This window comes from Pontibacter qinzhouensis, from assembly GCF_008017455.1.
GTDB classification, from domain to species: Bacteria; Bacteroidota; Bacteroidia; order Cytophagales; family Hymenobacteraceae; genus Pontibacter; species Pontibacter qinzhouensis.
Window position 1 is genome coordinate 1 of sequence record NZ_VRTY01000047.1, and the last position, 45,783, is coordinate 45,783.

30 protein-coding genes and 1 tRNA gene are annotated in these 45,783 nt (G+C 47.3%); 5 read left to right on the forward strand and 26 right to left on the reverse strand.

Annotated elements, in window-relative coordinates; all coding sequences use genetic code 11:
• Positions 1–3 precede the first annotated feature (3 nt).
• Together FVR03_RS13190 and FVR03_RS13195 are read right to left on the reverse strand one after the other, a co-directional pair.
• Positions 4–624, reverse strand: a complete 621-nt coding sequence (locus FVR03_RS13190) for an SGNH/GDSL hydrolase family protein (RefSeq protein ID WP_147922225.1) — start codon at positions 622–624, stop codon at positions 4–6.
• 146 nt (positions 625–770) lie between these two features.
• Complete coding sequence (locus tag FVR03_RS13195) at positions 771–1,139, reverse strand: ThuA domain-containing protein (RefSeq protein WP_147922226.1); 369 nt, start codon at positions 1,137–1,139, stop codon at positions 771–773.
• A gap of 598 nt (positions 1,140–1,737) precedes the next feature.
• Between FVR03_RS13195 and FVR03_RS13200 the strand changes: the two genes are divergently transcribed.
• Positions 1,738–1,917 (forward strand): hypothetical protein, encoded by a 180-nt coding sequence (locus FVR03_RS13200; protein ID WP_147922227.1) that lies wholly within the window; start codon positions 1,738–1,740, stop codon positions 1,915–1,917.
• An 84-nt stretch (positions 1,918–2,001) separates the two neighbouring features.
• Here FVR03_RS13200 and FVR03_RS13205 read toward each other — a convergent pair whose 3' ends face one another.
• From FVR03_RS13205 to FVR03_RS13265, 13 genes are all read right to left on the reverse strand, one after another.
• Entirely contained in the window at positions 2,002–2,940 is a 939-nt protein-coding gene (locus tag FVR03_RS13205) for a universal stress protein (RefSeq protein WP_147922228.1), read from the reverse strand.
• A 271-nt stretch (positions 2,941–3,211) separates the two neighbouring features.
• The gene (locus FVR03_RS13210) at positions 3,212–4,666 is read right to left on the reverse strand and encodes an L-lactate permease (protein ID WP_147922229.1); all 1,455 of its coding nucleotides are present in this window, start codon (positions 4,664–4,666) and stop codon (positions 3,212–3,214) included.
• A gap of 613 nt (positions 4,667–5,279) precedes the next feature.
• On the reverse strand, positions 5,280–6,377 hold the full coding sequence (locus FVR03_RS13215; RefSeq protein WP_439651046.1) for a 2-hydroxyacid dehydrogenase: 1,098 nt from the start codon (positions 6,375–6,377) through the stop codon (positions 5,280–5,282).
• 54 nt (positions 6,378–6,431) lie between these two features.
• Complete coding sequence (locus FVR03_RS13220) at positions 6,432–7,724, reverse strand: acetyl-CoA hydrolase/transferase family protein (protein WP_147922230.1); 1,293 nt, start codon at positions 7,722–7,724, stop codon at positions 6,432–6,434.
• A 238-nt stretch (positions 7,725–7,962) separates the two neighbouring features.
• Positions 7,963–8,517, reverse strand: a complete 555-nt coding sequence (locus FVR03_RS13225; protein ID WP_147922231.1) for a hypothetical protein — start codon at positions 8,515–8,517, stop codon at positions 7,963–7,965.
• Positions 8,518–9,044: 527 nt separating this feature from the next.
• Positions 9,045–9,914 (reverse strand): DMT family transporter, encoded by an 870-nt coding sequence (locus FVR03_RS13230; RefSeq protein ID WP_255474211.1) that lies wholly within the window; start codon positions 9,912–9,914, stop codon positions 9,045–9,047.
• Between the two features lie 752 nt (positions 9,915–10,666).
• Complete coding sequence (locus FVR03_RS13235; RefSeq protein ID WP_147922232.1) at positions 10,667–11,203, reverse strand: DUF2721 domain-containing protein; 537 nt, start codon at positions 11,201–11,203, stop codon at positions 10,667–10,669.
• Positions 11,190–11,579, reverse strand: coding sequence for a sensory rhodopsin transducer (locus tag FVR03_RS13240; protein ID WP_147922233.1), 390 nt, complete (start codon positions 11,577–11,579; stop codon positions 11,190–11,192). Before FVR03_RS13240 ends, FVR03_RS13235 begins: the two co-directional genes overlap by 14 nt.
• Complete coding sequence (locus FVR03_RS13245) at positions 11,576–12,763, reverse strand: D-arabinono-1,4-lactone oxidase (RefSeq protein WP_147922234.1); 1,188 nt, start codon at positions 12,761–12,763, stop codon at positions 11,576–11,578. The genes FVR03_RS13240 and FVR03_RS13245 overlap by 4 nt, the downstream gene beginning before the upstream one ends.
• Positions 12,764–13,198: 435 nt before the next feature.
• Positions 13,199–14,083 carry a sugar phosphate isomerase/epimerase family protein gene (locus FVR03_RS13250; RefSeq protein WP_147922235.1) on the reverse strand — a complete coding sequence of 295 codons (885 nt, stop codon included), beginning with the start codon at positions 14,081–14,083 and terminating at the stop codon, positions 13,199–13,201.
• A 345-nt stretch (positions 14,084–14,428) separates the two neighbouring features.
• Positions 14,429–15,835, reverse strand: coding sequence for a carbohydrate porin (locus tag FVR03_RS13255; protein WP_147922236.1), 1,407 nt, complete (start codon positions 15,833–15,835; stop codon positions 14,429–14,431).
• A gap of 368 nt (positions 15,836–16,203) precedes the next feature.
• Positions 16,204–17,487: an L-fucose:H+ symporter permease gene (fucP, locus tag FVR03_RS13260; RefSeq protein ID WP_147922237.1), complete on the reverse strand. Its 1,284-nt coding sequence runs from the start codon at positions 17,485–17,487 to the stop codon at positions 16,204–16,206.
• Positions 17,488–17,630: 143 nt separating this feature from the next.
• Positions 17,631–18,551 carry a carbohydrate kinase family protein gene (locus tag FVR03_RS13265; protein WP_147922238.1) on the reverse strand — a complete coding sequence of 307 codons (921 nt, stop codon included), beginning with the start codon at positions 18,549–18,551 and terminating at the stop codon, positions 17,631–17,633.
• Between the two features lie 906 nt (positions 18,552–19,457).
• Here FVR03_RS13265 and FVR03_RS13270 point away from each other — a divergent pair.
• A complete protein-coding gene (locus tag FVR03_RS13270) occupies positions 19,458–20,396 on the forward strand; it encodes a macrolide 2'-phosphotransferase (RefSeq protein WP_147922239.1) in 939 nt (312 codons plus the stop codon).
• Between the two features lie 464 nt (positions 20,397–20,860).
• On the opposite strand, the gene FVR03_RS13275 is transcribed toward FVR03_RS13270, so the two are convergent.
• The 6 genes from FVR03_RS13275 to FVR03_RS13300 form a co-directional block, all read right to left on the reverse strand.
• The gene (locus FVR03_RS13275) at positions 20,861–23,287 is read right to left on the reverse strand and encodes a glycoside hydrolase family 2 TIM barrel-domain containing protein (RefSeq protein ID WP_147922240.1); all 2,427 of its coding nucleotides are present in this window, start codon (positions 23,285–23,287) and stop codon (positions 20,861–20,863) included.
• A 246-nt stretch (positions 23,288–23,533) separates the two neighbouring features.
• Positions 23,534–25,138: a glycoside hydrolase gene (locus FVR03_RS13280; RefSeq protein WP_255474212.1), complete on the reverse strand. Its 1,605-nt coding sequence runs from the start codon at positions 25,136–25,138 to the stop codon at positions 23,534–23,536.
• 210 nt (positions 25,139–25,348) lie between these two features.
• The gene (locus FVR03_RS13285; RefSeq protein ID WP_147922241.1) at positions 25,349–27,034 is read right to left on the reverse strand and encodes a RagB/SusD family nutrient uptake outer membrane protein; all 1,686 of its coding nucleotides are present in this window, start codon (positions 27,032–27,034) and stop codon (positions 25,349–25,351) included.
• A 17-nt stretch (positions 27,035–27,051) separates the two neighbouring features.
• Entirely contained in the window at positions 27,052–30,111 is a 3,060-nt protein-coding gene (locus FVR03_RS13290) for a SusC/RagA family TonB-linked outer membrane protein (protein ID WP_255474213.1), read from the reverse strand.
• 1,040 nt (positions 30,112–31,151) lie between these two features.
• Positions 31,152–35,231 carry a hybrid sensor histidine kinase/response regulator gene (locus tag FVR03_RS13295; RefSeq protein WP_147922243.1) on the reverse strand — a complete coding sequence of 1,360 codons (4,080 nt, stop codon included), beginning with the start codon at positions 35,229–35,231 and terminating at the stop codon, positions 31,152–31,154.
• 353 nt (positions 35,232–35,584) lie between these two features.
• Positions 35,585–35,658: transfer RNA gene (locus FVR03_RS13300), tRNA-Ile, on the reverse strand.
• A gap of 103 nt (positions 35,659–35,761) precedes the next feature.
• Between FVR03_RS13300 and FVR03_RS13305 the strand changes: the two genes are divergently transcribed.
• Complete coding sequence (locus FVR03_RS13305; RefSeq protein ID WP_147922244.1) at positions 35,762–36,394, forward strand: HAD family hydrolase; 633 nt, start codon at positions 35,762–35,764, stop codon at positions 36,392–36,394.
• Entirely contained in the window at positions 36,381–37,670 is a 1,290-nt protein-coding gene (locus FVR03_RS13310) for a site-2 protease family protein (protein ID WP_147922245.1), read from the forward strand. The genes FVR03_RS13305 and FVR03_RS13310 overlap by 14 nt, the downstream gene beginning before the upstream one ends.
• 496 nt (positions 37,671–38,166) lie before the next feature.
• Here the strand turns inward: FVR03_RS13310 and FVR03_RS13315 are convergent, their stop codons facing one another.
• From FVR03_RS13315 to FVR03_RS13335, 5 genes are all read right to left on the reverse strand, one after another.
• Positions 38,167–38,469, reverse strand: a complete 303-nt coding sequence (locus FVR03_RS13315; RefSeq protein WP_147922253.1) for a rhodanese-like domain-containing protein — start codon at positions 38,467–38,469, stop codon at positions 38,167–38,169.
• Positions 38,469–40,298: a T9SS type A sorting domain-containing protein gene (locus FVR03_RS13320; RefSeq protein WP_147922246.1), complete on the reverse strand. Its 1,830-nt coding sequence runs from the start codon at positions 40,296–40,298 to the stop codon at positions 38,469–38,471. Before FVR03_RS13320 ends, FVR03_RS13315 begins: the two co-directional genes overlap by 1 nt.
• A gap of 48 nt (positions 40,299–40,346) precedes the next feature.
• A complete protein-coding gene (locus FVR03_RS13325; protein WP_147922247.1) occupies positions 40,347–41,126 on the reverse strand; it encodes a PASTA domain-containing protein in 780 nt (259 codons plus the stop codon).
• A 139-nt stretch (positions 41,127–41,265) separates the two neighbouring features.
• Complete coding sequence (locus tag FVR03_RS13330; RefSeq protein WP_255474214.1) at positions 41,266–41,658, reverse strand: endonuclease domain-containing protein; 393 nt, start codon at positions 41,656–41,658, stop codon at positions 41,266–41,268.
• Positions 41,659–41,783: 125 nt separating this feature from the next.
• A complete protein-coding gene (locus FVR03_RS13335; protein WP_147922248.1) occupies positions 41,784–44,486 on the reverse strand; it encodes a D-alanine--D-alanine ligase family protein in 2,703 nt (900 codons plus the stop codon).
• A gap of 515 nt (positions 44,487–45,001) precedes the next feature.
• Between FVR03_RS13335 and FVR03_RS13340 the strand changes: the two genes are divergently transcribed.
• A partial coding sequence (locus FVR03_RS13340) for a phosphoglycerate kinase (RefSeq protein ID WP_147922249.1) occupies positions 45,002–45,783 on the forward strand: 782 nt, incomplete at its 3' end.

Here is a 45,783-nt window from a genome sequence, read left to right on the forward strand (position 1 = left end):
TTTCTACCTTAAAATTTCCAGAGCCGCGGGTAAGGCTAATCTGGCCCACTCCAGGTGCATTTTGCGAGCGTAGTGCAGGCCATCTGCTGCCAGGAACTCTTTGTCGGAGCCGTGGGCACGGGTAAGCGGCGTAATAAGGATAAAAGTTATTCCGGCTCGATGGCAGGCTGCTTGCGCCTCCTGATTAAATGCATCTATTTCGGCAGCAATGCGGGCACGATCACGACCTGCAGCAAAAGGCGTAATTCCCCAATCAGGAATGGATAGCACCAGCACATGCTCAGCCTCCTGATTAGCAATTGCAATAGCCGTGTTGAGCAACTGCTCGAATTCTACACGGAAACGCTCCACAGGCTGCCCCCGATATTGATTGTTTACTCCGATTAGCAGCGACACCATGTCATACTTCTGCTGTAGGTTGGCTTCTGTAACGGCTTGCGAAAGTTCGGAGGTGGTCCAGCCGGTGCGGGCAATAGTAGAAGGGGTAGCCACCGACACACCATGTTCCCGTAGCAATTCGGCTAACAATACTCCCCACCGGTCCGCTTCAGGTACACCCTCGCCTATTGTATAAGAATCGCCTAGGGCAAGGTAAGTTCGTTCAGAAGCTGTTGGTGCGGACATAGGGCGTTTAAAGGCTTTTTAGTTTATTTAGTTATTTGTTGCTGAAGTTGTTGTGCCAGTTTTTCGAACACAACTTACCTAGATTTGTGACACCTTGTATATAAATTATGATTCTTGATTTAAGAGGCGGCACAAAGCTCTGTAAGTCAAAGTTTGATGTTTTCATTTTCAATAGAAGTATCGAGTATGTATTGCTCAAAGGCCGTTTGTTGGGCAGGATCCAAAACATCACCGGTCGTGTTCAAAAAAACAACTGCTTTGTAGTGCTTAAGCGAATCAGAAACAAAATAAGCTGCATTTTCAGTGGCTGTAACCTTTACCTGATGCTCCTGGGCCAGGGCTTGTATGGCATCAATTCCGGCTTCAATTGATTCGTGGCGAAACCCGGCGGTTTTAGAGAAAACCAGAATTGCCTCCTGCCCTACTTCTTTTCCCTGTTCCTCTTTCTGGCAAGACTGTAGCATACCAGACCCAAACAGAAGCAAAGCCAGCACCTGAACATACAATGTTTTCATTTTAGATATTTTATAACCCAAAAACTACAACCGCCGATCTGGCGCCTGCAGGTAATTATTTACAACCTAAGTTGCCAATTATTTTTCAGGAATAAAATAAAAGCCTACAGTACCTATAACCTGCGACTTAACTTTTTGGAATCCGAAGTTTCGTTGCTCTCTGGTAAAGGACACAAGATTTAATCATAAGCCTGTTAAAATGGATAATTCAATTTTTGATTCCTGATATGCTGTGTCGTCATCCGTATCAGATTTCATGATTTTGAAAATATTTTCTACTGATAAACCTCCGGCCTATAAACATGGTCTGTACACAAAATCAGCCTTTTAAAAATAGCTGTAGCTGCTGTATTATTTTTTTGATGGGAAAGAAAAGCGCCACTAAAACGACAATAGCTACATCTAAATGACATATTGCTGCTTTACCAGATCCTACTTACTACCTACAGCAACCGCTACACGCCTTACACATAAGTGAATAATTAATGCTGTTCCGGCTACTCCTATGGGTGCTAACACGCGTTACTGCCTGTAACTTAACACCATACAAACAGTATACATATCTGTAAATAAGCACTTTACATTAAATTTAAATAGTATGATTACATGGAATTATGCCGAACCGAACGAAACGTACGTTAAGGTAACAGGGCCGCTTGCTGAACATTTTATACAGGAAGCCGGCGTACTAGCACACCCCGAAGGACTATTTGTTCCGATTAACCTCTACAATACCATTATGGGCAAATTGTCAGCCCAAATCCTCTCCATCGCCTAACCTCTCAGCTTCACAAGCAAAAACATGATTTTAAGCTAAGGCTGTGGTGGACTCTTCAGAAAAGCAGTCTGCTGAGCAACATGCTCAGGCAACCTCCTGAAGTACCTTTGTTGTTTTGGTACTATCAAAAGCCGGAGCTGCTTTGCCAGGTAGTGCCAGTAAAGGAACAGAAGCCTGGGCAGCTACTTTTCCGGTCACGCTTTTGTTCAGCAGCCTGTCTAGGAACGAGTGCTGCGATGGCGACAGTACCAGTAAATCGGCCTGTTCGGTGGCAACATACTGCAAAATGCCTTCGGCTACATCTTCTTTCTCTTTAAAGAAAAGCTTGTAGGGCAGGTTATGGAAGTAGCGCTCCACATTGTTAAGGGCAGCAAACGCTTTTTCACGTTCTTCCTTCTGAATATGGCTCCTATACACATGCAGCACATGCAGCTGGCACTTAAAAGCAGCCAGTAAGTGCTGCAGCGGCCTTAGCATCTGCTTTGTTGGGAAACGGGCCAGGTCTACTGCAAAAACAATCGATTTTAGGCCACTGAAAACCTGATCGGCCGGAATGGCCATTACCGGCAGGTGGCTCTGCTGAATGAGTTGCAAGGTGGTGCTTCCCAGAAATGCCTGCTCCAGCAAGCCTGTTCCCCGCATTCCCATTACCACGAAATCTGTTTTGTACTCCTGGATAACCTGAAGTATTTCTGGAACTGTTAAGCCAAACCGGCACACAGGAGTTATAGTCACCGGCTTAACCGAAGCCGAAGTACCCCCTGATTTTGTATTAGCTCTTTTTTTAGAGGCAGAGAATTTTTGCCAGGTGTCGTTGGCGAATCCTTCCAGTTTCCGCAGCATTTTGTGCTCCAGCATAGCTATGGCCACTTGCTGCTGGTGCGGTATAGGCGACAAAATAGGATAATGAAACACATGGACCAGCGTAATTTGCGCGCCCTGCTGCTGTGCCACCTCAAGGGCATACAGAAAGGCGTTGTGGGCAATAGCTGAAAAATCGGTGGGTACGAGAATATTCTTCATAGCAGGGCCTGTTTAGCTGAACGATCGGGGGCGGTGCGCCACCAGCACACTAATTTAAGCTTGCCACCCTTCCGCTACTATGACTACCATCAAGGCAATAACTGACGAACATCATTTTCGGCAGCATGAGCCGGTAAAAAAATCATACCGCAGGTCCATATCACCCCATTCAGCGTTTACTCTTTATAATTCTAAAGAAAGTAAAAATCTACCCTGCTGCTTTCTGAAGGTTTAAAATCCTTATATCCGAAAATGGAACACACTGTTATTGCTAAACGGCCAGGTACAGCAAAAGCCAGCCAACCCCACCTGCCACCAGGCCAGCCACCACCGTAGGCATCATGTTTATAGACAGAATGTCTTTATAGTTTTTAAGGTTAGCAACAGAGGCTGCCGCAATAATGTTGAACAGACAGATGCCATTTCCCATGGATGCCCCGAACAGCTGCATGGCCAAAATCACGGTTGGCTGCATCTGCAACGCCTGTGCCGTTTCGAGCTGTGAGGCACCGAACACAACATTCGAGATGGTGGTACTACCCGTTATAAAGACCCCGATAATTCCTAAGAAGGGTGAAAAAATAACGTAAGCTCCGCCCATGGCACTTAAGGTCTGGGCCATATTATTTACCATAGAGGGTTGTACCACGCCGGAGTGAATCATGAGTTGCGCCACGGCAATAGACGGAAACAGCACCACCAGCACCTGCAGCAACTTTTTCAAGCCTTCGGCCAGGTACCACGACTCTGTTTTACGCAGCATGCCCACCCCTACCCCTACCAACACGAACGGAATTAGCGGCGATTGCAGCAACTTTATACCGGCCTTCAGGTTTGTACCAAACAGATCGGTAAAAGCCAGTTCCCAGCCCAGCAGGTGCCGCAGCGGCGTAAGCACCTTCGGCAGCAGTAGCAGCACCGCCAGTAGCGCATATGCCAGCCAGGGTTTAAAATCGATTTTGGTTTGCCCCTGCCGCAAATACAGCACCGAAAGCACCAGCATGACCAAAGCAGCCAGCACGGTAGCCAGGTCTGGCACCCAGTAACTGAAAACACAAAACGGCAACGCAAAAAACGAGAACATGGCCAGCACCTTGCCTTTGTACTCCAGGGGCGCGTGCAGCCTCGCAAACATCCTGAAGATAAAATAAAAGACCGTACTCATTGCCACCACGGCGGTTATGGCAGCCACCAGGCCAATCTGCTGCACTTGTGGCCACTCCAGCTGCAGAGGCAATTGCAAACCGGTAAGAATGGGCGTACCTACTGCTCCGAACATAGAAAACATGCTATCGAAGAGCAGCACCACGGCCACAGCCAGCAAGGCATTAAAACCCAAGGCTATTAAGATAAGCGGCACGATGGCACCGGGCGTGCCGAACCCGGCAACTCCCTCAAAAAAAGCGGTGAGGCAAATGGCCAGCAGAAAAAACCGGACTTCCTTTGCCGGATGCAGCTCATCGAGCGACTGACTTATTTGCCTGATCATGCCGGTGCCATTCATAATATTGTACAGGAAAAGCGCGCCGAAAACGATCATTAAGATGTTCAGGCTCATGAGCAGCGATATACTGATAACACCTGCAAAATGCGGAAGCGTGGCTCCCCAGTAAAAGAAGAGCGCACTTGTTACCACCAGCCCCACCAACACCGCCTCCCGCACTCCTTTCAACAACGACACCACAATAAGAATAGCAACCGGTAAAAACGACAGGAAGTAGATCATAGGAACATTGGCTTCTGAAGACAAGGCACACTGCTGCACCCTTCTTCGGGCTTCTTCAAATCAAAAATTAGTAATTTAAATACCTTGCGCAAAAAGAAAAACGTACCACGCCACCCGATTTTCAAAATTTGTATAGAAGGTGGCACAAGTTCAGATAAGTTGTATCGCTGTTCAAAAAAACGTAGAAAGCCTTGGCCTAATAAATCTGCGTATTCTGAGGAAGACTACTTCCAGGTGTGGTTTTAAACTATACCTGGAGCAGGCATTTTAGCCTTGCCGCAAATTATTTGAATAAAATTACACTCCGGAAGAAAAAAGAGGCAATCCATGCCAAGGGTTAAACACGATAGCAAAGGCTTTTAGATGCACTAACCTAAGATTTAGATGCTTGCACAAACAAAGAATAACTTATCGGTACCCTTGGATATAAACAGGCTAAAATGCTTCGGAAGGCTGAATCTATTAGAATAATTTGCTTTGCCGGCAGGCCGTTTTAGTTGTTGCATCCGCAGTTAAAGGTTTGGTTACAGATTTTGATGACAGGCAGAGACCTAAGGCAGCAGCATAAGGAATTTGCCTGTCATCTGGTGGCTTGCTACCGGTGTTTTTGTATCTACTTCACCTCGTTTTGCAGCTCCTCCTGCTGTGCATAGGCTACAATGTTCTGTAGCGTTACTTCGGCTATACTTTGAAGGGCATTGCTGGTAAAAAACGCTTGGTGTCCGGTTATAAGCACATTGTTAAAAGAGAGCAGGCGCATAAACACATCATCCTGAATAACTTTGTTCGACAAATCTTCAAAAAACAGGTGCGCCTCCTCTTCGTACACATCCAGGCCCAGGTAGCTGATCTGTTCGTTTTTTAAGCCTACTATCACAGCCTTGGTATCTACCAGTGCTCCACGGCTGGTGTTTATCAGCATCACTCCTTTCTTCATTTTGTTTATGGCCGTTTTGTTTATAATGTGGTGGGTTTGTGGCGTAAGCGGGCAGTGCAGCGATATAATATCCGATTCTTTATAAAGAGTATCCAGGTCGGTAAACTCAATTCCGATCTCTTGCATCTCAGGGGTTTCGGCTACGTCGTAACCTAGTACCCGGCAACCGAAGCCTTTGAGAATACGAGCGGTGCACAAACCTATTTTACCTAAGCCTATCAGCCCTGCGGTTTTGCCGAACAGGTCGAACCCCATCAGGCCGTTCAGCGCAAAGTTGCCTTCTTTTACCCGGTTGTAGGCGCGGTGCGTTTTACGGTTCAGAGTTAAGATAAGCGCCATGGTGTGCTCGGCCACCGAATAAGGTGAGTAAGCAGGTACGCGCACCACCTTTATACCTAAAGCTGCAGCTGCTTTCAGGTCTACGTTATTGAAACCGGCGCAGCGTAAGGCAATCAGCTTAACACCTTGTGCAGCCAGTTCCTGCAGTATGTCGGCGCTCACGGTGTCGTTCACGAAAACGCAGACTACATCGTGCCCTTTGGCTAGTACGGCAGTGGCAGGGGTAAGCGGCACCTCCAGAAAACGAAGATCGAACCCATACGGGTTGTTGGCTTCCTTAAAAAATTGCTTGTCGTAGGCTTTTGAGCTAAAGAAAATAACTTTCATGTGCGGAAGGTTTTTGGTGGATGTTCTGAAAAAGAGCAAGGCATACATCTGCTTTACAGAAGATGCCAGTTGCCGATCATGTATGTTCTTGTTCAGCCAATCTGGCATAGCAAGGGCAGACTTTCGGCTGCCCTTCACTACCAACTATACAAAAAAATCGAACTAAACTCCCTGCAAACTACGGCTATTCTTATTAAAGCGTTCAAAAGCTGCCCACTCCAGCGCCTCCCGGTGGTCGGGGTGCGCTATCTGAATGAGTGCCTCGGCACGCTGCCGCAGGTTTTTTCCCCACAAAAAAGCAATGCCATATTCGGTAACGATATAATGCGCGTGGGCACGGGTGGTTACCACACTGGCACCCTGGTTCAGAAAAGGTGTGATGCGCGAAATGCCTTTGCTGGTAACAGAAGGCAAGGCAATAATGGGTTTTCCGCCTTCTGACAAAGCGGCTCCCCTGATAAAATCCATCTGGCCGCCTACCCCTGAATATTGATAGGTACCAATAGAGTCGGCGCACACCTGGCCGGTCAGGTCTATCTCGATGGCACTGTTGATGGCTGTTACTTTGGGGTTGGTCCTGATGATGGCAGTATCGTTAACATAATCGATGTTCTTGAATTCAACGGTTGGGTTATCGTCTACGAAGTCGTAGAGTTTGCGCGAACCAATTACAAAGCCAGTTACGATTTTGCCTCTGTAGCTTTTTTTATGCTGATTTGTAATCACCCCTTTTTCCACCAGGTCTATCACGCCATCAGAGAACATTTCGGTGTGCAGGCCCAGTTCTTTGTGGTTCGCAAGGCTGGCCAGCGTAGCATCCGGAATCTGGCCGATACCGGTTTGCAAGGTGGCTCCGTCTTCTACCAAAGTAGCGCAGTTCTGGCCAATCAGCGTAGCCACTTCCGATATAAGGCCTCTTTCAATTTCGGGTAGCTCCTGCTGGTGGTGTACCAGGGCATCGATTTTACTTACATGAATAATGCCATCGCCGTGGGTGCGGGGCAAACGCGGGTTCACCTGCGCAATAACGTAGCGCGCACATTGCATGGCCGTATTCGAAATATCGATGGCTGTGCCCAGGGAGCAGAAGCCATGCTTATCAGGAGACGACACCTGCACCAGCGCCACATCGATGGGCATAACACCTCTCCGGAACAGCAACGGAATCTCGCTCAGGAACATAGGCACATAGTCGCCCTGCCCACTGTTTACAGCCCCACGCACGCTTTTCGATACAAAGAGAGAATTCATAAAAAAGCTGTCCTGGTATTGTTTCTCGGTAAAATTGGCCTCGCCGTGCAAACTTGCGCTTACCAGTTCCACATCGCGCAGCTCATCTGCCCGCTCCACCATTTTCTGCAGCAAGTGATGTGGTGTGGCAGCCCCTCCCTGCACAAAAACACGATCTCCGGATTTTATCTTTTTTACGGCTTCCTGCCCAGTTACATAGTTCATGAGGTTTGAGGTATGTGGTTTGTACTCCTGCAAAACTACCTGCTAGCAGCTGCACCAAAAATGACAGCACACCCTGGCAACAGGTGACAAAAGTCAGTTACTAATGGTTATTTTGAAGGCTTTTAACCAAAAACAATCACTGCAGCACCCTTAAAAAACAAATAACCATTTGTTAGGCTAAGCTCGGCATACTGCCAGCCTTACCTAACAAATGGTTACAAGCCACAACAATTACTTTTTAGTACTTAACCGGGCCGTAAGCTACCTGCGCTATTACCTCTATATCCCGTGGCTGGCTCAGTTTCATGTTGTGGTCTACTTCAAAAGTATCGAGAGGGCTGTCGGCGATAACGGCATGCTCCAGCAGGAAACGGTGGTGCTCGTTATCGGCATTAGGCAGCTGTCCCCACACCACGGGCCGGTCTTCGGAGTCGCGGCCATAGATGTATGGAGCCAGCAGAATGTCTTCGTGCCTGCCATTGGTATGAGTGTAAGCAAAATGGAGCAGGCGCTGGTGCTCAATGGCTTCAATAATAGATAGAAATTTCTGGTCGCCCTCCAGGTAAAAAATACCTTTGTCGGTTATGCGGGCCAGGAAAGGTTTGTCTTCGCCAGAAATGTGTGGCTCCTCGAAGGCAGACTCGTGGTGTGTCTCTATCAGACCGTCCAGGGCCATGTCGTCTACTTCAACCTCTGAGAGGTCGTTGCGGTTTTCGTTTATGAGTGGGGTCAGGTCATGGAACTGCCCATCGCGCCGAAACTTGTACAGGTAGGATAAAATTTTGTTAACCATGGCTTTAGTGTTTATATGGTACAGGTGTGTATGGAAGTCCTTCCTGGGAAATAGGCACATGAGTACCGGGTTTGCCAGCAATTAATAACTGCGTCTTCGCTTATCGGAGTCAGAAATTGCATTGCCCTGAAAAATACGACACTCTTAGCATGATTCACGATTTTTATGATTTGTATTAAATCAGATAAGTTGTGTCGCAGTAGATCTACCTTAGCATGTACGTCAGAAGCTTATAGATAGATTAAATATAATCTATTTAAGTTTTTAGAGGATACACTTTGTAAAGCTGTTAAATAAAATCAGCAACTTTTAACTAACATCTACTGAAAATGCATTTGACCAGGCCATTTCACCCTTGACAGTAAAATGGCTAAATCTTTTTTGAAGGGGGTTTTTATTTGAAAAATTGAAGAATGGGCATGCATACTTCTTAAAGCATAATCGTGCAAAACTGTGGCGGGAGCAGCAGGAGTAATAGCTGCTGCTGCGTTGCCTGGCCCCGCTCCGGGTTTTAGGTGGCAGTAGCACTAAACCTCTTTTGTGCGTGCTCTCTCTGCTTTGACCAGACGATTTTTGTAGCGGATGTTTAGAATGACGCCCAGCAGCACCAGTGCCATGCCCCAGTAGGTAAGCAGGCTAAATTGCTCATCGAAAAGCACATAGCCAAGCAGGAGCGCATAAATAATACCGATGTAGTTTAAGTTTGCCACCTTCGAGATTTCTTCGGCCTGGTACGACATGGTCATGTAATACTGGCCGAGTTGCGTGAGTATGCCCACCAGCAACAGCAGCGCCCAATCCCAGCCGACAGGGTTAACCCACGTAAACAGGCAATAAACGCCTACCACCGGAATAGAAACCAGCGGGAAATAAAACATGATGACGAGCGGGTGCTCCTGTGTGTTTATTTTCCGGATGATGGTATAGGCCAGCCCCGAAAATACCGCACTCAGCACACCCAGCCAGAGGTAAAGGCCATCTACATTTACCTCTACGCCGTTTATAACAAGTATGCCGGCAAACGACACCAGGAAGAAAAACCACTGCCATAGCCGTACCCGCTCCTTCACCATAAAAATGCCGAGAATAGCCGTAAAAATAGGCGACATGTATTGTACGGTAGCCGCAGTGGCCAGCGGTATATTTTGCAAGGTATTGAAGAACAGCAGCAAGGCAATGGCTCCGGCAGTTCCACGCGCTATAAGCCACCTGTAGTTGGTGCCCAGCACCGGCACACCAGCCTTCCGCAAAACAGTGTAGCTCATAACCAACGACACAATAGAGCGAAACAGAATAACCTCTGCCGCCGGAATATGAGCCAACGACTTTACGCAAACATTCATCAGCGAAAAGAAGAGCGTAGACAACAGCATGTACCTTACTCCCTTCGAAAACATGTGGTCTGTTGCTGTTAGGTGGTAAATGTGATTTTATAATTATAGCGGTTCAGCACCTGCTTTTGCCTGAAGCTGAAAGGCTCTCAGGATTTTTTTCTGAATCCGGCCCTGCTGCTCTCACACTTCCGGCAGCAGGTGCCGGTGCCAAAGTTCAGGTTTTTATCTGCAGGAAAGAAACCTGGCGGTCTTAAAAGCAAATTATTCGAATCAAAAAGCCCTTCCAACAGATTTCACGGGTTTTTGTGCCAAGGGTAAGCCCTTGGCGATATCCTGCTGAAAAACCTTCCGGAGGCTATTTTCATTCGAATAATTTAAGTGCATAACAAATTTTGGGGTAACTATATTATAATACTTTAATAGATCAGGTTCCATTATGCTTAGCTAAAACTCGATCCGGCGCCCTTATGCTATTTTGTTGTATGGTGGAAGTCTTAACGCTCACGGCCGCTAGGCCTCGTCCTTGGCCTGAAGCGCCTCACATCTTTCCTGCCCTACGGGCTGCCTGCGGCACCGGAAATATGTGAGGCGCTTCAGGCCAAGGACTGGGATTTGTTCGATAGCCAGCTCTGATGCCTCGTAAAAACTAACTAATCCTATATAGATACCGCTACATATGTTATGCAATCGAATAATTTAAGTGCAGAAGAAATTAAAGGTTTTTATAAGTTCTATCTGTAAGAAAACTTATGCGGCAAATTTAACGCAACACGAAGCTGGTAAAGCAGTTTCGTGGAAAGGTCGCTGCAAAAGGCTCAACTGATCCTGCTTTCTTTTTTAGATGAACTGGTAAGCATCTCCCGGCTGTAATTTCTGATCAGGTAATTCATTTCGAGGTCTACAGCGCCCAGGGCCACGCGTGTTTCGGCTACCAGGAGAATGGTGGCATAGAACAGGAAAACGGTGCCGAACAGCCCCAGCGCCACCGGCACCCACAGCGCCCGGTAGCCCAGCACCTCCAGCAACCCGATGGTGACACTGGTAGCCACAAAAACCGAAAGTGCAACGTAGAGCAGGCTAATAGTCTGCTGCAGTTTACGAGATCGGTTGGCTGCCCGGTACAGCAACTTGTAAAGCAGCTCTTTTCGCTCCTGATTTACCTGGCTGGCTTCTTTTGAAATTAATTCTTCGAACTGATCGGAGATTTTACGTGCCCGCTCTATGCTCCGTGCCAGCCGTTGCGAGGTGGTTAATATAAGTTGCCCTGTTGCCAGAATCAGCACCACAGGTGTGATCATGGCCGACAAAACCGTGAGCGTAGACATGTTCGTGGCAAACTCAGCTATTTCCATCGGCTTGGTAAACGGTTATTCCCATTAATGCCAGAGCACTTTGCCCGGTATGCTGCCTCGTAAGCTGCACCACCACCGGCACATTACTTTCTAACACACCTCCGTAAGGCACGCCCAGCGGCACCGCCTGCGGGTCTATTAAGTCGTTTATGCTGAACATTCTGATGCGTTGCGGCGCTACTTTTATTTCGTAACCACCTACTGGCTCTTTGTCGGTGTAGAAAAAGGTAAGTTGAACCAGTGCTTCTTCGGGCGTGGTGTTTAAAATAGAGAGCACCTCCTGGCTCACGTAATCGGGTTCTTTACCCGTACTGTCTACCGGAATGCAACCACCGGCAAAGGCCCAGCTCTTTTTTCCGTACGTTTTGCTTTTCATAGGCCAAAAATTTTCTTTAGATAGTCGTTCAGGAAAATGCCTTCCGGATCAAATTGTTGTCTGATTTTCAGGAATTTTTCCCACTCCGGGTATAGCTCCTGAAAGTCTCTGGCGGCAAGACTATGTTTTTTACCCCAATGCGGCCTGCCTCCGTAGGCCCTGAAGATGGGCTCTATATCGTCGAAGTACTTTTTATACTCCAACTCATTGTTCTGCAGCACAGCTATTGTAACGGACTCCTGGTTATAGAAGGGACTGAGGTACACATCGTCGGCAGCTATGGTCCGGTACAAAACGCGCCAGCCAACATACTGGCGGTGCTTCTCTTTAATGCGCTTCCGGATTTCTCTGAAACACTCCGGCCCTGCCTCCAGCGGAATTATATATTCCATCTCTTCGTATTTAAGGTCGCGGAACTGTGGCAGTATCTCGTAGAGCCAGCCTTTGCTTTGCTCTGCCTTCTCGGCAAACGGAATATCATCCATCCCCTCGCCCAGCTGGTTGCAGGTCCTGAGCTTAGTTCGGTCGCTGCGGGGGTACCAGTACATGTCGAACATGCGGTTGCTGTCTATTAGCTCCTCGAGGTGTTCCAGGCTCACATCTATGTGGGAGCAATACTCTTTGCGTGCATACAGAACTGCAGGTTCGGCCTGAATGGTAAGTTCCGTGAAGAAGCCCAACGCACCAAGCGAGACCTTTGCTGCTCGCATTATGTCGGGGTGCTCCTCCAGCGAAAATGATCTCAGTTCTCCGGTACCGTCTACCAGTTTACACCCCACCAGCATGCTCGACAGGTTCTGCAAAGTACGGCCAGAGCCATGAGTGCCTGTGCCAAAAGCGCCAGCCAGGTACTGCATGTCTACATCACCGGTATTATGCATGCTCAGCTTCAGCTTTATAAGCTCCTCACCGGCCTCCGAAATGCTGGTACCGGGCAACATGTTAACGCGGTGGCTCGCAGGGTCGTGCCCAACTGCTCCTTTAAGCTTATGCTGCGACACCAGCACATGGTTTGTCTGCACAAGCGGCACCGACGAGTGGCCTGCCCCTACTATCCTGATGCCTTTCCTTTGTGCGATTGCCTGCTGTACCAGCTCTACCACACCTCTTTCGCTGGCAGGCGCTGCTATTTCCTCAGGCGAGAACCTGACACTTCCAGACCAGTTTGTCCATTCGTTGCTCATGCAAACTTCATTTTTAAGTCTAACGGTTTTCCTTAAACCATAAAACAGAACGGAAGGTTAAGCATCTTTTAGCAACAGCCTAAAGGCCAGCAGCTTTCAGCAAAATAAGTTAGGCTAGTGCTTCGCCAAATTAAAATTAGAAATCTAAAATTATGCTGGCGCGAGCGTCCTCGCTCGCGACGATTATTCCGCGGCCTCCGGCTGCTTTGAAGCTCTTTTGCGGGGGCATAAACTGGAGGAGCACCAGGTTAGCTAAGAGTTGTTCCTTAACCTGCTGCCTTTTTCCTGACCTTGCTCTCGCTCTGACTGCCTTTGGCACTGGAAACTAGAGAGAGAGCTGTACTGCCTAAGAAAGGAGTTGGTACCCAAAGCCTCCGCTACTCTGAAAGTAACCGTGTTTGGTTTCACTGGAAATACAAAAGTCTGCTGTTAGCATTAAGTTGCAACTTCAGTCACTAACTGTTTTTGGTGCGTCAGCAGGCCGTACTCCTCAGATTTTGCCTGCATAAAACTCAGACTACCTTTGGCTAAAGTTTCAGGGTCGTAAGCAGATGGGCGCCAGAGCGATGTTGGCCCCACCAACTCTTTTATGTGCGAAGAAAAGTTTTCGAGCACCAGCGGACCAGCATAAGAAATGGCAGCTAGTCCTTTAAAAAGATCGTCCCAGTGCACATTTCCTTCGCCAAGCATGCCACGGTCGCTCTCCGTCATGTGGATGTATTGGAGCTTGCCGGCTGCTGCTACCACTGGCTCGTAAAAACTGGTTTCCTCTATGTTCATGTGGAAGGTATCGAGCATAAGTCCCAGGTTCTCAGCATCTAGTTCTTCTATTGTATGGAGCACTTCTGCAGCAGAAGTAAAGACATAGGTTTCGTAGCGGTTTATGGGTTCTAGGCCCAAGGTGATGCCCCGTGGTTGCGCATAAGCTGCTACCTGAAAAATAGCATCCTGCAAAATGGCTTTCTCTGCCGCCGTACAAGGATTACCGGTAAAAGTTCCGATAGCTGCATAAAGCACGCCCCCCAGGTAGGTTCCGTTCATGGCCTCTACTTTATCGATGGCTGTTTTCAGGAGGTTTACAGCAGCTCTGGGGTGGTGCAGCAGGTGGTACTCTTTCGGAAGAATAAAAGAACAGCGCCCTTCTATGCCATGCGTTCGCAATTGTTGTTTAACCGTTTTAGCATCGAAATCCATGGTAGCTGGCAACGATATTTCCAGCAGGTCGAAGCCGCAACTGGCTGTTTTCTTAATGGCATAAAGTCCTGCTTCCGGCGACCAGGCAGGAATCCAGGATAGTATAGAAGCTCCAAATTTTAGCATGTTGGCAGATGGTTTTTAGTTGTTAGGTTTAATAGGTAATGCTTTGAATTTTAGTTACTGATGGTATGCACCTTACATTCAGGAGGCGTCATGATGTAGAGTCTAAATCTATAGCAGGAGTCTCATCCGGTGCCCGCAAGCTATTTTGTTCTATAGGAAAAGTCTTAGCGCTCGCGGCCCCGGAAACCTGCAAAGGCACGCAACCCAAGAACTGGGATTTTGTACTACGAGCCACTGCTACTGGGCCAGCAAAGTAATGCTTAACTTCAGCTTTAAATTCTGCTAATGAATTTGCCCTTCAAAAGCTTTTTTGGGTGAAAGAGGCCAAGGGTTGCTGCTTTTGCCTCAGAAAATCCACCACTCGCTGCGCACGCCCATGTAGGTGCCCCATGCTTTGCCTCCGGCCTGTTGCAGAAAAGGCGAGTACATATTTTGCTGTGCAAACTGGTTGTATGTAGCAGCCGAAAACATAAACCGGATGTGCGGCCTGGCCCAGGGATCGCGCTGGGCAGTAGGCACGATGGTGGGTGCTATGGTAAATTTAAGCATGGTGGCTGCTGCCTGGTCGCCATCCTGCCGCACCGTATAATGCGCCTCGTTCAGCAGGTGGAGCCAATTTGTTAGGTACAGCACACTGCGCAGCCCTGTCGCAAGGTCGGTTTTACGGTTAAAGGTGAGGTTGCCTTTGTAGTCGGGAGCCTGCCCATTGGTGGCGGCACCACCTTTGCTTTTGGTAAACACGCCATACCCGTTCAGGCTTAGCCGGTCCGAGAGGTTCAGCATTATATGCTCCACCAGCGTTACAGAATAGGCATCGGTATATTTTTTGGTCTCAAAGGCCGGTGCACCAAATGTAGCCCAGGTTAAGGTAACGCCATTGTCGCCGCCATTGGCGATGCCGGTGCCGTAACGCACCGCAAACTGGTTAAACGAGCCCGGCTTGCGAGTAGGCAACGCTGTGTTATGCTTTGCCCCTATTACCCAACCTTTATCAGCAGGATGATAATCAGGAGCATTAACATCGGAGGCAGGCATGTAGTGGTACTCGCCAAGCAGTTTTACAGAGGCTCCGTTTTTGATGAGCGGAATGGTATGCTCGCCTATGGCAATGGTTCGTTGCCGCATGGCTGCCACCTCTGCACCATCTATCATGTTAACATAGTAGTATGGCGGACTCGTGGAAGCAGCATCTATGGCAGCCGGAAACAACATCGAAAAGTCTGAGTTTTTTCTTTTTATGCCGAAGCCCTGCGAGCTGTGGTCATCGAAATAAAAATAGTCGGTTATATGCACATCGTCGTAGCGCATGTAGCGGGCACCTGCCCACACGCTCCACTGGCTGCCTACTATGTTGCGGGCTTCCACAAAAGCTTCTGGCAGGGCAATGGTCAGGCCATCGGTGGAGCGGGTGCTCACGTTACCCAGGTACTGTCCGCCCAGGGCGTACATACCAATTCTGGCCTGAAAAACGATGGCTGTGGTATCGGCGCTGGAATTTACCTGGTTAAAGTGCAGGGCAGGCAGCAGGTCTATGTAGTCGCCTTGTTCTAGCCTGCCACCCAGTGAGCCATGCCCGAGCAGGTTCAGCGACCGGCCCATGTTGCCCGGCACCGAAGGCGAGAACCCTGCTCCCACTCTGCCGGTAGAACCCAGCGAGAAATTTTTATTTGTTACCACCGGCTGGCCCAGGCTGGCACCGAAACTTAAAGGCAACAGCAGGCCTATAAGCAAAATGGTGTAAAATGCTTTCATCAGAAAATGTTCTTAAATAATTCCGGATACCAGAAACTGTGTCAGGATCTGGTGTAAGACAGTACCAAATATGCCTATAGCCTGGCGTGCACCATGGCAGCTATATGTTGAGAGGGAATGCAGAAGTTAAAATGCAACTTAAAAGAACCGATTGCTGCTCCCGTACAAGTTCTAAGCCGCCTGAACAGTAAGTGAACCGCTCCTGAAGCACATGCCAGTTACATCTACCCTTGTTTACCCTTAGCCGATTTTAAACAAAATGGCTTTGGAAGGGCATTTTTATTAGCATAATTTGAAAATGCTTTCTAAACAGACAGATGTTCGTTACGTGCATGGGCTTCGGGAGCAGTACCAGTTCCGGTTTCTTACTACGGCTTTACTTTATAGAGCCTGGCACCATACAAGAACACCATGGCGTAGCACACAATAGGCAGGTAATAAGCGTAGGCTACATCGTAGTTAGCCACAAAGCCCATAATGGTCGGGAAAACGGCACCACCAAACATACCCATCACAATAAAAGAAGAGGCTTGCTGCGTATGCGCCCCCAGGCCTTTTAAGCCGAGGCTATATACGGTTGGGTACATAATACTGAAAAAGAAGTTCAGCATGAGCAGGGCTACAAAAGATGGCCAGCCCCAGCTTTGGGCAATGAACACACACAGTACAATATTGATGAGCGCGTAGGTGGCCAGTAGTTTGTTTGGCGCAATAAACCGGATCATGAACGTGCCGGCGAAGCGACCCAGCATCATCAGGACCATGCTTAGCGCGAAATAGTAGGCGGCAGTTTCGTCGGTTAAACCTATTTTTTCTACGCCATAGTTTATAAAGTAGGCCCAGGTGCCGCCTTGCGCCGCCACGTTAAAAACCTGTGTTATTACGGCCCATACAAAGTGCTTGTGCTCAAACAGTTTTTTGGGGGCTTTTAGCTGCTCCGGCTCCACGGCTACTTCGTAGGCATCGGTGGCGATGGCATGGCTCTGCGCCAAAACCGGCACTTTTACAAAGGCAAACGCAATGCCTATAGCCGCTATGACCATACCAATAAGCATGTAAAGAATTTTAACAGACTCCACACTTGTTTCGTTACCTGCCTCAGCGCCGGCACTCAGCAAAAAGTAACCTCCCAGCAAAGGCCCTACCACGGCACCCAGCCCGTTAAACGACTGCGCAAAATTAATGCGTTGGTCGCTGGTGCGCTCATCGCCGAGTGCGGCAACAAAGGGGTGCGCCACGGCCTCCAGGGTTGCCAGGCCGCAGGCAAGCACAAACAGCGCAAACCTGAAGAACCCGAACGAGGCAGCATTGGCCGCTGGTATAAACAAAAAGGCACCGCAGGCATACAGCAACAGGCCCAGCAACACGCCATTTTTGTATCCATATTTTTTCATGAACATACCGGCCGGAATGCCCATAATAGCATAAGCCCCAAAAATAGAAAACTGCACCAGACCAGACTCTGCCTTAGAAACTGCCAGTATGTTCTGGAAGTGCTTGTTCAGCACATCGCCCATGGTAATGGCAACGCCCCAGAGCATAAATAGCGATACAACAAAGATGAGCGTGAGCACATACTTCTTTTCGGTGAAGGATGCCTTTGCGGCTGGCGCGAAGACTTTTGTTTGAGGTATTGATTTAACCTGGTGCATGCGTGTACTTGTTTTACATTTCGTGCGTTACGTGTATTGTTTTATGGTAGTAAAAAGCTCCTGCTTCGGCTATAAGCCACTGAACCAGGCACCGATGAGATACAGGAAGTGCTACTGTGGCAGAAAACCTGCGGAACGACTGGCTAGAGTACTATTTTCTGGAATTTGCGCCACATAAAGGCCTCTAAGGTGGCGGTGTCGTAGGTGGGGCAGGCGCCGTGGTGCATGGTTACAAAGCCAGCTAAGGCTGCGGCATAGGCCAGGGCTACATCAGGGGCTTCTTTCTGCAGTTTTTTGGCCAGAAAAGCTGCCAGAAATGAGTCTCCGCTGCCTACAGTGTCAGCTACTGTAACGCCAAAGGCGCTGCAGTCGAGTTTAGTAAATGCGGTATAATACGAGGCTCCGCGGCTGCCTTTGGTTACAAGAATCTCACCAATCGGGAAGGCATCCTGCAGCACCTGAATCTGCTCTTCTTCTGTTGAGCAGTTGCCGTGGTACCAGCCGGCCAGTATTTCGAGCTCGGCTGTGTTTAGTTTCAGAAGGTTGGTTTTAGAGAGCAAGTGCCTGATGATGTCGGGCTTGTAATGTGGTACCCGTAGGTTTACATCGAACACGTTGTAGCGCGACATCTCCAGCATGGCATACAGTGTTTTCCGCGACTGCTCGTTGCGGGTAGAGAGGCTCCCGAAAACAAGGGCATCGGCCTGAGCGAGCAACGGCTCTACTTCGGGCTGAAGCGAAATATAGTCCCAGGCAACCGGAAACAGAATATCGTAGTGCACTTCGTTCTGCTCGCGCAACACCACGTGCACCTCGCTGGTGGGCTGGTCTGGGCTTAGCTGGCACAATGCCGTAGACAAGCCCCAGCCGTTCAGGATGGAGAGTAGTTTACGGCCCGGTTCATCGTGACCTACCCGGCTTACAAGATGCGTGGTAAGGCCCAGCTGGTTAAGGTGGTAAGCTACGTTCATGGGAGCTCCTCCCGGCTTTGCTCCCATTGGCAGCATGTCCCAGAGTACTTCGCCAAAACATACCACCGAACTGTTTTCTATTGATCTCTCCATTGCTTTATAGTTTGAGTAGTTATTACTTATGCTGAATTTTAAAAACCCATAAAACAGTTTGCTTAATCGTTTAAACAAACTTATTAAAAAAAAAGCTGCAAGAGCTTTTGGGGTGTTGCCTTTATGTTGCTATATATTGGGCTGTTTGCCAACCCATGCGGGTCTTGCCTTACTATAAAAGAAGACTGCCTGCTGCATTGCCTTTCTTTCTTCTGCCGCTCCTGCTTTTACATTTTAGCAGGTTTTTTAAAAATCATGTGTTAAATGTATGCTTAATCGATTAAACACACAAACAATTGTTCATATTTTTTTTTAGAATTACGGATTTTCCGGAATCATTTACTAATTATTCTAATGAAAACAGCCTCCGGAAGGTTTTACAATCCAAAATTGCCAAGGGTCAGGCAGGCCTGTTACAGTTGGTTGTACGTAGTAAAGCTCCTGCTGGTGTTTAAAAACAAAAGTAGCACCACTTATGCAGCAGCCCTAGGCTCCTCTAATTTATTGTTATGAATTATTTGCCCCTGCAAAAGTGCTTCAAAGCGGGGCCGGAGGACGTGGAATAATTGTCATGAGCGCGGAGGCTCACGCCAACATAATTTTTTAATTTGGTGAAGCCCTAGGCTCACATGTAAGTGTGATGGAACAAGGCAAGGCTACACAGTCCGTACCAGGTTTTCAGTTTTTCGTATAAGGCTGTAACTTACATCTGTAGCACCTTCACTTTCATGAATTTCAGCATTTCTTTGTTGCAGTTCATTTCTGATTATACCAGGCAGTAGGGTTATAGCTGGCACCTGGCGTGCAGAGGCTGTTTTTTTATCTTCTTTGCTTTACCGGAAACTGCGCATCAGTTCGCAGGCATCCGATTATTCCGGCAAAATAAGTTTCAAATTTAAAGATGTTATGAACACGAAAGAAAAGCTAGATACTCCCACTCCCATTTCTCCGGCTGCACTTTTGGCTCTTGCCCGACAACACGGCCTGGCCCTGCAACCCGATACGTTTACTTATAACGAAACCGGCCTCGATTTTCAGGTAGTTCAGGCGCGGCATGAAAATGACAGCCATTGGATTTTGCGCATACCCCGCCGGCCCGATGTACTACCGCGTGCCGAAAATGAGCGCAAGGTGCTGCAGTTTCTGCAGGACAAGCTGCCGGTTGCCGTACCCAACTGGCAGGTATACCACCCGCAGCTGATCGCCTACCCGCGACTGGCAGGAACACCTGTCGCCAACATCGACATGGAAAACATGTGCTACATCTGGAACCTCGATCACGAGCACCTGCCGGAACAGTTTATTGCATCTTTGGGACAGGCACTGGCTGCTTTGCATGCACAAGATGCACAGGCCGCCGCACAGGCCGGTGTAAAGGTGCACCAGCCGGAGCAATTGCGCGAAAACCTGAGAGCTCAGATGCTGCTTGTTCAGAAGGAAATAGGTGTGGCGCACTCCCTGTGGCAGCAATGGCAAAACTGGCTCTCCGACGACAGCTACTGGCCGCAGCATACCAGCCTGGTACACGGCGACTTGCAGGCAGCCCATATCCTCACAAACGAATCCGGCATTGTTAACGGCTTCCTCGACTGGACCGAAGCAGAGATTAGCGATCCGGCCATTGATTTTGTATCCATGCTGGCAAGTTTTGGCGAAGACATTACAAAACGGCTCCTGCAGGCCTACGAAAAAGCTGGTGGCAAGGTGTGGCCCCGTATGCTGGAGCATATCTGGCAGAGGCATGCAGCCTATGGTGTAACTATCGGTTTATTCGTACTGGAATCCGGCACCGACGATTACCTGCTCATGGCCCGGCAGGCTCTGGGACTGGAGGAACAAGCATAATTGTTTTAACTAGTGCAGGCTCATGGCCTTGTCCTGTTCCATAACTTTTGCAATTTTCAATCAGCCTCACTCCTCGGTTCTGTTGCCCGACAGAATTCCGTTTTGTACGGCAATTAGCCCTCGCAGGTACCATGGAAGTAACCTGTCAGGGTACAGGAAACAGAGAGGTGACGGCTATAGCTGCTTTAGGTGGGAGTATGTTTATGGCATTTCGCAGCTAGTGTACCCGCAGCTATTAACTTAGTCTAGGTTTAGTTTTCAACTACACCTAGACTAAGTTATTTAACAGGATAAGGCTTGTGGCCTGGGCAAGCTTTTCTTATCTATTTGACAAAGTTTAGATTACTCCTACTATTTAAATATCCGCAATTTCTACTTTTAAATTTTTAATTTAACTATTTACTAACCAAGGCAATGCAATTTCTGATTCTGATAAATGAAGACACAGCCTATAAGGGCAATAGCTACTGCACAGGTATTACGATTGTCTGCGGCTGTAAACCTGGCGAATGGAGTGTCACTTTCACTTCTCCTTTCTTTTGCTCTGCTTGCAGATAAGCCAACAACTTACCCCGTAATGCTTTGCGCTTATTAGCTTTATAGTCTTCATGGCTTATCAGGCTGCCGCTTTCAAGTCCGATTAATTTACCAGGCCCCTCTATTGTTACCGTTATTTCGTTTTCTGCGTTGTAGACTGTGTTACTCTGGTTATCAACTACATCAATCACCAGATGAGCAACTTCCTTCTTGTCTGCTTTAAGTAATCGTTTGTCTACAGTCGCTTTTATGGCATAAGGTGCACCTGTTGTTCTCAGCAGGTGCTGGGTTACCTCTTTTCCATCCTGATAGCCTTTAACAAGTAACTCCCCTGGCTCATAAGCTACCTCCCACTCCAGCACGCGGGCTTTTGCCTCAGCATAGGGTTTTCGGCCCAAAGACATTCCATTCAGAAACAGTTCAGCTTCTTCCGTATTCGTAAAGCAACTAACTTTTACCTTATCTCCTGCAGTCCAGTTCCAAACAGGTGCTAAAGGCCGGTTACGCTCATTCTCGGTTTGTTGCATTTTTGAGGTGGCGATGTACACCATTGGCTTATCGGACCAGAGGCTTTGCCTGAAGTAGTAATCAGGTTTAGGAAAGCCTGCCAGGTCTAACAAACCGGCACCGCTACTGCGCACTGGCCAGCTCCTGGCCTCTCCCATAAAATCGAAAGCTGTCCAGAGAAACTGGGCCGAAATGTGTTCCAGTGTATCTACGGCGAGCCAGGCGTCTAACCCTTTTCCGTTCTCACTGCCATAAATTATCCGGGCAGGATATTGCGCATGGTCCTCCCCATACCGATACTCCTGGTAGTTGTAGCCTACTAAGTCCAGTTCATCAGGATAGGTGGTATAGTTAGACATAACCACTCCGGCCAAAGCAGCCGTAATTGGCCTTGTTGTATCATATTGCTTCGCTACAGCCACTAATTGTTTGGCTATTTCGCCGAGCCGACTGGCAGCCGGGTTGTTTGGTTGGTAGCCTTTGCCATAAATCTGCGGATTACGCCCTGTATTAAGCACCTCATGCGAGTAAGGGTCGTTTGGATAATCAATCTCATTGCCAATACTCCACATAATTATAGAGGCGTGGTTACGGTTGCGGAGAATCATGTCGCGCAAATCTCGCTCTGCCCACTCGGCAAAATGCTCGTGATAACCGTCGTTCCCAGGCTTGCCAACGTTCCAGCCTTCAATCCATTTATTCTTGCCTGCTTCCCATTCATCAAATGCCTCGTCCTGCACTAAAAATCCCATTTCATCGCACAGCCTGTACATATAGTCCTGGTGTGGGTAGTGGCTCATTCTGATAGCATTACAGCCCAGCTCTTTCAGAGAGGTTAAACGTCTTACCCACACCTCTTCCGGCACAGCTGCTCCCAGGGCTCCGGCATCATGATGAAAGCAAACACCTTTCAGCTTTATGTTTTCATTGTTCAGGAAAAAGCCTTTATCAGCATCGAAGCTGAAACTCCGAAAACCTACTTTCTCTACATAATCGTCTGTTTTCTTACCGTTTACATACGAGGCCACATACAGTTCATACAGGTCAGGAGCATCAACAGACCAGAGTTCCGGGTTCTTTACCTGAAACGTTAGACTTGCATTTGCCTCCTTTCCTGCCTTTGCTCGCACTTTCTGACGGCTGTCTGCTACAGTTTTTCCTTGCTTGTCGCGCAGTTCAGTTCTTACTTCAATTTCGGCTGCTTTTTTAGACTTGTTCGTAAGCGACACAACTACCTGCGCAGAGGCATTGGTTTTGCTTACTTCAGGTGTAGTGAAGGTAACCCCCCAAACATTTATGTGTACAGGCTCCACCGCCATTAGATATACATTGCGGTAAATGCCGGAGCCCGGATACCACCTCGAATCGGCAAACTTGGTATGATCTACTTTAACCGAAATGGTGTTTTTCCCTTTCTTGTTCAGATGTTGGGTAAGCTCATAGTAAAAGGGAGTATAGCCATTCGGCCGTTTTCCTAAATAATGGCCGTTTATCCACACTTCGCTGTTTTTGTAGACGCCATCAAAATACAGAAACAGGATCTTGGAGCGTTGATCAGGTGTGAGTTCAAAGGTTTTCCGGTACCAGCCAATGCCGCCAGGCAGGTAACCCGTGCCACTCGCCCACTCCTGGCTAAAGGGACCTTCAATGCTCCAGTCGTGCGGTAAGTCTACCTTGCGCCAGTTATTGTCATCAAAATCTACTGTTTCTCCGTTAGCGACATCGCCTTTATGAAATGTCCAGCCGTCGTTGAATAGTACTTCTTTTCGCACCTGCTGTGCTGTTGCGTAACCAGGCAGGCAAATTAAAAGCAGCCCTATTAAGTTAAGTAAAATTCGATTTTTCATTCTAAACGCTTTTATTACTTGTTAACACTTCTTTTAAACTGCGTCTCCACGTATCGGAGTCAGAAATTACATTGCCTTAAAAAATACAATTCACATAGCACGATTAGCGACAAACGATTTTTTAAAATGTGTATTATAGTTGTAGCAATTCCTGATAAGGTGTGTTGCAGCCTATAGGTTACTTTAAATTTTTAATAGTAGGAATTTCCGAAGCTAATTTTAGCGATAGAGAAAGAGTCGGCAAACCTATTTTATAGAGGCTACCAGCGTGGTAACAGAACGGGGAGCTAAGGTTAGTTCGCTGGCAGGTTGTAAAGGAGTACCTGGCTTTAAGTTTTCATCAGCTGTCGTTACATACGATCTGATATTTCCAATATTCCCTCCATGCACATTCAGTTTCATTTTTGCAGCGGTTATACCTGCATTCACCACCACCGTAACCAGTTGCTGGTTAGCAGCATCCAGGTAAGAAGATGCAAGCAATGTGTTATCCGCTGTTTTCCCGCTTAACAACTCTGTTTGCACCCTTGTAGCTCCAGGCCGTATAAAGCGGCTGTAATTACCTAATGCCCAAAGCATTTTGCTATCTGAGTAGCTACCGTCGGTCTTGTGCTGGTCTACATACACCAATCCATCTTTATAATTATAAGGCGAAACAGCTAGCCACCACTGCCAGGCTGTTGCATTGGCCACAGTTAAATCGTTATGTATAACGCGTGCCATGTAAATGGCAGGGTCGATACCCAAGTCTCGTTTATTTCCCTCTATCTCACCTGCATTATCTCCTAAAATACAGTATTCCGATTGCCAGAACTTTAAACCAGGCACTGTTGCTACCTTTTCAGCTACTTGTTTTCGTTTCTGCACTGCCTGATCGAAAGGTGAGGTCGTGAAATAACTATGCCCTGAAATTACTTTCCCGACATGCGATAAGTTGCCAATGTAATGAGGTGAACCACTGTTAAAGAAGGCATCAATCTGGTTACCTCTGTTCGGCTTATCGTCGTGAGTGTAGAGGTAATCAATTTTTCCGGCCTCTGCTATGTCTATTGCAGTAGTCAGGTTTTTTCTTGCAAGAGATGTATTTAACGCTCTTACAATGCCTGCAATGTGCTCGTTCATGAATGGTGTGCCTTCCTGGCCTCCATCGCTCCAGTCCCATTGCGGCTCATTAACCGGGCTTATGTAGCGAAACCGGATGCCGTGTGCCTGCTCTACCCCCTGCACAACATCCGTCAGGTATTCAGCAAAGGCACCGTAGTTTTCTGATGCCAGGTTGGGCTTTCCATCAGATGCAAAGGCTTTTCCATTCGTTGTCAGGTTTACAGGCGGACTGTTGGGGAAAGCCAGGAAATTCTCGACTCCACGCTCCTGCGCTGCTTTAAGAAACCATACTTGTCCTGCCTGCCGTTGCCAGTTATAGCTCCCGTTCTGTTCCAGAAACGACTCTGCCCGCCGCCATTCGTCTTTTATGCCGCTCTGCTCCCCCTGCTGTGTACTGCCGGCCCCCAGGTTAAAACGCCATAGCGAAAGCCCGATACCTACAGGCTGACCACTTGCGCTGGTATCGGTACTAAAAAGCAGATCTGCAATACCATTTCTTTTGGCATCTGGCCAGTTGCCTACAAACTGGCAGGCCCAGGCATCAGAGGCAGCAAAATTGTCGATGGTCTGGTAGGTTTCTGATAGGTTTATATTCGCTGTTACCTCTTTTACCTGAACGGATGCGGAATCTTTATCCTGGCTATCGTCCTGCACATTAGCAGAACATCCGCAGAGAAACAGAAAGGCGAGTAAGCATGGGAGCATGGGGAGCACAAAATTTCTGCAGGTGGAGATCGTTTTCTTCATTTTAAATATTCTAACTATTTTTCTGATTCAGACTGAGAGGCTACTTCCCGGTATTCAGCATTTCTACTCTTCTGTTGCAGCAATAGCTCAAACAAGACCTATGCTCTGTTTTCAGGGTGCTGCAAATTGCCACTTCAAGGAAGTTAAGATGCTCACTATTAAAATAAAATAACAAGGTGCCGTCATTAGTGGCACCTTGTTGAAAAAAATTTAGTAGCCTGGATTTTGTTCCAGTTTATTTGCTGAAGCTTGTATTTCTGCTCTTGGAACAGGTAGCCAATAATGCTTCTTTTCGAATCTTCGACCTTCTAAGGCAATCTTACGATCATATATAAAGTTCTGGCCCTGTTTCGTTACTGCTACACCATAAGCAGGAACATTCTCTGTCTCTTCAGCTATTAACCAACGGCGCACATCGTAGAAGCGATGCTCTTCAAAAGCTAATTCTACCTGACGCTCGTTCTGAATACGCTTCCGCATCTGTTCCTGAGAAAGCCCCTGTGGCAATGGTGGCATGTTTACTCCTGCCCGCTGGCGAACCTGATTAACTGCTGCGTACACCGATGCGTCTGGTCCTGTGGCCTCATTTTGTGCTTCTGCATAGTTCAGCAGAATTTCTGCGTAACGGAAATAAATCCAGGGCTGCCGGCCGGCCACATTCCAGGGGTTTTGAATCGGGTTCTCATCATCCATGAACTTGCGCAAATAATAGCCTGTCTGAGAGGTATTCCAGCTGGAAGGTCCATCCTGGCTGTCTCTTCCGCCTGGTCTGAAGGTTTCGACTGCTCTGCCTCTGTACTGCGCTCCGTTATACAGAATAGTTGCATAAAAACGAGGATCTCTGTTCGTGTACGGAGCCTGTGTATTGTAACCGGAAGCCGGATCGTTAATAGCTCTTCCGTTAGCCATCTCATAGGCATCGACCAGGTTTTGCAGCGGCGTGTTTCCGCCCCAGGCATCATACCCGTTAGGGCCATTGGCTATTTCGAGTGCCGTATGCCGTGAGTTTAGGTTATAATAGCGGGCAAAAATTATCTCGCTGTTATTACCTTCTTCGTCAATGAACATGCTGGCATAATCTGAGCTTATGCTGTACTGATTTAAGTCCATGACAGCCTTTGCTGCTTCGGCAGACTGCTGCCAGGTAACAGTAGTACCGTTTTCTTTATACAGTGGGCTGGCAGCATAGAGCAGCAACCGCGATTTTAATGCTAAGGCAGCTCCTTTGGTTGCTCTGCCTTTTCCCCAGTTTGAGCTATGGTTCATAGGAAGTACCTCTGCGGCCAGGTTCAGCTCACTTACAGCATATTCTAAACCCTCCTGAATACTGGAACGCTTAAATATTGCCGGGTCACTGAAATCGTCTCCCAGTTCTGCTACTCTATCACCCAGTAAAACTACACGTCCGTAGTTGCGGATGAGGTCGTGGTAACGGAAGGCCCTGATAAACCTTAGCTCTGCGGTTAGCAGGTTCTTGTGCGCCTGGCTCATCTGCACCTCTTCGATGTGAGCCAGTGCATAGTTTACTTCTCTGATACTGCGGTAGCTTCTTCCCCACAGGGCTCCGGCAATACCTGTATTTTCAGGCGATAACTGGCCACGTTGAATCAGCCAGGTATTATCGTCGCTTCTATAAATCGATTCGTCTGTCAGGGAACCCCATAGGGCATATTCCCAACCTCTGCCAAAGCCAGGAGGAGCTCCATCTCCCTCCTTATCAATCTGCCTGGCTCCTAAGTACCTGTTAATCACAAATGCTTCGAACAATACAGAGTCGCCTACAATGGCATCATCAGATAAGCGATCTGTTGGTGTTACGTCCAGAAAATCCTCTTTACACGATGTAAAAGTGGTTGCCAGGCCAATGGCCAGGGCTAAAAATATAGTAGACTTCATAATTTGCTGTTTAAATATTAAAACCTAACATTTACCCCCAGGTTCACGATTCTCTGTTGTGGGTAGAACTGCGCGTTACCAGAATTGGTCTCCGGATCGAAATCCTTCACTTTACTGAAGGTGAGCAGGTTAAAGGCATTTGCATAAATTCTCAGGTTCTGAAGTTTAATTTTAGACATCAATTGAGTGGGGAGGTTATATCCGAGTTCTACGTTCTTTAATCTTACAAATGCAGTGTTGTATAACCAGAAGTCGCTCGGAAAAAGACCTCCGCTAACAGATGATCCTGATCTTGTATCTACACGAGGATAAGAACCTCCAGGATTAGCAGGGCTCCACCTGTTTTCAGCCCATGAGTTAAAGTAATTACCGCTTATTCCTACGTCTGGCAGCACATATTGCCTTACTCTGCCCTGCCCCTGAAACAGAACTGAAATATCGAAGTTCTTGTATTCTGCGCCCAGGTTAACGCCATAAACAATCTGCGGGATGTTGCCCAGCTCTGTTCTCACCATATCATCTGCCGTAATTTGTCCATCACGGTTATGATCTTCATAAATTAAATCGCCCAGCTTGGTTCCTGATGGATGTGGGTAGTTATCTAAATCTTCCTGCGTCCTGAAAATACCGATCGTTTTGTATAGCAGGTAGCTATTCATTGGTCTGCCTGTCTCTCTTTGGTAATCTAAGACCTCAGGAGCCTCGTCTCTAAACACAATTTTGTTTGTAGCATAAGTTATGTTACCCGATATGTTGTACTTGAAGTCACCGGATGATTTACTGTACCCAAGTGTTGCTTCAATACCGTTGTTATCGACCTGACCAATGTTCTCTGAAGGCACCAGCGGATCTGAGCCATATGGGTTAACTATACCGGTAACATTAGGTACAGAGGCATTTCTGTTAGCCAGAATATCTTTTCTTTTCTGCTGGAAGTAGATAAACTCAAAAGAAAAATCTTTGAGGAAATTACCATTCAACCCGATATCAGTTTTTTGGGCTACTTCCCAGGTAATATTCGGATTGGCAAGTTTGATCAGGTTAATGCCCGGATGAACTACTCCCCCAATAACATATCTGTTATCGAAGGCATAGTTATTTATAAACTGATTCGAACCAACGTTATCGTTTCCAAGCCTGCCATAAGAAGCGCGCAGTTTTAAGTCATCAAAAAACGGAACGCTGTTTCTAAACCAGGCCTCTTCTGAAAGACGCCAGCCCACAGAAATACCCGGAAAATAACCGTATCTGCTGTTTCTCGGAAAATTAGCAGACCCGTCTACACGCATCTGAATTTCGGCCAGGTACTTTTCTTTGTAGTTATAGTTTACTCTGCCCAGGTAACTTCTTCTGGTAAATACCCAGCTCCAGCCTGCGTTGTTCCTGTCGTTTTCGCCGGTTCCACCCTGCGATAATTCGGGAGTCAGCGGTGTAGGGAAGTTTCTTCTGCTTGCCTCAAAATGCTCTAACCGGTTTTCACTCTGCTCATATCCTATAAAAGCACCAATACCATGGTCACCAAACTGGCGGTTAAGGTTAAGCTTAATATTAGAAGTTACCAGGGTGGTATTCTCCTGTGCCTGGAATAAAGAAGCATTTGGTTCACCTACCGTAACAGGTCTGTAAGTATCACCACCTTCATAGCTGTACACCAGGTACGGCTGTGTAAACGATTTGGAGAAGTTCTGCCCCTTATCTACCGAGTAAAAACCATCTACCGATAATCCCTCCACGAAAGCCAGATCATAACGTGCCTTTAATATCCCGTTAAAGATAAGTCTCTGGTTGTTATTAAGACCAGCCGCATCTGTGCCGATCATAATCGGATTAATACCACCTTCTACACCTGCTGAGGGCAGCCCGTTAGGGTACCTGGCAGGAATAAAAGGATAAGCCCGATACGTATTCCAAAATATTCCTCCAGCCCCATACTGTGGAAACTGCCTGTCTTCCTGCCTGCCCGAAAGTGAAACACCCACATTAAACCGGTCTGTAATATCTGCATCCAGATTGGTCCTGAAATTATATTGCCTATATTCAGTTGCTCCATTTTTATATAATCCATCCTGGTACAGCGTACCTAAAGAGGCATAGTACCTTACATTTTCAGTTCCGCCGTTAACTGAGAGGCTTTGTCTGTTTTGAAGTGCAACAGGGTTCAGAACTTCTTTCAGCCAGTTTGTATTGGGGTAGTTTAAAGGATCAGATCCGTTTCTGAAAAGCTCAAGCTCTTCTGCGGTGTAGCGTTGGTTAAGGCCGCCTGCAGTGTTATTATAATAATCGATTTCGTTTAGTATGGTAGCATACGTAGCTGCATCAGCAAACTCTGGTAAACGCGTTGGCGACGAAAATCCTTGGTTATAGTTATAGGAAACTGTTGGCTTGCCTGTAGTTCCACGCTTGGTTGTTACTAAAATAACACCATTAGCGGCACGGTTACCATATACAGCAGCAGAAGCATCTTTTAAGACCGTTATGCTTTCTATGTCATTAGGGTCTAGCCTGTCTAAACCGCCAATCTGACCTGGAACACCATCTACTACTATCAACACATCATTATTTCCGGTGGTAGCCAAACCTCTTACGCGTACTTCGGCACCATCGTAGCCAGGCTCACCGCCCCGGTTGTTTATAATAACACCCGAAACCCGCCCCGCAATGGCATTCGAAACATTGGGTTGAGGGCTTCTGTTTATAGCTTCACCTCCTACCTCAGAAATGGAACCCGTTACAGTTGCTTTTCGCTGTGTTCCATAACCTACCACCACTACTTCGTCAAGGGCTTTGGCATCTGAACTAAGCTGCACATTAACTGTAGTTCTGTTGTTTAAAGGTATTTCCTGCGTCAGAAATCCTATAAATGAGAACACGAGTACGTCATTCGGAGCTGTAACAGTAATGGCATAATTACCTTCAGCATCAGTAGGTGCAGCTACAGAGCTTCCCTTAAGTAGCACTGTAACGCCGGGCAGACCGGTTCCGCTTTCATCTGTAACTTTACCCTGTACCGAAATACTTTGGGCAAATGCCGCTGTCAAAGAAAGAATGAAGAGCGGAAAAGCGAGTATGTATCTCATCTTTTTGAATAAATAGTGTTTCATATCTAAGTATTTTGGGGTTAATTTTGAAGTCATTTTGAATATGCTAATTCCCGTTTTCAGCAGTTTCTTATATAAATAGCTAATATACTGGGCTGAGATAGAGAATGCTGTTTCTACCTTCCCAGGTTTTCTTAGCTTCGGTTAAACAGATCAAATATTAAGCATTCTTTAAGTGGCTGAAAGAATAAATTATCTTACCAGTTAATTTGAGCACTGACTGCTTAACTCACTAACATTCGTTCTCAAAATTGCTAAACTAGCACCAGATTCAAGGGGGGGTAAGTTCTACTTTATAGGGGGCGGTTTATTTAATCATTCCATTTTATCTAAAAAAAGGCTGATCAGATATATTATTGGCACTTTTTATAATTTTCTCTGGTATGCTTTAAACCAGTTGCTGCTTCAGTGGCACCTGCTGCTCTACCTATATGCAACTAAAACATGTTGGGTGAGCCCTTGGCCAAATTCGGATGCAAAACCTTCTGAAGGCCAATTTCATTTGAATAATTAAAAAGGTACCATTGAAGCAGGCTAGCGAATCCGGCAAAGTTTTTTGGTAGTGCTAAGTAATGGCAAGTAAAATGCGTCGGGTATACCCTTGACACGATCTGGCCACAAAACCTTCTGGAGGCCAGTTATATTTGAATAATTGCTCCTTTACCCGGCACAACGAAGGTGAATGTACTTAGATGCTCCATAGAGTTTTTACTGTCTTGAAGTGGCAAATTATTTAAATGAAAATAGTCTTCAGAAGAAAAAAGAGCCAAACCATGTCAAGGGTTAACAGGGCAGCTCTATGTTTCAAGATAGAGTATTTGAGTGGAGGTGCCGGCATGTGTAGCCCTAGCGGTTTAAAAAATTAGCAACGAACCGATGCTTACAATAGGTGCTTCGCTTTTGTGATGCTCGGAAGCCAAACCAATGCTGTAAGCAATTCTGAAGGCAGTAAATCGAACTTAGCCAAAATAGGCGGGACTAGTATGGCAAAAAACACGACCGGCCATTAATACACCATGTTATATAACTACCGTCTCTTTCAGAACCTTTTCGTTAAGCGTATAACATTTATGGAAGGGTTTCCTGTATTTTTTCACGTATTCTGATGGGTTTAGGCCGAACAGCTTTTTAAACTGCTCCCTAAAGTGTTTCATATCACCAAAACCTGCCTCAAATGCAGCCTCATTTATCCTCAAATCAGTGTCGATGAGTAGGCGCGCCACCTTTCGGAGCCTGATAAACCGCACGAAATCATTTACAGGTCTACCCGAAATTTCATACACTTTTTTATACAGGTTAGACTGGCTCATACCCATTTCCCGTGCAAAAGTCTTTACTTTAAAACCCGGATCTCCCATATTCCGCTCAATCGTCTCGATACAGGCAGCCAAAAAGGTACTATACTCGGCTGATATTTTTAATTTGTTTGTCTTAAGAGTAACTTCATTATAAAAAAAGCGCTGCAGGTTATCACGGCTTTTCAGAATACTTTCTACCCTGGCTACCAGCAATTCTTTCTCAAATGGTTTGGTAATATAATCTACGGCACCACCCTCTATGCCTTTTAACTTCATTTCGGGTGAGGAACTGGCGGTAAGCAGTATAATGGGTATATGATTCAGCGATGGATTCTCCTTTATCTTGCTGCAGAGCTCCAGGCCATTCATGTGGGGCATCATAATGTCGCTTATTATAACGTCTGGCAAATATTCCTGAGCAAGTTCCAGTCCCTGGTCTCCGTTCTCTGCTTCGTATATGGTGTAGGTGCTGCTGAAAATCTGCTTCACATACTGCCGAATCTCACTGTTATCTTCCACTAGCAAGAGCGAATTTGTTTCCATTACGAGTTCGTTCAGCTCGTCTTCCGGAGGGGTTAGGGGCTCGGCCTGCGCCTCTTCTTCCGGCTGCAGGGTTACCTGTAGTTCTTCCAGAAAAGCAGATGGCTTTGCATTGTCCTCCACCATACTATCAGCTGAAAGGTGGTGGTTGCCATTAGGTAAGACTACTTTAAAGCTTGTGCCCCTGCCTGGTTCGCTTTCATAGGAAATGCCCCCCTTATGTTGCTCAACAAACTTCTTTACCAGGTAGAGCCCAATACCAAAACCTCCTGAGGCCGCCGTTCCGTTGCCATACACTTGCTGAAACTTATTAAACAGCTTGTTGCCTGCATCGGCAGGAATACCACAACCACTGTCTTTCACCACTACCTCCACCTGCTGGTCGAGCTGGGCTACATGCAATGTTATCTGTCCGCCGGCAGGAGTAAATTTAAACGCATTAGACAGTAAGTTAAAGAGGAGAATCTCCAGCTTCTCATGGTCACCATAAAGTTCAACGGTTGTAGCATCGCAGTTTAAAAGGTAGCGTATATCTTTAGTTTTAGCCTGTTGCACAAAGCTAAGGTAAACTTCTTCACAGAGCGAAGCGAAATTGAGCTTACCTATCCGCAGAACATCTTCGCCACTGTCGGCCTTACGGAAAAGCAGCAACTGGTCTACCAGGCTCAATAACCTGCGGGCGTTCCGGTAAACAACGGCTACATCCTGGTACTCTATATGGTCCCGTTTCTTATCTACCAGCTCTTTAATAGGGTTTATTATGAGGGTTAACGGCGTACGGAACTCGTGCGAAACGTTGGTGAAGAAGGAAAGTTTCTTCTCGTTCAGTTCCGCGTCCTTCTCCGCTTTGATGCTGGCTATCTTAAGTTCATACTTCAGGCGATCCTGCTTGGTACGGTAAAAATTGTAAACATAAAGCAGGCCGGCTACTACTGCAGCGTAGGCGCAGAAAGCCCACCACGACCTGTACCAAGGCGGTAGCACCTGAATTTGCACAACCCGCTCCTGTTCATTCCAGATACCCTCAGCGTTGGTAGACTTAATGCGTAAGGTGTAATTCCCTTCTCTAAGGTTAGAGTAACTGGCAGTGCGCTGGTTGTTGGTGTAGTTCCAGGTTTTGTCCCAGTTCTCCAGCATATAGGCATACGTAATATTATCAGGTGCTGTAAATTCCAAAGCACTAAAATCGAAGGAGATATAGGCTTTGTTGTAAGGCAATGTAATCGTATCGACACTATACAGCACCTGCCCCGGCTTCATAATATTGTCAGCAGCCGTTACAGGTTTATTAAACAGGCGCAAACCCGAAATAACCAATTCCGGAAATTTACTTTCAGTGTTTATACTATCCGGATGAAAGATGTTAAATCCTTTGATTCCTCCAAATAACAGCTCCCCCGAATGTAATTTTAAGGAAGCATTGTAGCTGAACTGGTTGCTTTGTAGCCCATCAGCCTCATAAAAATTTTTAAACTGTTTTGTTACCGGATCAAATCTTGAAATTCCGTGGTAAGTACTTATCCAAAGATTTCCATGATCATCTTCTTCAATTTTATGCACAGTATTATTGGCCAATCCATTTGCCTCCGTAAACGTGGTATATTTACCTTTTTCCGGTTCAAACCATAACAGGCCGTTACCCTGGGTTCCGATCCATAGATTCCCTTTACGATCCTGGTAAAGATCGCGGACAGGAAAATCGATGTTATATCGCTGGTGTTTTCCACGTTTCTTATCTACCCGGATAAGTTCGTAATAAGTACCTAACCATAACGTACCCGACCTGTCTTCCAGAATTGAAATCGCATTTACAAGAGACGTATCATACACTTCAAATTGATCGAGGCTCCTGTTAAACAGGTACAAAGGTCCACTCTCCGTTGTTCCTGCCCATAAGTTCTGTTTACTATCTTCGTATAACTTCCATACAAATTTGTCAGGACCACAAGCATATTGCCTGAAAGTGCCTGCTTCCGGTTCAAACCTGTTTATGCCGCCGCCCCAGGTACCGATCCAGATGTTATTTTCATGGTCTCTTAAAATACTTTGAGTATAATTATTACTTAATGCCCCCTTACTGCTTTTGTTATGAACAAAGCTCCTGAAAGTATTATTCTGACGGTCCCAGGCAGATACACCAGCGCCATCCGTTCCGATCCAGATGATACTATCAGAAGCTTCACAAAAAGATGAAATAAAGTTATTATGAAGGGTATTCTTTTTAAGAACATCCCGCTTGATAGTCGTAAAACGTGCTTTATTTTTGTCTATAACATTTACTCCTCCTCGCTGGGTGCCTATCCACCATCGCGCCTGATTATCCTGGAAAAGAGATGTTATAGCATTACTTGACAGATCTTCCTTTCCTTCGCCAGATACAATTGTTTTAATATCCTTGTTTTTCAGGTCCAGAATAACAATGCCCTGGCCATCGGTGGCAAGCCAAAGCTGCCCGTCCTTCTCCACATGAATATCAATTATATGATAATTTAAAAATTTGTCTTTATCAGACTCAAAATGGGCATAGCTGTTACTGGCTATAGAGTACCTGATAAGACCATTTTCTGTTCCAATCCATAACGAGTTGTCTGCAGCTGTTTTTATAACATTTGCTTTTCTAAGCTCCTTCGAAACTAGCTGAAGCTTATTTGTTTTAGGTTGGAAAAGGTGCAAACCAACCTGCTTAACCATAACCCATACGCGGCCCCGATCATCCACATGCACTGTTCCAACAGAGTACCCGTAAGTCGCATCTGCTGCCCCCAGGCCTATCTGCAGAAACTCTTTAGACTTTTTTGTACGAACTATTAACCCTGAGCCTTCAGTTGCCAGGTAAATATTTCCATCCTTATCTATAGCAATGTCTTCTACATCTGCGGTTAATTTGCTTTTTATTCTTTGTCCGGCAGGGTAATAGTATGTCTGCAAAAAATTTAATGTACTTCCGCTGAAAGTACATAACCCCTTTTTTGTACCGACCCATACATTTCCGGAGCTATCTTCTTTTAAAACATTAACCTGGTTATGAACTAATGAAGTGGAGTCGTTCCCTCTGTTTCTGAACACTTTAAACCCATATCCATCGAACTGGTTCAAACCATCGTCAGTGGCAAACCACATAAATCCATACTTGTCTTTATAGATAGAATTTACGGTGTTATTCGATAAACCATGCTCAATACCTAAATGAACAAATGTTTGTGAGAAAACATTAGACAAAAAGAATAAGAGCAGAAAAGCAACTAATATTAGTATTCTCATATATAATATATAGTTTATCTACCAGTGATCAAATCTGCAGTATCAAAAATTAAAGTCGAATTTTATATTGCTATAACCAGTGTCACACCATTTTTTAGATTAAACCTATGTTTAAATATACACATCATTTTCAGTTTTATTTTGAATTGATTCTTTTTTCGTTTTAACAGGATGAAGATAATGCTTTGTGTCCTGCGTCTTGTGTCCTAAAACAGACGGCAGTACAAAGTCGGATTACAGTAAGTTAAGTTGAAGTTTAAGTAAGGCAGCTTTTACAGAAAATTATTCTGCAAGTCGTAGGTACATAAAAAAAGCACTTACAAGTTTTACCTCGTAAGTGCTTGATTATCAGGTGGGCCCACCTGGAATCGAACCAGGCACCTACTGATTATGAGTCAGTTGCTCTAACCGAATGAGCTATAGGCCCCTTCCGATCTAAAAAACCGCTTTATCTGCTGCTTTCTTTGATTTCGGAGTGCAATTCTACATATTTGTATCGTAAATTTCAAATAGTAACGAAAAATTTTTCAGTGATTTTACAAAACATCAAAAACATTATATTCGATCTTGGAGGTGTTATTATTAACATCGATTATGATAAGAGTATTCGGGAGCTGGAGACCTTTTGCCGGCCGGGCAGTACCATTGAGTTCAGCCAGAAAGCACAGTCGAAGCTGTTCGACCTTTTTGAGACGGGTGCCAGCACAGCTGCCGTGTTTCGGCAGCAGCTGCGCGAGACCTATGCCTTGGAGGCCACCGATGAAGAGATAGACACCGCCTGGAATGCCATGCTGCTCGATATTCCGCAGGAACGCATCGACCTGCTGCTGGAGTTGGGAAAACATTACCGGATTTTCCTGATGAGCAATACAAACGAGATCCACCTGAAGCGTTTTAACGAGATGGTGGAACACAGCTTTACCATACCCAGCCTCGATTCGCTGTTCGAGAAAACCTATTACTCGCACCTGATCGGCCAGCGAAAGCCAGATGCCATTGTGTTTGAGCAGATTCTGGCAGAAAACAGCTTGAAAAAAGAGGAAACACTATTTATTGACGACAGCATGCAGCACATCGAAAGCGCCAATAAAGTAGGCATCAGAACGCTACACCTGCAGCCACCTCTTACTATAAACAAAGTTTTCCGGGATGTTAGCAACTAGGTCGCAACATAATTACCCCCTGCATATTCTGCTTTTTATCCTGACGCTGGCCACCACCACACTGGCTGGTGCTGAGTGGCGGTTTGGCAGGCTTTTTCTGGTGAGTGCCGATGGCTTTGGCACCGGCTCCATCAACTGGGCCGAGTTTCTGGGAGGGCTCTACTTTTCGCTGCCTTTTCTGGGGGTGCTCACGGTGCACGAGTTCGGGCACTATTTTACCGCCCGCCATTACCGCACCCACGTTTCGCTGCCTTACTACATTCCGCTGTGGTTCGGCATCACCTCCAGCATCGGCACTATGGGGGCATTTATCCGGATCAAAAGCCGCATACAGTCGCGCAGGCAGTTCTTCGACATTGGGGTGGCAGGTCCGCTGGCAGGCTTTGCGGTAGCTGTTCCCTTACTCTTTTATGCCTTCACGCACCTGCCCGAGCCGGAGCACATCTTTACGATACACCCGGAGTACAGGCAGTACGGCCTCGACTATGCGCAACATGTGTACAATAACAACTTCGGCAATTTTGCGCTCGGAAAGAACCTGCTGTTCGTCCTGTTCGAAAAATATGTAACGCCTGCCGGTGCCACGGTGCCCAACCAGTACGAAATCATTCACTACCCTTACCTTTTTGCCGGTTACCTGTCGCTTTTTTTCACGGCACTGAACCTGCTCCCGATCGGGCAGTTGGACGGTGGCCACGTGCTTTACGGACTGATCGGTTACAAACGGTTTAACCGGTTATCGCCTATCTTCTTTACCTGCTTTATTCTGTATGCCGGCCTGGGCGTTATCTCACCGTATGCCAAACCACTCTGGGAAGAAGAACTCCTGATCGTGAACCTGGCCTTTACCTACTGGGCGTTCAGCAAATTAATAGAAAACCGGCGGCACAGCCTCGCCGCTACTTTTGTTATGCTGATGCTGCAGTACAGCCTTTCGACCGTTTTTCCGGCTTTGGCTGGCTATATCTGGTGGTGGCCGCTTTACATTCTGTACCTGCTCTTTGTGTTAACGCCAGCCGTTCCTAAACCGAAATACGCGGTGTACCTCCTGTTGCTTGTGCTGGCACTGCAAGTCCTGATCTCAATGGCTTTCCCGGGAACAGATGGTTACACCGGTTGGTTGCTGTTCGGTTTACTGCTCTCGCGCGTGATGGGCATCTTTCACCCCTCCTGCCCCGACGAACGCCCCCTTACCACCAGCCGCAAAGTACTCGGTATTCTCGCCATCGTCATCTTCATCCTCTGCTTCACTCCTTCTCCTTTTATTATTGAATGAGTGAGTGAATAAAGAGTGAGTGGATGGAGGAATGAATGGATGAGTGAGTGAAGGTATGAGGGAGTGATAGTAGCGTACCTCCTGCTGCTGTATCCAGGATTGGTAGTTAGGTGAGAAAAGGCACTTATACCCTTGGCAGTTTTACAACTAAATTCCTTCGGAAGGCCATTTTGATTAGAAGAATTGGCTGAATACACTTTTTGCAGGCTTAAGAAAACGCTCGCAGGACCTTGCAGTGTGCGCAGCTCCTGCGAGCATCTGAAGAGCCGGTAGCAACCCTCCGAAGCGAATCTATTACAGGAGGAATTATTCTAATGAAAACAGCCTTCCAAAGCATCTTTCCTGAAATTGTGCCAAGGGTTGTTCACCATCTGTACATTTCCGCTGGTGCGAGCTTGTAGCTCGAATCTCTTTCTGTTGCAAACACTGCATTTCCTCCAAACATAAAAGCCCGGCAGGTTCAGAACCTGTCGGGCTTTTATGTAAAAAAAAAGTATTATCCCTGGTAAGCCAGAATTCCGCCGAGCAGGTTTCTAACCTGGCTAAAGCCATTTTGCTGTAAAAAGGCTTTGGCATTGGCTGATCGCGCACCAGAGCGGCATTGCACAATCACTTCCTGGTCTTTCAGGTCTTCCAGGTCTTCGAGCTGCTGTGGCAGGCTGCCGAGCGGAATGTTCTTGGCGCCTTCTATCCGGGATTCCTCATACTCCCACGGCTCCCGAACATCTATGATCACCGGTGTTTCGCCATTGTTGAGGCGCTCTTTCAGTTCATCGGCTGTAATGTCAGTTGTTATCATCATTTAGTTACCATTATTTTTTTCACGATAATTCCTTTACTTGTTTCTATGTGCACCGTGTACATGCCAGCTGGCAAATGTCCTAATGCTACGGGTTTACCGGCAGCAGCCGCCACCTGGCTGTGTACGGTTCTGCCCATCATATCGTATACGCTGATCCGGCGATAGATGCCGTCTATAAACACCGGGCCGGTGGTGGGGTTCGGATAGAGAAAGTAGGGGTCTGCGGCTATTTCCTCTGCCACACTCAGCGCCTCGCCAGTCATAACAGGGCGCATCATTACGGCACCCTCTGTAAATGCATCTGATACCCAGCCATTTACCCCGCCCCACAGAAAGCGTCGGCCTGCGGCACTGGAGTTCCGGTCGAAACCAATGTTCACGAACAGCCCTCCCGGCTGCGACCAGCCAATATAAAACCGATCCGACACATTGAGCGGCTGCGGCAGCACCACCTCGTAAAACTGGTTCGCTACCTCCGAGTACCGTATCTGGAAAGCCTGCTGGTAAACCGATTCGCCTGGCACTCCATCGGCATCGTTCCAGACTCTGAATATGAGCGAAGTACCCTCTAAACTATTGCCGACCTGCGGAAAATACACCCGGAAAGCACGCAGCTGATCGGGGCGGTTGAGTTCATAAAGCTGAGCTACCTGTGTGGAACTGGAGGAGATAAAGCTGAAACCGGCCTCTGCTGTACCGTCGTCGTAGGCGAAATAGTCGGCGAACTGTGTTTCCTGGCGCACCGTATCGTTGGCGCGCTGCAGCGGGTTCTGCTCCCGTGTGTCCAGAAAAAGCCCCTGAACGATTTTAAAAGCCTCCTGCGGCAGGGGCAGGTTCGTGATCCGTGGCGTTCCGCTCACCTCGAACTGCCTCGCCTCGCCCGGCACCAGGCCCGGGGCCCGCAAAAAAGTATCGACTGGAGAGCCTGCCTCTGCCAGCTTGATGTAGCCACGCCAGCTGATCGCTCCCGGAATGCTGCCCAGGTTATTCACCGTTGCCACTACCTCCTCGCTAAGAGCGGCCTGAGGGTTCTCGAGAAACTGCGGCACCGGCATGGCTGCATAATGACGGAGCAATGGCGTAAGCGGGCGACTGATAGTAATATCGGTGGAGGTGTTCTGACCTTTGCGGCGGTTTCTGTCCAGCTCTACATAATCCAGGTTCCAGACGTCGGCTAAACCAGTTCTGCGGCCAATGTTCCGGTACCTGAACTGAAACCCGTCATGCAGAAACCGGCCGTCACTGAGCGCCACAAACACCTGGGCAAACTCCGTGACCTCGCCTACAGCGTTCTGTTGCCACACTGGCTGCCAGGCTCCGGCATTATCCAACAACTCCAGTACCAGGTAAAAACTATTGTTCGATGTCCGGTCCGGCACATCGCCCAGGCCACCCGATTGCCAGTAAAAGCTCAGGTAAACCGAATCGGCAGGCACCAGACTTCCCAACATAATCGGTTGAGAAGTAAGCGTATCGGATGCACCCGTGGCAACAGACAAAGGTGCATAAGGTGCTCCTGCTGCATTTACGCCATCTAAAGAAGCCACGCCAATACTGATCGGGTTCCGGCCATACCGGTTGTTGATGTACGTGCCGCCTGCCGTTTCCCAGCGTTCCGGATCAGGTAAGCCAGTAGTGGTGGCAGCAAAATCATCGAAAAAAGGAAGCGTATTAGCCTGAAGACGGGAATTGGAGGCAGGTTGGCTTTTAATGGCATCAGCGGCAACAGACCGGCTTTCCTGCTGTAGCGGCATGAGCGTGACCTGTGCAACCACACTCACGTTATAAAGTAATACAAAAGCGAATACCGCCAGAATTTCTCTCATGCTTCCGTTACAGTTGGTTGCCAAAACAGCAACCCGCTTGCTTCATTTCTATTCAAAAAGTGGGGTAGAACCCTCTTCGCCCGCTACCCACAGGTCTACCAGCTCTCCCACCCGAATTTTGGCTCCCACCTGCGCAATGGGGCGCTGCCTGATTACCGTACCGTCTGGCTCGCCTGAACCCTGCACATAAATAATGTTCCCGATCTGCAGCCCCTGCCCTACCAGCAGCACAGAAGCTTCATCAACAGGCATTCCTATAACGTCCGGAATCTCAAATTCAGTATTGCCTAGTCCGTTTCCTACGTGCAGGTCCACGACGGCACCTTTTTGCACCAGGTCGCCTGGTTTTACTTCTTTGCCTCCCACAAATTGCTTCAGCACCGCGTTCTGCTGCAGGTCAGGCACATAGGTAATCTGGCCTTTGCGAAGTGAGTAGCTTTTCAGAATCAGTTCTGCGTTCATCACCGAACCATCGATCAGTTTTGGCATCTTGATCATGGGCGGGTTTTTCATGTTGATGCTCACATAAATCTTCCGGTTCTCTTTTACCTTGGCACCCGGAGCCGGGTCCTGTGTCAGAATCTCGAATGGCTTTTTATCGGTTTGGTATGAAGAGTCGTTCACAAAGTAGCGGAGGTTCTGCTCCTCCAGGTACCCTTCGGCCTCAGGTAGTTGCATACCCACAATTTTGGGCACCGATATAGACTCGCCATGATTGGTGGTAGCCGGCAAATACCAGTAAAAAAAGCCCACCACCATCACCGCCACTATTACCGCCATAATGGCCAGGTGTATCAGCACATCCTTCAATGATCTTACTTTAAACATTTTATATTTTGAGTTGAATCGCCTGAAGCTGCATTTGCTTCAGTAATATGTTAAACTTGTACTTTATTCTATGTTGCCGAAAAGCCGGTAATTTTGTCCCCCTTTGAAGGGGGTAGGGGGATGACTTTCCACAGGCCTTCTACTTCTTGTTTTCAGCAATCCAGCTCTCAATTGTCCGTTGAACATTATCCAGATCCCTCATCATCTCCTCATGTGTAAATCTGAGTGTGGTAAATCCTAATTCCGCCAAGGCTGCATCTCTTTGCTTATCTTCCTCAAATTTAAAATTATGAGAATAGCCATCTACTTCAATAATCAATTTTAACTCCTTGCATAAAAAATCAGCAATATAGTTTAGTACTGGTCGCTGCCGTAAAAAAGGATATCCTAATTTGCTTTTGCTCAATAACTCGCACCACAATCTTATTTCAGCCTTCGTTGAGTCTGACCGAAGTGCTCTGGCAAAGGGTTTTAAATTTTTGTTAAAGTGGAGGTTATCAGGCAGAACTATATAACTTTCCTTTGTTGTCAATCATCCCCCTACCTCCCTTCAAAGGGGGACGTTCTTGAACTAGTAAAACCAATTATTCTAATTAAACTGCTCTTCCAAAGCCTATAGAGCTTTAAAATGTCAAGGGTTGCCGCTGTACCACCTGGCTACACCTCCGCTCTCATTCTGGTTCGATCTATGCCGAATTGCAGAATACGGTCTATAAAGTCGTATGGCTTATAGCCGTTAATGGCAGTCTGATGGAAGATGCAGGTGGCCGGAGTCATGCCAGGGAGTGAGTTAACTTCGATGATGATGGTCTCCACCTCGTCGTTTTCCATCACCCGCACAAAAGCATCGATGCGGGCATAGCCCTCTACCTGCAGTATCTGCGCTACTCGTTTTAGGTCGGCTTTCACTTTTTCTGAAATCTGCTGCCGCCGCTCAGGGTCGGTGGCATAGCGGGCCGGGGTAATGTTCTGCCCCTCCCCTGCCAGAAACTTCTCTTCCAGCGACAGCACTTCTCCTTCGGCCAGCGCCTCAGAGGCTTCAAAAATCTCGTACTCCACGGTGCCATCGGGGCTGTAGCGGGTAAGCAAACCACCTGTAATCTCAAGGAAATGCTTCGCGCCCTCTCTCGAAATCAATGTTTCTATCAGGAAACCTTCTTTGTTCGGAAACTCCTCTTTAAACCCAAGTGATAAGGTGCGGGCACACGCCGGATCCAGCTCCTCCGTTTCCCGGAAAATCAGGCTCGAAAATGCCTCCAGCTCAGCTCGGTTCTTTATTTTTTTCACGGCCGAACTACAGCCATCGTCTGCTGGTTTGGCTATAAACGGATAATTAAATGCTGCTTCTATGCTCTGGAAAAAAGCCTCCGGGTTCTCCTGCCACTCTTCCTTAAAAGCCATACTATGTTTTGCCACAGGCACACCATGTTTAGCCAGCAACTCGTTTGTATCGAACTTGTTGATGGTGATCTGGGAGGAGCGGATGCCGGAGCCGTTGTAAGGGATATGCAGCTTCTCCAATTCCTGCTGCAGGGCACCGTCTTCGCCCGGTCTGCCGTGCAAGGCAATAAACACCACATCCACCAGGTTCTTCAGCTGCGGGTAAGTAAGGCGTTGCGGTTTGTTTAAGATGCCACCGGTGTATTTGCGGGTAATACTGGCAGCCTCCTGCATAATCTGCGCCAGCACCGGGTGCGGCTGCCCCCCGTTTTCGAAATGCTGAATCTTCTCCTTAATATCGTCGGCGTTATCTTTGAGCATAATGTTTACCGGAATGGTATATAAATGATGCTTCTCGTCTCTGCCGGTCAGGAAAATAGGCAGCGGCTCGTAATCTGAAGAAGAAGAAAGTTTTTCGTAGATGTTGCGGCCGCTCTCCACCGAAATATGGCGCTCTGAGGAGTAGCCACCCATAATTACGCCCACCCGCACCTTGTCGTGGCGGTGCGCCTGCTCATCTTTTATGGCTTTGTCGAGGTCCTGCAGCAGCCTTGTAAACAGCACGGTGTCTTTGCCCGATTTCAGGCGCTCGGCCAGCGAAGTCCGGATAATGTAGGTCAGGAACTGCGACGGGTTCAACCCGATTTCAGCTGCCTGGTGGAAGAAGAAAGAAGACGGTAACATGCCCGAGGTCGTGTTCGGGTCGTTCAGGAACAGCTCGCCGCTTTCGGTAATAAAGCCATCGAGGCGGGCATATACGTTAAAGCCAAGCGCGACAAACAGCTTGCTGCAGGCTTCCCTGATGCGCTGAATCTCTTCGGTTGGCAAGTTAATCGGTGTAATTTTACGGCTCAGGCCCGGCAGGTATTTAGATCGGTAATCGAATAGTTCGTTGCCCTTCACGATCTCGGTTGGAGGCAGCGCAATAGGCTTTCCGGTTTCGTCCTGCACCACAATGCACGAGAACTCCTTACCACTCACAAATGCCTCTACCAGCACCAGTTGCTCCCGCTCCACACTGGCTAAGCGTAAGCTATCAGCGGAGGTACTGCTAAAGGTATGGTTTATCTGCGCCAGCAGTTCCTCCGGATGGTACACCCAGGTGCCATCGGCCAGCACCACCGGCATACCGATTCCCTCCCTGATGTCGACGAGCTGTTTCATGCTGGCTACCTGCTTCTCCTCGTCCAAGGCTAGCCACTGCTGCTTGTAAATGGTTTTAGTAAAGAAGCTTCGCTCCACGGCCTGCTCAAAAGCATTGAAATCTTTTTCGCGCACAATAGACACACCAATAGACGAACCCTGGTGCGGTGCCTTGAGCACCAGCGGCAAACCAAGTTCCGAAACAAGTTCTGCAAAGATACCTTCGCGCTGGCTAAGGTCAGACCACTGGTTATAAGAGATAGTTTTGTAGGCCGGAGTAGGGAAACCGTGCTGGCGGAGCATTTCTTTCTGGGCCACCTTGTCTATGCCGATGGCCGAAGGCAGAATACCGGAACCGGAGTACGGAATATGATACCACTCCAGCAGCCCCTGTATACTGCCATCTTCGCCATGTGGGCCGTGCAGCGTCAGAAAAGCAAAGTCGAAATGTTGCCGGAACTCGTGGGGCAGCAGGCGCTTGCCGGTTTTGGCTATAATGGCGTCCTGCTCGGCTATGCTCAGTTCTCCCAACGACTCCATGTACACCTGCAACTGGTGCACGCTCTCGGGCAGCGACTCTACCGGCGGGTAAAAATCGCGGATGGTGCCTTTGTAAATAAAGCGCCAGTCCAGCAGAATAAAGTTGCCCAGGCTGTCGGCAAACACCGGCACGGCCTCAAACAAAACCTTGTCCAGATTATCGAAAACTGTACGACCACCTGCAAACGAGATTTCACGCTCGCGCGACGGTCCTCCAAAGATTATTCCTACTCTCATTCCTGCAAAGGTAGTAAATTTAGTTACTTCTATACCAATACCAATTGGCTGCAAATGTAACGTGTAAGGCCGGTACAATAGTTTTAATTAAAATTCAAAATTAGAGGTTCAAAATTGAGAATTTGGTTTGAGAAGAAGGTTGACTTTCAGGTTCATAGGCAATTATTCTAATAAAAACAGCCTTCAGAAGACTTTTCAGCTTTTAGAGGTCAAGGGTCTGAACCTTTTGAGTATGCCTCGGCGAGGATTTCCAGGATGAACCCATTCAACATTATAATCATTTAACAATTCTACTAGGCAGCAGTCATTCTACCGTTACTCACTCCACCACCAGCAGCCCTAGACCTGCTCTAACAGTGCCAACAAGAAATAATGATCTTTGTCAGTCGGGGTAAAGAGTTCATATGTAATTAACTATATTTGTCCATATATCCGCAATAGCAGTATACAGTAGGTAAACCTGTGGCACAGCTGCCAATTGCAGATCAAATTCAAACAAAAAGAAAACACTACTTATGAGAACAGTAGACAACTACAACTTTGCCGGCAAAAAGGCACTTGTACGTGTTGACTTCAACGTACCGCTCGACAAAGAGTATAACATTACGGACGACAACCGTATTCGTGCGGCAGTACCTACCATCCAGAAAATTCTGGCTGACGGTGGTGCTGTTATCCTGATGTCGCATTTGGGGCGGCCTAAAACCGGACCAGAGGAAAAATTCTCGCTTAAGCACCTGGTAAACCGCCTGTCGCAGGAGTTCCAGACAAACGTGAAGTTCGCCACCGATTGCATTAGCGATGACGCCGTACAGCTGGCAAACGACCTGCAGCCAGGCGAAATCCTGCTGCTGGAGAACCTGCGTTTTTATAAAGAGGAAGAAAAAGGCGATGCTGCCTTTGCTGAAAAACTTGCCAGGCTCGGCGATGTATATGTAAACGATGCCTTTGGTACCGCTCACCGCGAACACGCTTCTACGGCAGTGGTAGCCCGTTATTTCCCGAACGACAAGGTAATGGGCTACGTAATGCAGGCCGAGCTGGAAAATGCCCGCCGGGTACTAGAAAAAGCAGAACGCCCTTTCACCGCTATTATGGGTGGAGCCAAAATTTCTGATAAAATTATGATTATTGAGCAACTGCTCGACCGTGTTGACAACCTGCTGATCGGTGGTGCCATGTCGTACACGTTTGTGAAAGCAGACAGCGGCGCTATTGGCTCATCTTTGGTAGAAATGGACAAGCTGGACCTGGCCAATAAACTGATTAAAATGGCAAAAGAAAAAGGCGTGAACAT

Excerpts from the sequence above, each read along its gene's own strand:
- FVR03_RS13275 (WP_147922240.1), bottom strand. The coding sequence starts at position 23,287 with ATGAAAAATCGAATTTTACTTAACTTAATAGGGCTGCTTTTAATTTGC.
- FVR03_RS13240 (WP_147922233.1), bottom strand. The coding sequence starts at position 11,579 with ATGAAAAGCAAAACGTACGGAAAAAAGAGCTGGGCCTTTGCCGGTGGT.
- FVR03_RS13320 (WP_147922246.1), bottom strand. The coding sequence starts at position 40,298 with ATGAGAGAAATTCTGGCGGTATTCGCTTTTGTATTACTTTATAACGTG.
- FVR03_RS13315 (WP_147922253.1), bottom strand. The coding sequence starts at position 38,469 with ATGATAACAACTGACATTACAGCCGATGAACTGAAAGAGCGCCTCAAC.
- FVR03_RS13280 (WP_255474212.1), bottom strand. The coding sequence starts at position 25,138 with ATGAAGAAAACGATCTCCACCTGCAGAAATTTTGTGCTCCCCATGCTC.
- FVR03_RS13270 (WP_147922239.1), top strand. The coding sequence starts at position 19,458 with ATGAACACGAAAGAAAAGCTAGATACTCCCACTCCCATTTCTCCGGCT.
- FVR03_RS13255 (WP_147922236.1), bottom strand. The coding sequence starts at position 15,835 with ATGAAAGCATTTTACACCATTTTGCTTATAGGCCTGCTGTTGCCTTTA.
- FVR03_RS13245 (WP_147922234.1), bottom strand. The coding sequence starts at position 12,763 with ATGAGCAACGAATGGACAAACTGGTCTGGAAGTGTCAGGTTCTCGCCT.
- FVR03_RS13290 (WP_255474213.1), bottom strand. The coding sequence starts at position 30,111 with ATGAGATACATACTCGCTTTTCCGCTCTTCATTCTTTCTTTGACAGCG.
- FVR03_RS13190 (WP_147922225.1), bottom strand. The coding sequence starts at position 624 with ATGTCCGCACCAACAGCTTCTGAACGAACTTACCTTGCCCTAGGCGAT.
- FVR03_RS13205 (WP_147922228.1), bottom strand. The coding sequence starts at position 2,940 with ATGAAGAATATTCTCGTACCCACCGATTTTTCAGCTATTGCCCACAAC.
- FVR03_RS13195 (WP_147922226.1), bottom strand. The coding sequence starts at position 1,139 with ATGAAAACATTGTATGTTCAGGTGCTGGCTTTGCTTCTGTTTGGGTCT.
- FVR03_RS13310 (WP_147922245.1), top strand. The coding sequence starts at position 36,381 with ATGTTAGCAACTAGGTCGCAACATAATTACCCCCTGCATATTCTGCTT.
- FVR03_RS13325 (WP_147922247.1), bottom strand. The coding sequence starts at position 41,126 with ATGTTTAAAGTAAGATCATTGAAGGATGTGCTGATACACCTGGCCATT.
- FVR03_RS13215 (WP_439651046.1), bottom strand. The coding sequence starts at position 6,377 with ATGCCAGATTGGCTGAACAAGAACATACATGATCGGCAACTGGCATCT.
- FVR03_RS13250 (WP_147922235.1), bottom strand. The coding sequence starts at position 14,083 with ATGCTAAAATTTGGAGCTTCTATACTATCCTGGATTCCTGCCTGGTCG.
- FVR03_RS13235 (WP_147922232.1), bottom strand. The coding sequence starts at position 11,203 with ATGGAAATAGCTGAGTTTGCCACGAACATGTCTACGCTCACGGTTTTG.
- FVR03_RS13335 (WP_147922248.1), bottom strand. The coding sequence starts at position 44,486 with ATGAGAGTAGGAATAATCTTTGGAGGACCGTCGCGCGAGCGTGAAATC.
- fucP (WP_147922237.1), bottom strand. The coding sequence starts at position 17,487 with ATGCACCAGGTTAAATCAATACCTCAAACAAAAGTCTTCGCGCCAGCC.
- FVR03_RS13225 (WP_147922231.1), bottom strand. The coding sequence starts at position 8,517 with ATGGTTAACAAAATTTTATCCTACCTGTACAAGTTTCGGCGCGATGGG.
- FVR03_RS13220 (WP_147922230.1), bottom strand. The coding sequence starts at position 7,724 with ATGAACTATGTAACTGGGCAGGAAGCCGTAAAAAAGATAAAATCCGGA.
- FVR03_RS13265 (WP_147922238.1), bottom strand. The coding sequence starts at position 18,551 with ATGGAGAGATCAATAGAAAACAGTTCGGTGGTATGTTTTGGCGAAGTA.
- FVR03_RS13200 (WP_147922227.1), top strand. The coding sequence starts at position 1,738 with ATGATTACATGGAATTATGCCGAACCGAACGAAACGTACGTTAAGGTA.
- FVR03_RS13230 (WP_255474211.1), bottom strand. The coding sequence starts at position 9,914 with ATGTTTTCGAAGGGAGTAAGGTACATGCTGTTGTCTACGCTCTTCTTT.
- FVR03_RS13210 (WP_147922229.1), bottom strand. The coding sequence starts at position 4,666 with ATGATCTACTTCCTGTCGTTTTTACCGGTTGCTATTCTTATTGTGGTG.
- FVR03_RS13295 (WP_147922243.1), bottom strand. The coding sequence starts at position 35,231 with ATGAGAATACTAATATTAGTTGCTTTTCTGCTCTTATTCTTTTTGTCT.
- FVR03_RS13285 (WP_147922241.1), bottom strand. The coding sequence starts at position 27,034 with ATGAAGTCTACTATATTTTTAGCCCTGGCCATTGGCCTGGCAACCACT.